Origin of the sequence: Acinetobacter sp. Gutcm_16 (assembly GCF_028649355.1) — a bacterium.
Lineage (GTDB): Bacteria > Pseudomonadota > Gammaproteobacteria > Pseudomonadales > Moraxellaceae > Acinetobacter > Acinetobacter johnsonii.
In genome coordinates, this window is sequence record NZ_JAQSUV010000033.1 from 291261 (window position 1) to 346791 (window position 55531).

Below are 55531 nucleotides of genomic sequence, written 5' to 3' on the forward strand. Positions count from 1 at the left end.
CAAGGCTTCCTATGAGGCTTATAAAAAAGCAGAATTTGAGGCGAAATTTCCAAAACAGTCCGAATCTTACTGAAGGCTTTGGGCTTCAAAATATAGTGCCCGAGCATGTCAGGCGTGTATTTCCTTTTTTGAATAAACAGTGTTAGTTTGAATGACACGATTAGACTGATATGATGTATCCCCACTCCCGATAACAACTGAAGTCCAAACAACTTACTATAGGACTATTGGGTTGGGTTATAGTAAACTAAGTCTCTAATTTTCCAATATTTGGTGAGTCTCTTTCATTATGTCTAGTGCGATTAAATCTAGATCAACAAAAAAATTAAGCCAAATCATCGTCGCGCAATTGATTGAAAAAATTCAATCAGGAGACTTTACGGTTGGAGAAAAAATTCCGACAGAACTTGAACTGATTGAACAGTTTGAAGTGAGTCGTTCGGTTATTCGAGAGGCTATTACCGAATTACGTTCTCTTGGTTATGTCGAGACCCGTCATGGCATTGGTACTTTTGTCAAAGAACATTCTATCGAACAAAATTTTTTACTTTCAAATGCCAGCTTAGAAACCATCAATGACATCGTTGCTTTGTTAGAGCTGCGGATTAGTTTGGAGTCAGAGGCCGTATTTCTGGCTTCGGAACGCCGTAAACAAGTGCATATCGATAAAATGAAAGTAGCATTGGATGACTTTGAAAAGCATATTTCATCTGATGTGAATGACGGTACAGTGAAAGCTGATTATGACTTTCATATTGCAATTGCCGAGGCATCTGAAAATCAATATTTTGTTGATTTTCTGAAATACTTAGGTGAAAAAATTATTCCGCGCGCGCGAGTAAAATCCATTGAACACAGTCCTGTGAATCGTGAAGATTATTTAAAAACAGTACACCATGATCATGTCAATATTTTCAATGCGATTGTAGATCAAGATGGACTTTTGGCACGTCAAATGATGCGTGCTCATCTATCAAAAAGCATTAAAAAGTTTAAGCAATAGTTTTAGGACTAAACGACGACTAAAGTTCTGATATAAAAAAGCAGCATGACTTAATTCGAGTCTGCTGCTTTTTTTATTGATACAAAGTCTATTGAAGCATGATGTATTTAAACAAGATTTTGTTTTACACCTTGCATATTTTGATTGATATTACTTTGTAAAATGTCAAATAAACGTTGCTGTGCTTCGTCTGTACCCCAAGCAATATGTCCAGTAATCATGACATTGGCATGCAGGCGTTGCAGTTGGAGTAGCGGATGGTCATCGGCAGGCGGTTCCTGATTCAATACATCAGCACCAAAACCTGCAATTTTTTTGCTTTCAATTGCTGTAATCAGATCGGCATCATGCACTAATCCACCACGTCCGACATTAATTAAAATACTTTTGTCTTTCATTAACTTGAATACAAAAGCATCAATCATATGTTGAGTTTCAGCATTTAACTCACAGTGTAAAGACAAAATATCTGCTTGTTGTACAGCTTGCTCAAATGGCACATATCCATCACGGCATTGCGCCGCATTTTTACGCTCACTAAAAATGACTTTCATGCCAAATGCTTCGGCTTTTTGCGCTAGCGATAAGCCAATTTCACCTTTACCCATGATGGTTAGGGTCTTGTTTTTAAGTTCACCCATTGGGGCAGCAAGATAAAATGAACTGTGGCCATTTGACCAGAGACCTTGTTTAACGCCATCAACTTGTTGGTTAAAGTTTTTAATTAGGTTGATCATTAAGGTGAACGCATGTTCAGCAACGGCATCGCCAGCATAGCCACGGATATTACAGACTTGAACGCCATGTTGTTTGAGCAGAGGCAGATTGACGTGGTTAAAGCCAGTTGAGCAGAGTGCGAGGAGCTTTAGATTGGGATTGTTGGCTAAAACTTGTTCATTAACATTTAAATCACTAATGATAATGACATCTTGATCATGGACTTGTGTTTGAAACTGCTCTTGATCGAGTTGCTGAAATTCGCTGTATTGCACAGGAAAATCGAATTGAAATGCTTGATCAATTAAGACATATTTTTCGGCACAGGTTACTTTGAGAGTCGACATAAGAAAGTATTCAATATAAAACTGGATATAAGACATCATATGTCATCTGAGTGCTGATTTCTATATCACATCATTATACGCAGGGCAGTTGCGCATCGTTCAAGCCACTTTTTGATTTCAATTCGGTGAGTTTTTAGGAAGGAGAGGGGCCTGATACTGCTCTAATCAAGGCACTCATCAAGAAAAAATACCAAGAAATCGATATGTATTTCTTGGTATTTTTCTTCGCTACATGAATGGTCTTAAACATCAAAAACATGAACAACTTAGCTCAAACAAGTTCAGTTTTTAAGGATTTAAATGTTCTAAGGTTGAAATAAAGTCCGTAAATTTCTCACCTTGAATCACCACATGCGCTTTCAGCAAGGCCTCAGCTTCTTGTTCATCCCCTGCAAAAATGGCCTCTAAAATTGCGCTATGCTCTGAAAATGAATGATTCATTCGATGGTTAACGCGGAGTTGTAGGCGACGGTACGGGTGCAAACGTTTGTGCAAGGTACACGCTTGTTCAATTAAAAAGGCATTATGACTGGCTTGATAAATGGCAAAGTGAAATAAACGGTTGGCCTCATAATAATTTTCTGAATCGTTCTGATTTAAATAGTCTTGGCATAACTGATGTAAGCGCTGTAATTCTTGCTTTTCTTCAGGTTGAATGCGCCGTGCTGCTAAACGTCCACACATGGCTTCTAATTCAGCCATCACCTCGAACATTTCACAAAGGGTAAGTGAATTAATGGCTGGAATAATTGCACCACGACGTGGGCGAATTTCAACTAAACCTTCAGCGGCCAATAGCTTTAATGCCTCACGAATCGGGGTGCGTGAAGCACCATAGCGTTCGCAAAGCTCTTGTTCATCTAGCTTAGTCCCAGGTAGGAAAAAGCCATAAATAATATCATCCTCTAACTTTTTACTAATTTGAATAGAAAGAGGAAGTTCCGCAATTGAAGTCATACATCACCAAAAATTGTATACAATTTATGTTTATTTGAGTACAAATCATTGTACACTGGATACAGATAAGCTATAACTATAGCAAATTATAAGTCAGATTATTAGAAGCGCTGCATGATCCAGGGAGGATTCAGCAATGATTATTTACGGAACAGCCATATTGGCAGTCTGCCATTTACTTGGTGTTTATCTAGGCAATGCCCTCGGGATTGCTCTTGGTGTCCAAGCCAATGTAGGTGGTGTGGCCATCGCCATGATTTTATTAATTCTATCGAAGGAACTATTAGCGAAACGTGGGCACTTACCACAAGTGACTCAATTTGGTGTGTTGTACTGGTCAGGTATGTATATCCCGATTGTGGTTGCCATGTCGGCAGGTCAAAACGTAGTTGCTGCTATGTCGGGCGGGATGTTAGGTCTGATTGTTTCGCTTGCATCTTTGATTGGTACCGTCTTGGTGATTCGTTGGTTGAATAAATCCAGTGGCGATTATGACAGCTATGAATGGGCTGTAGAGCAGACTGAAAAAGCCGCTTAAGGACAAGGGTGTTGTCTTAACACGAAATAACAATCAGTTGTACGGTTACAAGGAAGAAACGCAATGGAAGAAATAATTACGGTTTTTACCAAAAATGCCCTCGTCGCGGCGCTCGCAGTGACTGGGTTGATGATGTATGTGTCGCATCTTTTGTCGAAATATCTTACCAAAGGGAAGTTACAAAGCTCAGCCATCGCCATCACCATGGGGCTAGTTTTGGCTTATTTCGCTGGGATTTATACTCAAGGTGAAAAGGGCATTTCAGATATCGCCATTTTCTCAGGTTTTGCTTTACTCGGTGGTGCCATGATTCGTGACTTGGCCATTGCATCAACGGCGTTTGAAGTCGACGTCAAAGAAGTGAAAAAAGCAGGAAAGGTGGGCTTGATCGCGCTTGCACTGGGCTGCGTGATTCCATTTTTGATTGGTGCAATGGTGGCGTGGTTGATGGGCTATAAAGATCCCGTTTCGATGACCACGATTGGCGCAGGTGCGATGACCTATATCGTTGGACCAGTAACAGGTTCAGCCATTGGTGCAAGCTCAGAAGTGATTGCATTATCGATTGCAATTGGTTTGATCAAGGCGGTGTTTTTCATGGTGGGTACGCCGTTGTTCGCAAAATTTATGTATCTCAAAAGTCCACGTTCTGCCATGGTTTTTGGTGGAATGGCAGGGACGACTAGTGGTACAGCAGCAGGTTTGGCAGGAACTGATGTGCGTTTAGTACCCTATGGTGCATTGGTCGCAACCTTCTATACCGGTCTTGGTTGCTTACTTGGACCCTCTGTATTTTTTCTCACAATTAATGCCATCTTCGGCTAAGCACAGCATAAAGGTGACCCCATGAACCAAATGGTTAAGACGCGCTTATGGGATAAGCAGCGCACCCGTAGACAAGAAAAGTTGAATCTTGCCAAAGAAAAAGGCTTTGCAAAACAAGTTGAGCATGCTCGGGTGATTGAACTTTTGGAAACGGTAATTTCCAGTGGTGATCGCGTTTGTTTAGAAGGTAATAACCAAAAGCAGGCCGACTTTTTGTCAAAGAGTTTAAGTCAGTGTAATCCAGAGGTGGTTCATGACTTACATATCGTGCAGTCAGTATTGGCTTTACCGAGTCATATTGATGTCTTTGAAAAAGGCATTGCTTCTAAGGTCGATTTTTCCTTTGCAGGCCCACAAAGTTTACGTCTAGCACAATTGGTTCAGCAGCAAAAAATCAGTATTGGTTCGATCCATACTTACCTCGAGCTGTATGGGCGATACTTTATCGATCTGACGCCAAATGTCTGCCTGATTACGGCACATGCGGCCGACCGTGAGGGCAACCTCTATACAGGTGCGAATACCGAAGATACGCCCGCGATTATTGAAGCGACAGCATTTAAAAGCGGCATTGTGATTGCGCAGGTTAATGAAATTGTCGATAAGTTACCGCGTGTGGATGTACCTGCGGATTGGGTCGATTTTTATATCGAAAGTCCCAAGTATAACTATATAGAACCGTTGTTTACCCGTGATCCTGCACAAATTACTGAAGTGCAAATTTTAATGGCGATGATGGTCATTAAAGGCATCTATGCGCCTTATCAAATTCAACGTTTAAACCATGGTATTGGTTTTGATACCGCGGCGATTGAATTGTTACTGCCTACCTATGGGGCATCCTTAGGACTAAAGGGACAGATTTGTACCAATTGGGCTTTGAATCCGCACCCGACTTTAATTCCAGCGATTGAAAGTGGATTTGTCGATTCGATCCATAGCTTCGGTTCTGAAGTGGGGATGGAAGACTATATTAAAGAACGTCCAGATGTCTTTTTTACAGGTAGTGACGGCAGCATGCGTTCCAATCGTGCTTTTAGTCAAACTGCGGGTTTATATGCCTGCGATCTCTTCATTGGTTCGACTTTACAGATTGATTTACAAGGCAACAGTTCTACGGCAACTGTAGACCGTATTTCTGGTTTTGGTGGTGCACCGAATATGGGCTCTGACCCGCATGGACGCCGTCATGCCAGTTATGCCTATACCAAAGCAGGGCGTGAAGCGGTCGACGGCAAACTCATTAAAGGTCGCAAACTAGTAGTGCAACTGGTCGAAACGTACCGTGAACATATGCATCCTGTTTTTGTTGAAGAGTTAGATGCATGGCAGTTGCAGGACAAAATGGAGAGCGAACTCCCGCCCATCATGATTTATGGCGAAGACGTAACCCATATTGTCACTGAAGAAGGTATTGCCAACTTGCTGTTATGTCGTACTCCAGAAGAACGTGAACAAGCCATTCGTGGTGTGGCTGGTTATACCCCAGTGGGGATGCAGCGTGATGAGGCCAAAGTGGAAGAGTTACGCCAGCGCGGCATTATTCAACGTCCAGAAGATTTGGGTATCGATCCAACACAGGTCAGTCGTGATTTGTTGGCGGCAAAATCGGTGAAAGATTTAGTTAAATGGTCGGGTGGTTTATATAGTCCCCCAAGTCGCTTTAGAAACTGGTGATCGACATGGAAAAGTTAAAATTTGAATTACAATCAGCACCGCTGAGCGCTGAACAAGCGGCTGTTATTTGTGGTGTCGTTGGTTCTGGAAATTTAGAAGTTTTGGTTTCACAGCATGATCAAGCGGATATTTGTCAGATTGAAGTCACGACATCAGCCGTCGGTTTTCAACATGTTTGGCAGTCTGTGCTGAATGAGTTTGCACAACGTCATGCAGTAGCAGGGCTTAAATTTCAGTTAAATGATATGGGCGCGACCCCAGCGGTGGTGAATCTACGCTTAAGCCAAGCAATATCTATGTTTAAGGGAGTATAGAACATGGATCAAGTGATGCTCAAAAACAGTTTTTATGAAAAAACCGCACGTGCGCGTATTCAAGCAGTTGTGGATGCTCAGAGTTTTAAAGAAATCTTAAAGCCAACGGAGGTGGAGGTTAGCCCGCACCTGTCTGCTTTGGATATTCCAGGTAGTTTTGATGATGGCGTGATTATTGGTACAGCGCGTGTAAACGGAACACCCGTGCATATCATGGCGCAAGAAGGCCAGTTTATGGGTGGGGCTGTGGGTGAAATCCACGGGGCAAAAATTGTCGGTCTCTTGCATAAAGCCATTCAAGATCAAGCGCAAGCGGTACTATTTTTTGTCGACTCAGGCGGCGTGCGTCTGCATGAAGCCAATGCTGGTCTCATTGCCATTTCCGAAATTATGCGCGCCATGTTGCAGGTAAGAAATGCGGGGATTCCGATTATTACCGTGATTGGTGGCACCTGTGGCGCCTTTGGTGGTATGGGCATCAGTGCGTGTTTGAGCAGTGCCATCATCATGACGGAAGAAGGGCGTTTGGCACTGTCTGGGCCAGAAGTGATTGAAACAGTGAAAGGCGTCGAAGAGTTTGATTCGAAAGATCGTGCTTTGGTTTGGCGCGTTACAGGCGGTAAACATCGTTATTTACTGAGCCATGTACAGGCTTTGGTTGAGGATGATATTGCCGATATTCGTGATACGATTTTAACGCAACTAGATGCCAAGGCTGCTTCTTTAGACTTAGAACAATTATCGCAACAGCAGCAACAGCTTGAGCAGCAGTACCAACGCTGGTTTGGTAAAAATGATGGTTTACAGATTTGGCATGACATGGGAATTTCACAGCCAGAAAAAATTCCGATGTTGTCTGCCCATGAAGTTGTGTTGTTAAAGCAAGGATGAGCTCATGAATACAGAATTACTTTTACAACAGTTGTTTCCGCGTCAACTGGATTATCAGATCGAAGGTTATGTGATTAAGGGCAATGCGCAGACGGATGTAGGTCCAGTACGGATTTTGGGTACAGTTAATGCAGCACCCATCAATCAAGACATTGCCATTCAATTATCCTCAGAAATTTTGAAATTGGTACAACAAGGCGATAAAACTCCCGTGGTGTTTATTGTGGATACGCAAGGCCAAGATCTTTCCCGTGCTGATGAGTTACTCTGCTTAAACCGTACCTTCGCGCATTTGGCGTCTTGTGTAGATTTATTACGCCGTAGTGGACATGCCAATCTTGCCATTATTTTCGGTCAAGCGGTTAGTGGCGGCTTTCTCTCTTATGGCCTAATGGCAAACGAAGTTTATGCACTCAGTGATTCGCAAGTGAAAGTCATGGACTTAAACGCGATGGCACGGGTCACTAAAATTCCAGTCGAAAAGTTAAAAGAGTTGTCGCAAAGCTCAGCCATCTTTGCCCCAGGGGCAGAAAACTTTTACAAAATGGGCGCAATCAATGCCATTTGGCCAGATTTGGAGACCGACTGGGTCAGCCAAGCATTGTTAAATCAACAACAACATCTTGAAGCTTATCGGACAGATCAACGCCGTGTGGTGGGGCAGCAGCGTCAAGGGCGTGTGCTATGTAATACCATTATTGAGAAAGTTGTCCACAGTTAAGGAAACAGATATGGATCGTCATGACTTAGCTTATCTTCGTGATTCAGCAACCCTACATTTTTTAGATGTTTCTTTACCAGAAACAGTGAAACAAAAGGTGTATCAGTTGTTGAATCAACATATTCCAATGACCGTTTGTCGGCAGGAAGATGTGGATACGGGACAAGTGAAGTTGGCGATCAACTGCTTGCTTGAGGGTTATAAATATCGTGTGGCGTGCTTAGTAGAGAAACACGAGATCGAGCAGATCACTCGACCACTTTCTCTACAGGCTTTGTTAGAAGCTGACTCGCAGCTCCTACAACCTAAAGTGTGGAGTGATTTTGCAGACAACTTAGAACAATTGGGTTGCAAAGTGTATGTCTATGGCTCCTATGCCTACCAGTCTCTTACGCAGGAGGCTTATGTCAGACCGACTTCAGACTTAGATGTGTTGTTGTATCCACAGCATCAACATGATGTACCGGAAATTTTACAGATAATTCAACAAGTCCAAGCCCAGAGTTCTATCCGTTTAGATGGCGAGATTCAAATCCATCCAGATTGGCATGTGTCATTTAATGAGTTAATTGCAGTTTTTCCTGAAATGAACCAGCAAGTGATCGTCAAAGGAATTCAGTGTGTGGAGATGCTGAGATTAGAACAATTATTCGAATGGAAGCTTGAATATGCAAATGCTACAACCCCATGAAGTTTTATGTCTGAACATTGTCAGTGCTGCTGAAACATTAGACCATTTGGCATGTATGGCGTTATTGGATGAAGCCAGTTTAGAACATAAGCCCGGTTTGGTTTGTCCAAGTTCGCAGGGTAGTCATTGTGATATGGACTTTAGCTTGTTCCAATGTAGTGTGGATGCTTTACAGGGCTATTTTCAGGCGCAATGTTTAAATGGGTATCGCGATGCCGATTTTGAAGAGATTCGACAGTGTGGCATTTTAGCTGAACAAAAAATGATGACTGCCACTCAGCAGATCAATACGCATAAAGGGGCAATTTTTAATTTGGGTTTTGCTAGCGCCGCAGTAGGGAAATGCTTAATAGCGGATAGTTCGTTGAATGCAGGCTCAATCAGTCAAAAAATTCAAAGCACTTGGCAGGATGAGCTGTTACATCATTTAGAGCGAAATCCCAACAGTCATGGGCAACGCATGCGGAGTCAATATGGCATCACAGGGGCGATTGAAGAAGTGGCTTCAGGTTTTAAAACGGTGATGGATGTTGCCTTGCCAACGTATATCGACATTTACACCAAAACGGCCAATGCACAGCAGGCTTCAATTCAGACTTTATTCAGTCTTATGGCTTATGTACAAGATACCAATATTGTTTGGCGCGGTGGTTTATCTGCCTTATATATTGTGCAGGATCTAGCTAAGCAGTTTTTGGGCCGTGGTGGTGTGTTACAACACAATTGGATGCAAGATGTGGCTAAAGTGGAAGATTATTTCGTTCAGCATCGCTTAAGTCCGGGGGGCAGTGCTGATTTATTGGGGGTGACTTTGTTCATGCTGAAGGTGGAACATGAATTTCGCAATCATATTTAGTGGGCAAGGACTCCAAAGCTTAGCGCATGTGCAAGAGCTGCTGACTCTGGCCGGTGAGCTTCATGTATCAGATATTTTAAAGCAGCATTTGCCGAAGCTATTTTGTTCCGATTTAACCGAAGCGGATCTGTATCCGAATGAGTTCGCGCAGCCTTTTATTTTTGCTTTGCAATGGTGTCGTTGGCAAAAGTTAAAACCTGAGATTGAAGACCTTATGAGCTTCTCAGGTTATTCACTCGGAGAGTTAAGCGCACTTATTTGTGCTACGCAGATAGGCCTAGAGCAAGGCCTGTATTTAGCCCAGCAGCGTGCCTCGTTGATGTCTTCAGCCACTCAGCACGCAAGTGGCTTAATGGCCGTTCAAGGTATCAATCTTAATACGCTTGAACCGTTGTTGACTGAAACGTCAACCGCACTTTCCATCAAACTGAGTGATAGTAGTTTTGTTGTGGGGGGGGATGATGCCAATTTACAGCAGCTGGCTCTGCAACTCGAATTACGAGGAACACGTTTTGTTAAACGCTTGAATGTCACCATAGCATCGCATACCGTCTGTATGGATGCTGCAGTTCAGCCGTATCAACAGGTTTTACAGCAGCAACACTTTGCTCGTTTATGCACGGCCATGATTAGTGGTTCGGGTGGACATAAGTTTTTTAAGACCACAGATGCAGTGAATGCGTTGATTCACCAAATGAATCATGCGATTAATTGGGATGCTTGCTTAAGTGCAATACAAGAAAATCAGCCTGATGTCGTGTTAGAAATTGGGCCGGGCAGCGCCTTAAGTAAAATGCTATTAGAACGCAATCCAAATTGTATCGTACGTGCGGTGGATGATTTTAAAAGTTGGTCTGGGTTGCAGGCATGGTTAGAAAAACAGAACTTGGCATGAATTGGATAATGCGTATCAAGGATTCAAAATTTGCAGTACTTGAATATTAGGAAATAACATTCAAATACCGCACAATTTTTCGATGTATGCACAACATTTATACGCTAACGATATGATGTCATGCTTTTTATGTATTTGGGTTTAACGCATAGAGATAGGCCTGTTGCGTCTGCCCATTCTCTAAAGTGACTTCAGTTAAAACACGCTGATATTCACTTCCTTCAAACTCATCCAAGCTGTTCCACAGCGTATCTAATTGCTCTGAACTAAACATATATCCATCAACAGTTGGTCCATCTGGGCTTAGCATTAGCCCAGGAAAGCCAAGTTCTGCTCCCCAACCCGCTTTCTTAAGCAAACCTTTCACAGAGCCTTTGCTCCATGTACCGCCAAGCGCTTCTAAAATATGAGCATTGGGTTTGTTTGGCCCTAAGGTGCCGTAGACAAATAAGTGTTGTTGCATGATGTAGATGTTCCTAATGGGTAACAGATGGAGAATGAAGTGGTTTTATTGAAAAAATGACAACGAGTGCAAGAAAAATCAGAAAAATATTTAATATAACGATGCCATTCCAGCCATGGCTTTGCCAGATATTTCCGCCATACGCACCCACAATGCTTGAACCTAAATAATAAAAAAGCAGATACAAGGAAGTAGCATGACCTTTATTGGATGTTGCGAGCTCTCCAACACGACTGCTGGCAATGGCATGGGCAATGAAAAAGCCAGTGGTCACACAGCCAATCCCGAGAATAATCAAGAACAACGAGGCAGAAAGAGTGAGTAGCACGCCTAAGAGCATGCACAAAAATCCCAAAACTATTACCTGCTTTTTGCCTATTCGGTCTGCAATATTGCCTGCAATCGAAGAGGAAATAATACCCAAACTATAAGATAAAAAAATGAGGCTAATCTGGGTTTGGCTTAAATGATACGGTGCTGCAAACAGTCTGAAGGTGACATAGTTAAACAGCGTGACAAATACACTGGTGAGTAAAAAGCCAATTCCATAGATTTTTAACAGCCGTGTATGACTTAAGTGTGCATACCATGCATGTATATGGAACTTAAAAGAGATGCCTTGCTGGGCAATGAAATTTCGTGAATTGGGTAAGAGTTTCAAAAAACCAAACGCACAGAACAGACAGATGCCGCCAAGAATGACCATGGAAATACGCCATGAGAAAAACTCGGTCAAAATACCCATGCCAACACGTCCCATCATGCCGCCAAATGCTGTACCTGCAATATACAGTCCCATGGTTTTACTTAGGTTTTTGGGACTAATTTCTTCTGCAATCCAAGCCATTGCAACAGCAGGAACTCCACCTAGGACAAAACCTTCTAAGCTTCTTGAAACCATGAGCACATGCCAACTCGGTGAAACTGCGCATACCACATTGAGTATAGAAGCCAAAAGCATAGAGAAAAACATGAGGCCTTTTCTGCCCAATGTTTGTGAAAAAGCACTGGATAGCACGATTGACATGGCTAAAAAGCCTGTGGTTAAGGACAGTGCTAGAGCACTTGCACTGGGTGCAATATGGAAGCTCTGACTTAAGTTCGGTAGTAAGGGTTGTACGCAATAGATCAGTGAAAAACTGGCAAAGCCCAACAAAAACAGCGCCATGCCCGCTCTTTTATATTCAACTGTACCTTGGCTGATGGTCTGTGGAATCGGCTGTTGAGGGCTAGACCAATCTGCTTCTAGTGAAGAGCTTAGTTTCATGACTTGGTTGATTTAAAATGGAGAGAAGCTTCATTTTAATAACTACATGAATATATGTATAATATATATAACTCAATAATGGTATAGCTTTAATATATGGAGTTGCGCAATATTCAATATTTTATTGCTATCGCGGAAGAGCAAAGTTTCTCTAAAGCAGCCTTGCGTCTTGGCATAAGTCAGCCGCCGTTGAGTATGCAAATTAAAAAATTGGAAAGAGAAATCGGTGTAGAACTTTTTTATCGCTACTCTCATGGTGTAGCTCTGACACCAGCAGGGGAAACTTTTCTTAAAATGGTTTTACCTGTTCAGAACCAACTGAAAAATGCGGTGAAATTGACCCAAAGTACGGCCAATGGCGAATTGGGAGAACTACGCCTCGGTTTTACAGGCACTTCAATTTTAAACTCTTTAATTCCGACAGCCATTCAAGCATTTCAACAGCAATATCCTCAAGTAAATTTGGTGTTAAAAGAAGCCAATTCTTTGATTTTGATTGAAAGTTTATTGAATAATGAATTAGACATTGCGATTGTGCGGCCACCTGCGCAGTATCCTAATGCCATTACGATTCGTAATTTGATCGATGAAAAATTGATTGCAGCCTTGCCGATTCAATATCCCGCAAAAGATGAGGTGATAGATTTGGCAGAGTTTAAGTATGAAAACTTTATTGTCTCACCACCAGAGGTGAGTGCGGGGCTGTATGCCGCGATTTTAAATAGCTGCCAACAGCATGGCTTCACGCCCAAAATTGGACAGCAAGCCCCTCAGATTGTTTCGATTCTATCGTTGGTTGCGGCGAATTTGGGCATTTCTTTGGTGCCTGAATCTACCCAACAGCTCAAAATTGAAGGGATTAAATATAAATACCTGAAGAATAAGACCGCGACGATTGGACTCGGTATTGCGTTCAAGGCGGATTTGCATAGCCAACCTGCAATCAACTTTTCCAGTTTATTGAATAGTATTGTGAGGCAGCATCATCATTTAAAAGGTTCGCTGTAATTCACTCTATGTCGTTTTAAATATGAAGTGTCAGCACGTCACTCGCGGAGTCAAATAGCCATTTAAATAGGATCAGAAAGTCAGTACTCGATTCAGCACCAAAGCATGCCTAGACGGCTAAATTTAAGCGATCTAGAGGAAAATATGCATAAAAAATGCCTATATCACTAATTTACGATTCTTTTTAAAGCTGCGTAATCCTTCAAGCATGAGGGTAAAAACTGCGAGCCAAATGGCGATATAGGTTGGCCATTCTGCTGAAGTAATGCTTTCCCCTAAGGCAATTGAAACGGCCACTAACAATATCGGTTCAACATAAACCAACAGTCCAAACAGGCTTAAGTTTAAATGCGGGGCAGACAAGGACTGAAATGCTAAGGCCAGCGCACTGATTAGTCCAAGTCCTGAAATGAGCCAAAGCATCTGTGAACTTTCAGATAGGCTTTCTGTGACGATATTACCTTGCATGATAAAGAAAATACAGACAGGGAGACTCAGCATCATGTCAAACCAAAGTCCACCTATATTATTCGTCTTCGTTTTTTGTCTGAGCCAAAAATAGATCGGATAACCTAAGCAAATCAGCAGAGTGGGCCAACTCAGTGTTTGAGAAATGGTCAAGAGATTCAAGATCCCGAGCACTGCAAAAATACAGGACAGTTGCTGAAAGCGTGACATTCGCTCTTTAAAGGCAATCCGACCGACAATCACCATGCTAATCGGCATCATAAAATAACCGAGTGAAACATCCAGTCCATAGCCATGACTGGGTGCCCACATAAACAGCCACAACTGAATCCCAATTAAAAACGAAGATAAAATTCGCGTTAAAAAGAAAAAGCGCTCTTGGTAGAAACGGCGATAAATAACAACCACCTGAGACCAATTGCCTTTGAGCCAAATAAAAAGTGTTAGACATGGAATAGTCAATACAATGCGCCAGCCGTAAATTTCTGTACCTGCCAGCGTGCCCAAAAGTGAGGTATAGGCAAACATTAAAGCAAATAATACCGAGGCCGTGATATTTAAGCTAATGCCAAGTGCTGTATTAGGATGCGTAGACATAGGCGGTTCTTAAGCTGTATCAATGTGTGATATTTTATTGCAATACTCTTGATAAAATGGCTTGTAATCATTAGCTTGAATGAGAAAATTTCTCGTAGGAGGCTGCTCATGCAATTGGATAAATTTGATTTCGCTTTATTGGAGCATTTGCAAAAAGATTGCTTAACGCCACTTCGAGAGTTGGCCGATTTAGTGCATTTATCAACGGCCTCGGTACAACGTCGCATTCAAAAATTAAGAGACAGTGGCTATATTATTGGCAATACCGCAGTGCTTGATCCAGACAAATTGGGACAAGTGATTACGATTTTTGTCGAGGTTCGCGTCAACCAAACCCATGTGACAGACCTTGAGGAGTTGAAAACGAGTTTTTCAATTCCAGAAATACAGCAGTGCTATTACGTAACAGGTGAGGCGGATTTTATGTTGGTACTCTTGGTGCCAAGTATGAGTCGGTTTCAAGCCTTATGTGATCAGCTTTTTCATCATAATGCCAATGTGCAATGGTTTAAAACCACTGTTGTGTTAGAGCGTATCAAAACAACTTTAGAGGTGTCTTGTCAGCCATAACTTTTATTCTCCTTTCTAGATTCTACCTTATATTCAATGGCTAAAGGGGCTGCTTGAAATAGGAAAAGAGAAAAGTCGTTTCTGAATTTTTAGGCACTCAAAATAACGCCATGATGGAATTGGGCTCCTATTTATATAACGAATTTATTTTTCTAATTTTGATGGCTTTGTACCCGTAAAACTTGAGAAGGAGGCACGCTGTTATAGTTTTTTCAAGCCTTACTGTAGCTACTCATTCACACCAAACTAGCTGAAAATTTGACTCAAGAAGGGATCATAATCTTGATGGTGGCGTAATGTTTATAACACAGCAACTGAATACAATTTCTGAATTGGTTGAGGGGCAGGGTCTTTCAGATCAACTGCAACATTTACTTGCGCAGCAGTATTTAAACTTAGAAGCGACTTTGCTGCGTGCTAAAGTTTTACGTGATTTTTCAAGTGCTAAAGTTCAGTATATTGTGCAGTCTGCCATTCAAGCAGAACATGCAGAGGTCGCATTTTTATTTGCGCCTTTTATCTTGGCAAATTTGAACCATCCTGTGATTTATAGCAGCCCTGCAACGCCAACCGTACTCAATATCCTCAATCGTTACTATCAAGCAGAGCAAAAACAAAACCTAAAAATAGATGATGTGCTTGAGGCACTCAATGTTTATTTAGATTTGAGTGATAGCGTATTTAATGATGTCGATTTTTTCTATTTTTCATTGATCAAAGCGCTATGTCGCACTGATGTCTCGCAGATTTTTTTGGTGACATCATTGGTGCTCAATACACAAAAACTCGCAGAGCTGGAACAGTTTTTTAAAGTCAAAATTAATTATATTTCTACCCATCCACAAGATGCCATCATCGACAGTAGTGAATGGAATATGCGGAAATTGTTCTTTAAAAACAAAGATCAGCAATATATCGATTTATGTGAAAAATTCGCCACATTGAATGCGCAGTTATTGTTGAGTTATGGCAGTTATAACCAGCAGCAAGCGATGCAGTTGGTTGAAGATATGTTCTATGCCGAGCATATTTATGAAAAGTTATCGGTCTATGCCGAGTATATGCAGACCTGTCTACAACATGGCGTGTCCCGAAAGCAGGCGACGTTTTTTGCCTAACTTGCATTTTTGATGCGCCATTCAAAACAGCTTTTCTTTCATATTGATGCATATACCTAGGTCTTCCCCATGTTTTTATATACAGACTTTGATCAAAATTTATTAAATGAACGAGTCGCACAGTTTCGCGACCAAACCCAGCGTTATTTAGAGGGGAAACTGACTGAAGAAGAATATCGTCCCTTACGCTTACAAAATGGTTTGTATGTTCAACGCTATGCACCCATGCTACGTTTGGCAGTGCCTTATGGCTTAATGAACTCAGCACAACTGCGTAAGGTGGCTGAGGTTGCACAGAAGTATGACCGTGGTTATGCGCACATTTCTACGCGCCAAAATATTCAACTGAATTGGCCGCAGCTTGAAGATGTCCCCGATATTTTGCAGGAACTCGCTACAGTACACATGCATTCTATTCAGACCAGTGGCAACTGTATTCGAAACACCACCACAGACCAATATGCAGGTGTAGTTGAAGGGGAGCTTACAGACCCACGTCCGACCTGTGAACTAATTCGCCAGTGGAGTACCTTCCATCCAGAGTTTTCATTCTTACCACGTAAATTTAAAATAGCAGTCTGTGCACACCCTGAACAAGACCGCGCTGCTACGACCTTTCATGATGTTGGGGTTTATCTGATGGAAAATGACACTGGAGAGTTGGGTTATCAAATAAAAGTCGGTGGTGGGCTTGGACGAACCCCTTTAGCGGGACATGTGATTAAGCCATTTTTAGCCCGTGAAGATTTAATTGCCTATTTAGATGCCATCATGCGCGTATATAACTTGCATGGTCGCCGTGATAATAAATACAAAGCGCGTATTAAAATTTTAGTGAAAGCCCTCACTCCAGCGGGCTTCGCGGAAAAAGTTGAAGCTGAGTTTGCACATACTCAAACACTGCTCAAAGTTCAGCCTAGTGTTTTAGCGCAAATGGATGCAGTATTTCGACCGTTTGCCTATGAACCTTTAGATGCGGAAAATTTTGAGGCGTTGTTCCAACAGTATCCGAAGTTTAAACACTGGTTCAATATCAATACCCATGCACATAAAGTCGCGGGCTACCGCATAGTCACAATCAGCTTAAAACGGGCGGGTGTAGCACCGGGGGATATGACTTCCGATGAAATGCGTTTAATTGCAGATTTGGCTGACCAATATACTTTCGGTGAGCTGCGAACCACGCATGAGCAAAATATTGCCTTAACCGATGTACGCCAAAAGGATCTGTTTGAACTGTGGCAAGTCTTAGATCGTGGCAATTTGGCTCGTGCGCATATTGGCTTTCTGACTGACATGATTTGCTGTCCGGGCGGCGATTTTTGCTCCTTGGCAAATGCCAAATCCATTCCGGTGTATGAAGCAATTGCTCGCCGTTTTGATGATTTGGATGCTTTATATCATTTAGGCAAGGTTGATTTGAACATTTCAGGCTGTATGAATGCGTGTGGACACCACCATGTCGGCAATATTGGCATCTTAGGTGTCGATAAAAAAGGCGCTGAATATTACCAAATTAGCTTAGGCGGTAACTCAGATCATGATGCGTCCATCGGTGATATTTTAGGGCCATCATTTCCTGCAGAAGATATTCCCGATGTGCTTGAAGAAATTCTGAATACTTATCTGGATTTGCGTTTGGAGCATGAATCTTTTTTAGAAACCTACAAACGTGTCTCGATCCAGCCGTTTAAAGATCGGGCTTATGCGGACATAAATTGAGATGTTGGACGACCGAACTCGGCTGAAGAAGTTAAAAACTGCGAGCTGCCAAATCATCATTATTTTGGCTGTTTGGAGCTGTGCTTATGTCTTGCAAAAGCTGTTGAATTTACCTGTGGCATCAGGGGTACTTGGTTTTTTTCTGCTGTTGTTCTTACTTGAAATGAAATGGTTGAAATTAGCCCACGTTGAACGCGGTGCCGATCTGTTACTGGCGGAATTACTGCTGTTTTTCATTCCGCCAGTGGTTGGCGTGATTCAATATCAAGATTTATTGATTGCCAGTGGTTGGAAAATTCTGCTGGTGATTTTAATCAGCACCGCTTTGGTGATGATGGTTTCTGTATATAGCGTGCGGTTGATGTTAAAGCAGCCAGTGCTAAATCAAGAATCAAAACAGGAAGATCAGTATGACTGAATTCTGGGGGCTTTTTTACTTGGTTTGGACCGTGCTGTGCTATTTCATGGCAAAGCAGCTCTTTGTTCGAACACAAAAAATCTATTTATCCCCCATTATTGTTGTTCCTAGCTTGAGCATCGTACTGATCTTTCTTTTACAGCATCAGTTCCAAGACTATTACTTTTATACCCAATATTTGGTGGCCATGCTCGGCCCAATTACGGTGGCTTTTGCGATTCCTGTATTTCGTTATCGCCGCATGATTCAGCAACATTTTAAAGTGTTGCTCTTCAGTTCTAGTCTCGCCATGTTGGTGGGTATTTTCAGCAGTTGGTTTTTGGCGAGCCTATTGGACTTTGATGACATCGTTAAAAATAGCCTGTTGGCGCGTTCCATTTCGATTCCTTTTGCTTTGGTGCTCACCGAAAAACTCGGGGGCTCCATCAGCCTGATTCCGCTCTTTACCGTAATTACAGGTTTAGTCGGTATGTTGTTGGGAGACCTTCTCTTGCTTTGGATCAAATATAAAAATCACCTTGCTTCGGGCGCAGCACTGGGTAATGCCGCACATGCTATGGGTATAGCTCGGGCAAGACAGCGGCATGAATTGGAAGGCGTCATTGCTAGTCTCTCGATGATTATTTCAGGAATCATTATGGTGCTATTTGCCCCATCGCTGATAGCAGTGACGAAGTATTTACTTGGCTTTATATCTTTTTAAATCAATAAGGAATCGAATATGAATCCTATGTCACATGCAAAGACAATCTTAAGTCCCAAAAGCTATCTCGCGGCCTTTGTCTTTATAGTACTCATGGTGGCGGCTGCCTATGGACTGAATGATCGTGAAATTATTCTGCCTGAAATGGCGGCGATGGCCGTTGGACTGTGGGTCTATCGAGATAAACAGTGGCTCAATCAGCCAGATAAAATTTTTATATTACCCAGTTTGACTGCTGTTATAGGCTTCTGTATTAATTTGATGCCGATTTCATATCTGTTCAAACTGGTTTTAGTTCTCTGTGCCATGTTGCTCGTGATGCGGATGTTTAACTATATATTACCGCCCGCACTGGCCACGGGTTTCTTGCCGATTGTGACCCAAGCCTATGAAATATCGTTTTTGATTTCGATTTTTGCCACCAGTTTTATCCTAATGTTGGGTGTTGTGCTCTTTAAACTGAACCAAGGCGTGGAGAGAAAAGGCAATTTTGATCGACGAAAAATAGGTGTATATGCCAGTATTACTTTAATCGGTTTTGCACTCGCTGCTATTTTCAAGATTGAAGCGATGGCACTGATTCCACCGATTACAGTGGTGGTCTATGAATCATTAAATATGATGATGTATCCGTTGAAAATGTATCTTAAGCAGGTTGCTGTGTTGACATTATCGATTTCAATGGCCGTGCTTATGCAGTTGTGGATTCAAGACTGGATCTTGCTCACCCTTATATATATGCCCTTGATGTTTCTTTTGCTCAAGCTCTTTGATATGCGCATTCCTGCAGTATATGCCTTTCCATTTTTGGTTTTTGTCTTTCCACAAGACAGTGTGATGCATTTACCTATGGCATCTGGCTTAATGGCTGGTTTTTCACTTGGTTGTGTCTATGTCTATCGTACCTATTTTCAAAATATGAGTGCTGAGAAATCCTATACCTAGCTTGAGAGGAATGACATGATCAGATCTGATCATGTCATTTATCTCTGGGATGGTGATATTTACCGTATGAGTAGTGAGTCTCTTCAAATCAAAAGATGGTTTAAATCAGTCTGGATTTAAACCATTCAACTTTTATTCAAAGGCTTCTGGGTAAATACATTGGATCAAGGCATCTAAGGCATTTTGAATACGCTCATTGATTTCAAATGAACAATTGATTCGAATATGATGTGGGATATTATCCGTTTGATAAAATAATGAACCGGGCGCAATGCTGATATTTTTCTCTAAGAGCTGCTCATAAATCAAATTGCCATTGATCTGCTCGGGCAAGGTAATCCAAAGAAAATAGCCCGATGGATAATAATGAATTTGATAATCTTCAGACAAATGTTCAGATAAATAAGTGTAATACTGATTTTTGAGACGTTTTAAGGTGTTACGCAAAGTTTTTAAGTGCTTTTCATAGTGTCGATGCGATAAATAATCGACCAAGGCATTTTGAATAAACGAGTTGACGGAAAGCGTGCTCATCAGCTGTAAATGCTGAATATGCTCCGAAAATTTACCCGCATATACCCAACCAATCCGAAAACCCGCACCTAAAGTTTTTGAAAAAGAAGAGCAGTGTAAAACCAAATTTTTCTGATCAAAGTATTTCATCGACAGCGGCTTTTTATGATCAAAATAAAGCTCTTCATAGACATCGTCTTCAATTAAATAAATATCGCGCTCATGCAATAGCTTTGCCAGTTGGTATTTGATGTCGTCACTGACCGTAAAACCAATAGGGTTGTGACTGTTGAGCATCAGCAAACAGACTTTAATTGGGTAACGTTCAATCGCATCTTTAAAAGCCTCAAGGTCAATACCGTGTTCTTCATGTTCAGGAATACTAATGACTTTCAGTCCCAAATGTTCAGCCGCTTGCCATGCACCATAAAATATTGTTTTTTGAAGTAAAATATAGTCACCCGGTTGGGTCATGGCTTGTAAGGAGAGGTTTAAAGCATCTAATCCGCCCGAGGTAATTACGATATCGGACGGGTCTGTTGGAATCCCTTGCATACAGTAGCGCTGCGCAATCAGTTTCCGCAGCTCAAAGTTCCCGGGAGGTAAACTTGGCATCTGTTCATAACTAAGACGGTGTTTGGCACGTTGTCCTAACGTTTGCATCAGCTTGGCAGAGTAGAGCAGTTGGCTGTTGGGAAAGGCAATACCAAAGGGAACCATTTGTTCAGATTGGATCGATTTTAAATATCTGAAAATTTTAGAGTTGATTTCAATTTTTTCGTTGAGGATGACACTATTGGAGTTGTTTTCTGAGCGTGCATCGCCTGTCACAAAGTAACCGAGTTTTTCTTGTGAATAAATCAGCCCTTGCGCTTCGAGCTCCTGATAGGCATTCATCACTGTCATTAGGCTAAAACCCGATGTTTCAGCCTGTTGACGGAGTGAAGGTAGTTTATCGTTGGCTTTCCAAAAACCACTTTCGATCAAATGTTTCAGGCTGAGCGCAAGTTTTTCTGATTTATACATATGGGTTCGCTGCAATTAAAAGGCACAGGACATGTATTGAAAGTCCCGTGCCTAATTCATAAAAAATGCTTGGCTGGCTTTAGTAAGCAAAACTCAGCAACAGCTTAAAGAAACCCGCAATCAGTGCGAGAGAAATAAAGCCAAAGCACCACAATAAAATAAACCATAATCGTGGGCTGAGTCGATCAACAAATTTTTTCATGTCTATCTCCTCAATTAATGATAACCCTGATCCCCTATACGTACTTTGTCACGGAACACCCAATAGGACAAGAAGGTATAGGCAATGATGATTGGGATTAAAATTGCAGCTCCTACTAAGGTGAACTTCAAACTTGACTCAGGTGCAGCAGCCTGCCAAATAGTGACCGATGGCGGAATAATATTGGGCCATAAGCTGATGACGAAGCCAGTAAAAGCCAAAAAGACTAAGGCCAAAGTATAGATAAATGGTTTTAGTTCATGCTGCTTTTTACACGCCGATAGAATCAAACCAACAAACAGTAAGACTAAAATTGGCACTGGGCTAAAATAGTATAGATTCGGCAGAGAGAACCAACGCTGTGCAATTTCAGGATGGGTCAGTGGGGTATATAAACTCACGGCACCGAAGATAATGAGCAAAGCAATAATCAGTCTAGGCATGAGATGATACATCCGTTGTTGTATCTCTTTTTCGGTTTTCCAAATGAGCCAACCACAGCCTAAAGTGGCATACATCACCACGACCCCTAGACCAGTAAAACATGTAAATGGCGTGAACCAGTCCCATCCACCACCACTGTAAATACCATTGGTGGTCTGAATACCTTGGATATAAGCCCCTAAAATCACGCCTTGGAAAAAGCTCGATAAGATAGAGCCCCAGATAAATGCGAGATCCCAGAGGTATTTGGTGCGCGTGGCTTTAAAGCGGAACTCGAAGGCCACACCGCGGAAAATTAAGGCAACCACCATAAAGATAATGGGTAAATATAGTGCCGATAAAACGGTTGAATAGACCAAAGGAAATGCAGCGAATAAGCCAGCACCACCTAGGACCATCCATGTTTCATTACCGTCCCAAACGGGCGCGACGGTATTCATCATCACATCACGTTCTTGCGTTCCGTTCATAAAGGGAAACAGAATGCCAATGCCTAAGTCGAAACCATCCATAACCACATAGATGAGTACCCCGAGCCCGATAATACCGACCCAAACCAAAGCGAGATCAATCATGTGGTTTCTCCTTACTATTTTGAGCAGAAGGATCAGTGGTCTCGATAGACTCTTCAACAGCACTGAGTGGACGTAAAGGGGTTTTAAAATGCCCCGGGCCAGTATCGTGCACGGCATCTAAACGCGTAGAAAAAGCAGGGCCTAATTTGATCAAGCGCAGCATGTAGTAAATACCCGCGCCAAAGACGACGGTATAGACCAAAACAAAAATAATCAGGCTCAAGCCGACTTGATCTGCGGTGACTGTATGCGATAAACCGTCTTTAGTTCGAATCACGCCATACACGACCCAAGGCTGACGACCAACTTCTGTAGTGACCCAACCTGCTAGGAGCGCGATATAACCTGTAGGCCCCATGATGAGGGCAAATTTATGAAACCAACTGCTTTCATATAGAGAGCCTTTTTTACGTAGCCACAGCGCTGTTAACGAGAGTAAAACCATCAACATGCCCAAGCCGACCATCACCCGGAAACTCCAGAATACAATCAGTGCATTCGGACGGTCTTCAGCTGCGAAGTCCTTTAAACCCGTGACCTGACCCTCTAGGGAATGCGTCAGAATCAAACTGCCCAGATTGGGAATACCAATCTCAAGATCGTTCGATTCTGTTTCCATATTCGGTAAAGCGAACAATAATAAAGGCATGCCATGATCACGATTGGTTTCCCAATGGCCTTCAATGGCTGCCAATTTTGCAGGTTGATGTTTTAAGGTATTTAAACCGTGGTTGTCCCCAATCACAACTTGTAGGCAAGACGTGACCAGTACCATCCATAAGCCCATGGAAAAAGATTTTTTCACTAACTCATCACGACGACCTTTCAGCAAATGCCATGCTGCAGTGCCAACTACTAAAAGTGATGAGACAAGGAAGGCCGCTGCTGCCATATGGGCAAATCGGTAGGGGAAGGATGGGTTAAACACAATTGCCCACCAATCTGTGGGAACAATAATGCCATCTTCGATGGCAAAGCCTTGAGGTGTCTGCATCCAACTGTTGGAAGATAGAATCCAGAACATGGAAATACAGGTACCGATGGCGACCATTAAGGTGGCAAAAAAGTGGGCTTTGGGGCTGACCCGTCCCCAACCAAATAGCATAATGCCCAAGAAACCCGCCTCTAAAAAGAAGGCGCTCATGACTTCATACGTGAGTAGTGGTCCAGTGACACTGCCTGCGATGCGTGAAAATTCACTCCAATTGGTCCCGAACTGGTAGGCCATGACAATGCCCGAAACAACTCCCATAGCAAATGCCACGGCAAAAATCTTAATCCAGTACTTAAATAAGTCTTTATAAATTGGATTTTGGGTGCGCAGCCACTTCCACTCCAGCATGGCAAGAAAGCAGGCTAAACCAATAGAGGTTGCAGGAAAAATAATATGAAAAGAAACAGTAAAGGCAAATTGAATTCTTGCCAACTCAAGTGCGGTTAATCCGAGGCTCATTGCATCCTCCATGGCTGGCAGGAATATCGATGGTTCGATACCCAATTGCTGTCTAAATCGGAATGATAAAAAAGCATAGATCGTTTCATTAAAAACTACCTACTTAAAATACTGATGATGATCTTGCATCAGGATGTCTAGAAGATGTAGGTACAAGAATTGGAGAGAAAAAATATAACAAAATAGAAAATTGCACTTAGTCTGTTATATTTTTTGAACTGTTTTATGATCTATTCATTTTTATTGCTTAATTAAAATATACAGAAAGTTTTGATGCTGAGTTAGTTAAAAAATGTTATTCAAAACTCGCATAACACATTGTTTGAAATAGCGTAGTTTGAATAAAACTTTTAACGAGGGGGCTTCATTATGAATGATAAGGTCAGTAGTAAAAGCTGAAGTCTAGCTGACAGCAATTGAACCGAGTATGTGCGAATATTTACACCTACAGGATAATGATATTGCGCTATCTATTGTGATTCGAAAGTCGTTTGATACTTAAAATAGCTCTAAAAAAGGGAGTCTGTAGACTCCCTTAAATATAATAGTTTAACGCGCAAGGAAAGTTGCGGCTTCATCAATTAAATCAGCAACGGCTTTGGGTTGAGATGCGAGTGAAGCATGACTGGCATTTAAAGAAATGACTTTTTGAGCATTTAAGCGTGAAGACATCATGGCTTGGTTTTCAGGGTGAATCATGCGGTCTTCAGTTGAAATTTGGTACCAAGATGGTTTGTTTTTCCATGCTGGGTTTGAAATGGTATCGCCAAAAGTACTCGCAACTGGAGCTTTCTGGGTGATGCCCATGACCAGTCCTTCATCATTCGTTAAGTCCTGACAGAAGCTTTCATGGTATTTATCAGCTTTGACCCAAAGGTATCCGTCACTGTCGGGTTCTAAGTTGGGTGCACCAACGGGTAAATGTTGCTGCGTAATGCCACCTGGACTTTCACCAGCATCGGGTGCAAAAGCTGCAATATAGACTAGACCAACAACATTGGGCTGATTACCGACTTCGGTAATGACCGCCCCCCATAGGAGTGGCCAACTAAAAGTACATCTCCTTGTACTTGTGTGATCATTTTACGGGTTCGTTCGACATCATCAGCCAAAGAGGTGAGAGGCAGTTCAACGGCACGGAGGGCTTCGTAACCTCGGTGAGATAGGTCAGTAATGACTTTAGACCAATGGGCAGCGCCGCCCCAAAATCCATGTACTAAAATAATTGTTGGCTTTTTATTCATCTTCTCATCCCTAGAGTAAAAATATCATCTTATAGTTAAAAAAGTGGTCATGCTAGGTTGGGCTAATGATTATCAATGCAAGTTAATTTAACTAATTGTAAGTTAAAAAAATATAGATAAAAGACTGAAAAAAATGCCAATTACATTAAAAAGTGGGCATTTTGTGTGATTAGTATTTTGTTTTTCTATTGGTTTTATTGATGAAGTGAAGTTTTGGATGAATGCATTTTTATCGGTGAATTAGGTGTTTTAAAAGGTTACCCTGTCGTCAGAATAACCTCAATAAATATCAACTAATAGATACTCAAATCTTAGAAGCGGTAACCAATCCCTAAATAAGTCACAATAGGATTAATTTCAATTTTACTTTCACCTTTGAGAATGCTATCACGCGGACTGTTCGGATTAAATAATTCAGTATTACCGATGACGTTTAACTCAGCTTTAGTGGAAAGATGGGCATAACTTACAGAAGCAGTCGCAAACCAGTCTTGATTAATATTGTAATCTAAACCTGCAATCACCACAGGTGCAAAAGCATCGTCAACCTTAATTTTTCCAAGCTCAGGTTTTAGTAACGCTAAGAGTGGATCGCTATTCAATTCAGTATTTACATTTGGATCTGCTTTAACATCACTAAAATGTGCATACATGACACCAGCACCGACATAAGGGCGGAGTTTATTGTTGATTGCCCCAAAATGATATTTTGCTAAAAAGGTCGGCGTATAGGCGTCTGTGGTCGCAATTTTATCAAACTTATCTAAATTAGCTGCGGTACGTTCTGTACCTAAAATAGGGATCGTAATACGCCCTTTTCCAGAAAGTTCCATTTCTGGCGGTGCACCTAGAACCAACTCTAGAGAAACATTGTCATTCACAAAATAATCGAGGATTAAACCTGCGGTGTCAGCATCTTGTACTTCAAAACCAGCTTGAGGGGATGACGCAGGTGTATTGGGAATTAACGGTGTTTTCTCTGTCGTACTGCCATATACACCCTGTTTTTCACTTTGAGGCATTACATGTAACCAGCCTGCTGAAACGCCCCATGTTTTCCCGTCAGAGGTGGCAGCTTGCGCAGTTGGAATCGCACAAATTAAGGCAATTGGTAAAGCAGTTTTTAAAGTTAACTTCATGATAATACATTCCTTTCTTAATTTTTTTTATCAATTCCCTAAAATCCTATAGGAAATCTGTTTTAGATATTATTTACTGTTTGGTATAAAATACACACCAAGATACAAAAAAATAACATATTGATTTTAAAACAGTGTTTTTGGTTTTACTTACTTCCATTTTAGATTTGGTAAAATATTAATCCCTGATAATCATTTTTTGAGGTATTCAGCCATAAAAAAAGCAGAGTTGCATTTTCATAATGTTATAAGATGAGCAGGCTGCGCTGAACGGTTGATTTTGGGGAAAATTGATCATTTATCAATAATTAAAGCAGCACGTTTCATTGTTTCAAATGAAGCTCGTTTTTAGGTTTTTAAAAATTGAATTTGGCCATGTTCCATTGCTCCCTATTCTCAACGAGAAATGGGTGAGGCAAGGTACATGGCAGATTTTGGGTGGGTATAAATAGAGTGCATTTGCATGAAAAAAATTAGATGTTTTTTAGTTTTCGCTACAGTTTTGGGGATGAGTGCTTGCGGGGGCGGTGAGGATGAGCAGTCAACAACAGCAACGGTAAAAGATGTTCAAAATGAAATGCCTGTAGCCGTAATTCAGTCAACGCAAGACAGTGCTATGGTCGGGGATAGTATACTTTTAGATGGTTCTGAAAGTACTGATGATGGCACGACCACATTGAGCTATCGCTGGTCGGTTGTTAAAAAGCCTGAAAATAGCTTTCCCAGTCTGGGTGCCAGTACAGATAAAACATTTCATTTTATTCCAGACCGTACAGGAGATTATGAACTGAGTTTAGTGGTGAATGATGGTCAACAAGACAGTCAAACCACTACGGTCAAACTACAAGTCTTCGCAAGAAATACAGAACAAGTTATCAATCCATCAGATGTGATACCAGACTCTGAAAATGATGATGAATTGGTCGATAATACAGAAGAAAAGGGTAAGGTTATTTTTCGTGATGGCTTTGAAACAGGGACGATTCGTGTCGATAAATACAGCAATGATCTGTCGACGTGGAATGCAATGGCTCTCCACTTTGAAAATCGTAGTTCAGCAACGATAGTTAAAGATCCAGCTGGTACAGGGCAGAATGTTGCCAAATTTGTCGTGCCTGATGATGGTCAATGTTATCGCGCGGAAATACAACGAAAGCAATTTAGTTGGGGGCATTATAACTATTCTTTTTCTCATTATATTCCCTCAACATGGCCAGCATTTCAGTATGGAACAATATTGGCGCAGTGGCATGGTTTTAACCTAAATGGAAAGGATTTGAATCCTCCAATAGCCTTGGTGCTTTCAGGTCTAAAACCTGAATGGCAGTTACATTTATATGAGTTGAAGCCAATGACCTCACCATTGGCGGTTCCAGAAACGCTTTTGAAGCGTTATGTCTTAGATGTGCCTGTGGCTTATAACCAGTGGAATGATTGGAATTTTGATATCCAATGGTCAGAACTTGATACAAACAATCAACTGATTCCCGGGAAAGTGGTGGTGAAACATAATGGGAAAGAAGTAGCCAACATCAGCGGGGTCAATAATTACCATCAAAAGTGGTCGCCTTATTTCCAAATGGGCATTTACCGTTCAAGTTGGCGTGAAGGGGCACTGAAGAACCGTGTAATCGTGGGGCAGCCTGTCGAGGCTTACCATAAAAACGTGGTGATTAAAGATCTTAATTAAGATTTCTTTTTTTATCTAAGTGGTCATTTCGTATCATTAAAAAACCGATGGCTCTTACTTGAAAGCCATCGGTCTAATCTAGTTTGAAGTTAGATCATTACCACATTATTTTAAAACTAAAGGTTATTGCTCAAATCGGCTTGAGTGTTCATCGGCTTATCTTGAGCATGCTTTCCCCAGTTAAACTTCTGTGCACAGATGCCCAATCCAACAATAAACAAGGCAAGTAAACTTGTGTAAGTCACTTCTTTAAAGTAGGTACCTTCCACAAGCATAGTAATGAGCGCGCCAATGATAAAGACGATGGCAAGATAAGTGAGCCAAGGGAATAACCACATTTTAAAGTCAATCACTTGTCCTTCGGCTTCTAATTTTTTACGCATACGTAATTGTGAGAAGGCAATGGTCAGGTAGACATACAACGCTGCTGTACCTGTTGCTAACATGAAGATGTCATAGACATTCATACTTTCAGTTGCAGTAAGGTACGTTGCCACCAGAGCAAATAATGACGAGACCAGAACGCCCATCCACGGACTACCATTACGGTTGATTGAACCGAAGCTTTTCGGTGCATCGCCACGTTTTGACAGTGAAAATAACATCCGTGAGCAGGTATAGAGAGCCGAGTTAAAACAGCTACATACTGAGGTTAGGACTACAAAGTTAACAATGTGTTTTGCTTCTGGAATGCCAAGTGCTGACAAAGTCACACTATAGGTTCCCCAAGTGGGATCTTTTAACAGTGGATTGTTATGTGGAATTAGGCAGACGGTAATAAACATTGAACCGACATAGAACAACATAATTCGCCAAACCACAGAGTTAGACGCTTTACGGATTTCACGGGCAGGATTTTCTGATTCTGCTGCCGCAACCGTAACAATTTCAGCACCGATATAGGCAAACATAACCCCAAGTAAGGCGGTGATCACTGCCGAGAAACCGTTCGGCATGAAGCCGTCCGCAGTTAAATGCGTGATTCCTGATGCAGTTGCTTGACCCCATGGCCATAAATGCATGATAGCCAAGCTACCAATCACTAAGAAAATCACAATCGCAATTACTTTGATGAGTGCAAACCAAAACTCAAATTCACCATAGTTTTTGACATTTTGCAAGTTAACCAAAACTAAGGACACAATTACGACCAGCATGTACCCCCAGATTGGGATAAAGGGAAACCAGCTGTTGAGAATTTTACCTGCGACATAGGCTTCCCAACCCATCAGCAAAGCCCAAGAACACCAATACAGCCAGCCAATGGTAAAACCAGCCCAACGACCAATGGCACGATCAGCATAGGTTGAAAACGACCCACTGTCTGGATTGAGAACAGCCATTTCACCCAGCATACGCATGATTAACAGAATGAGTAATCCACCAAATGCATAGGCCAAAACTGCAGCCGGGCCTGCCGAATAGATAACATTTCCCGAGCCGATGAACAGTGAACCACCAATGACACCTGCAATCGAGATCATGGTGAGATGACGCGACTTAAGTCCATTTTTTAAGCCTTGAGATGCATCCGACACAGCGCTTTGTTTAGGTGCTTCCATATAATTTTCCTTAATCTTAAGGAGGTAGCTTCAAAAGGGGGCAAAGCCTTTTTCGGACTACTTATCCTTTAAAACTGTAACCGAATGATCAGAGGCTTTATCATTATTAAGGCAAAAATGAATAAATCTGATATTCGTGTCAAAGCGTGAAAAATCACACTTTGGCTACAAAACGGTTACATGTTGTTTATGTATGCACCTAATCTCTCTTTTTTGTTCTCAGTAAACGAGAGCCATTTTTTAGCATTTGGAAGGAGCCAATTGCAGCTAAAATGTGAAAAGCTGGGGAGCCAATGTTTACTCTCATCTCAATAATTTATAGAATGAAGCAGCAAAACTCAGCTTTGTAACTGCGGCTTTAGTCGTAAGTCGAAGGGTTGTAAAAAAACTTAAGTATCTAATTTATAAAAATAATCAACTCAGCGTACGAACTCCTGCATTTCGCAGACATTTGAGTAACACACCAAAAGCCACCAATATTTCTTGTTCACGGACACAGGCAAAGCCCAATAGTAGTCCTTTCTGCCGTGTTGAATAATGCTTGGTATAGTATTGTGACAGTGCTCGAACTTTTACGCCTTGATCAAGTGCATTGCTGGCAATTAACACATCATCCATGTTGCTCGGCAGCTTTAAAATCAAATGTAAACCAGCAGCGGTATTGTATTCATGCAGGAAATCTGCCCCAAGATGACGTGTAATCAGATCGATTAAAAAGGCGTGACGCTTGCTATAGAGTAAACGCATACGACGAATATGTGCTTCATAATGGCCCTCACGGATGAACTCTGCCAAAACTTTTTGATCCAGTAAATGCCCGCCCCGATATAACTCCGATGCCACAATACGCAGTGGTGAAAACAACTTTTTAGGGACCACCAAATAACCAATGCGCAACGCAGGGTAGATGGTTTTACTGAAGGTTCCCATATAAATGACAGGTGCATCTGGCTCCAAACCTTGCAAAGAAGGGAAGGGCTGACCCGAGAAGCGGAACTCACTGTCATAGTCATCTTCTACAATCCAGCTTTTATGCTGGCGTGCGATGGCAATCAGCTGTTTACGACGTTCTAAACTTAAGTGAGAGCCTAAAGGGTATTGATGTGAAGGCGTCACAAAAATCAGTTTAGGCGGGGTTTTCGGGTCTAGGTCAGGAATAATACCTTCTTGATCGACAGGTAAGGAGCGTAGATTCACGCCATTAATGCGTAAAATATTACGTGCTCCCCAATAAGCAGGATCTTCAATCCAAACTTCATCGCCAGGGTCACTTAAGGTCCGTGAAACCAAATCGATCGCCTGGTGTGTTCCTTCAGTAATAATGATTTGGTCTGCATCGCATTGCACCGAACGCGCAATTTTGAGGTATTCCGCCAGTTCTTGGCGCAGCTCTAAACAACCGCCCGCATTGCTATAAATGAGACTGTTGATTTCGGGTTCACGGCTGAGGCGGGTCTGAATACGGCTAAAAATATGGTGCGGAAATTCTGTGACATCAGGTGCACCGGGCACAAACGCGCCCCATTGGTAAGGCGATGCAGCTGAATAGCCGATGAGATAGGAACCGCGCTGCGACAAATTATAATTCTGCTGGGTCTTTTTTTCTTGAGTTTGGCTATTGGTATTTTCAGCTTTGACCAAAAAGGATTCAGGCAGTTTTTCAGCGACCCAAGTGCCTTGGCCTGTACGTGCTTCAACATAGCCTTGCGCTTGTAATTGTTCATATGCACTGAGTACAGTATTGCGTGAGACTTTAATTTCTTTGGCTAAGTCACGTGATGCAGGTAGGCGAGTTTTGGGTGCGAGTACACTGTCAATAATGGCGTTGCGTAAGCAGCGAAACAACCGCAATTGTAGGGTTCCGTCAATATCTTGCTGTAATCGTTGCAGTAAATAATCTCCAAGCAAGCTACGCAATTGGCTCTCTCCTACAATATTAAAATGGCTTTTCGTGAGTGATTACCATAAATGCAAAATTATCTCGTCAGGCAGCCGTTGTAAAGCATTTCGCTTGTAGACGTTGGGAGCAAATGCCCGAGACTAAGGGGCTGGAAATATACACAAGTCGCATCCAAAGCAAAAGTTTTTTTAGATGATTTACATAATCGAATACAACGGCTTGAAAATACAATTAGAAAAGATTAAAGAAGGACATAAATGGTTTCTAGGTTGGCATAGTCATTTGCTGAATTTTGGGCTTCTTTAGCATTTTGGGTGATTCGGTTGAATACCGTAATGGCCCTCTTGAATAAGTATGCCTTTTTAAAATTCATATTATTTAAGTTATTTATTTTTAATAAATAAATATTTTATGTGGAAAATAATTATAAAGGGGGCGGGTGAATTGGCTCCATCTGTCTGATGAAAAGTGGCTCTCGTCTAGTGCCAATAAAAGCGCAAAATGCAATAAACCCCACGTCCTTTGTAAATCAGCAAAAAGCATGATCGGGACGCTGAAATTTTATAAATGTATGAATCAAGAATGAGGATACAAAATGGACAGTAAACACTCTGCACTGAACGCACGTAAACTAAAAGCGACTCCTCGTGGCGTTGGTGTCATGTGTCAATGGTATGCGGAGAAAGCAGAAAATTCCACCATTTGGGATGCTGAAGGGAATCAATATACAGACTTCGCGGGCGGTATTGCGGTACTGAACACAGGTCACCGTCATCCTAAAATTATTGCTGCTGTTACTGAACAATTGACTAAATTCACCCATACAGCGTACCAAGTTGTACCGTATGAAAGCTATGTTTCTTTAGCTGAACGTATTAATGCACGTGCGCCAATTGCTGGTGAAGCGAAAACAACATTCTTCTCTACTGGTGCTGAAGCTGTAGAAAATGCAGTGAAAATTGCACGTTCTTACACAGGTCGTCACGGTATTGTGACTTTTGGTAACGGTTTCCACGGTCGTTCATTTATGACCATGGCAATGACGGGTAAAACTGCACCGTACAAACGTGACTTTGGTGTGATGCCTTCAGGTGTTTTCCATGCACGCTACCCAGTAGAGTCAAAAGGCATTACTGTAGATACTGCGATTGAAAGCATTGAAGATATTTTTGCAGAAGATATTGCGGCACATGATGTAGCTGCTATTGTACTTGAACCTGTTCAAGGTGAAGGCGGTTTCAACGTTGTTCCTGCTGAATTCTTAAAGCGTTTACGTGCGCTATGTGATCAACACGGTATTTTGATTATTGCAGATGAAGTACAGACAGGCTTTGCACGTACTGGTAAGTTATTTGCCATGGATCACTACGAGACCAAAGCGGATTTAATCACGATGGCGAAAAGTCTTGGTGGTGGTTTCCCAATCTCTGGCGTGGTTGGCCGTGCTGAAGTGATGGATGCTCCAAACCCAGGTGGTCTAGGTGGGACTTATGCAGGTAACCCAGTGGCTGTAGCTTCTGCACATGCAGTACTAGACGTGATTGAAGAAGAAGGTCTTTGCGAACGTGCAAATGTATTGGGCGCAGAGTTGGTTGAAGTTCTGAATGAACTCAAACAGTCTTCGTCTACAGTCCAAGAAATTCGTGCGTTGGGTTCAATGGTCGCGATTGAGTTGGAAACGGCGGATCAAGCGAAAGCAATTCAAAACTATGCAATGCAAAATGGCTTGCTTATTTTGACCTGTGGTCGTTATGGTAATGTGATCCGTTTCTTATATCCTTTAACGATTCCTGCAGAACAATTCCGTGCTGGCTTAAACATTTTAAAACAAGGTTTTGCACTTTCTGCTGCAGCATAATTGAAGAGTAATGATGATGCTTCAAGCGCAATATAAAGATTTATTACAGCATCCAGATATTTGTTTTGATCAGCCTGAAAATGGCGGTTACATCGAAGTCAAAGATGCGTCAACACATGACACCTTGGCATGGGTGAAATCCCATGACCGAGCGTCAGTTGAGCAAGTGATTGCTCGTTCTCAAAAGGCACAAACTGCGTGGAAAGCGCAAACAGCTCTACAACGTGCTGATGTGCTTTGGGCTTGGTTTGATTTGATGCAGGAAAATAAAGAGTCATTGGCTCAGATTTTGACTGCTGAACAAGGTAAGCCTTTAGCAGAAGCACGTGGTGAAATTGGCTATGCGGCTTCATTTATTCGTTGGTTTGCAGAACAAGCGCGCCGTATCGATGGTGAAGTTTTAACACCAACACTGCCGAACCAACGTTTGTTGGTGATCAAACAGGCGATTGGTGTTACGGCCGCAATTACGCCGTGGAACTTCCCCGCAGCAATGATCACACGTAAGGCCGCACCTGCAATTGCAGCAGGATGCTCAATGATTGTGAAACCTGCTGAGCAAACGCCTTTAACGGCATATGCTTTAGAAGTGTTAGCGCTACGAGCGGGTTTACCACAAGATGTGTTATTACACATCAGTGGTGATTCAAGCGAAGTGGGTAAAACACTGTGTGAAAGCGACACAGTGAAAAAGTTGAGCTTCACAGGTTCAACTCAAGTTGGTCGTATCTTGATGCAACAATGTGCACCAACCATCAAAAAACTGTCTTTAGAATTAGGCGGTAATGCACCTGTTTTGGTGTTTGATGATGCCAATCTTGAGCAAGCCGTACAAGGTATTATGGCCAGCAAGTTCCGCAATAGCGGACAGACCTGTGTATGTGCCAACCGTATTTATGTACAAGACGGCATTTACGATGCTTTAGTTGAAAAACTGGCAGTTGCTGTCGCGAACTTAAAAGTGGGTGATGGCCGAGTTGAGACTTCAACACAAGGCCCGCTGATCGATGAAGCCGCGATTGAAAAAGTACAGTCGCATATTGCTGATGCCATTAGCAAAGGTGCGCAGGTTAAAACTGGTGGTCAACGCTCAAGCCTAGGTGGAACTTTCTTTGAACCGACACTTTTAACCGAAGTGACGCAAGAGATGAAAGTCGCGAAAGAAGAAACCTTTGGTCCATTAGCACCCTTGTTCCGTTTTAAAACGGAAGAAGAAGCAGTGCAAATGGCCAATGACACTGAGTTTGGTCTGGCAACTTACTTGTTTACCCAAAACACAGCACGTCAGTGGCGTGTTGGTGAAGCGCTTGAGTATGGTATGGTCGGCATCAACACAGGTGCGATTTCAAACGAAGTGGCTCCCTTTGGTGGTGTGAAGCAGTCTGGCTTAGGTCGTGAAGGCTCTAAATTTGGTATCGACGAATATCTCGAAATGAAATATTTGTGCGTGGACTTATCTGTTTAAATTAGTCCAGTAACCAGCAGTTAAAAAATCAGCCTTGCCCATTCAAGGCTGATTTTTTATGGGTGTATAAGGGGGGGAGAGTCGGTTTCTTTTAAAATATTGTAAGGTCTAACATTGGTCTGACCCTGAAACCTATAGTTATGAGGGATAATATTTGATCAATCTAATAAGATCACTTTTTAATTTATGAAAGATGTTTAATCTAATTAATTAATTTTAGAAATTTTCCCACAACTTGAGATCAATATATTTGTAAAACGTGGATATGTATCTCCCTTCAAACTTGCCACATTCCAAAATAATCCATATTTTTGTACAATTTCTGGTTTATAGAAACTTATGCTACCAAACAAATGCAAATATAAACACTATCCCTATATTTACCATCTATTCTATCTGGGTTTAAAGCCAATATTTCACTATAATCTAATTTGATCTGTTCCGCTGTTTTTTTTTGAGTACTCCTATTAGTTTGTCCTGTCATCTCTTCAATCATTTTATTATCACAACAAAATTTATAAATTGAATAGTATGACATTGTATAGCTTTTTTCTTTTTCCTTTACAATACTTGATAATGGATATATCAATACATTATCCCCCCCTTCACACTAATAATAATTGAATACCTTGTGCTAAGGCTTTTTAAATATTCAACATCAACTGTATTATCATTTTCCCACAACCCTCGCAGGCCATTTCTAGACTTACTATAATCATTACAATTCTTATTTTTTTCCAAACATGATCGTCTACTAATATATTCAGATACTGTTCCTACCGCAATTATCCCAAAATTTTCTTCAAATGATTTATTAATATTATATTTTTTCATTAAATTAATAATCTTTTCTTTATCACTTAAGTCATATTTAGAAATAAAAACTCTAGAATAATATTCTCCTTCCGTATCTTTAATCCATTTTTCTAAAGCTTGAACAACTATATCTGCTTTCAAATTTTCCAATTTTTCTTCTTCTGAAAGATATTTTCCTTCTGCTGTACAGTAACCACGTCTCTCATTATATGCCTCATATTGCCAAAGAAAAATTCTTACAACTAAACAACCCATTAATAACAAAGCCACCAAAAGAGCTGTTTTATATGATAATTTCATTATAAATCCTTTTTTCAATTCAGCAATTTTCGTGGTCTCACTTTATCGACTTTAAACTTTATAGGTAGAAAGCAAAATGCTGGTTTCAGTGTTATAAATACCTGAAATATTTCGAATTCGTTCTAAAATCCGATCAAAATTTTCTAAGCTGTCAGACTTCAACTCTACCAACAGATCCCACTTGCCATTGGTGCTATGCAAGGTATGCACGGCAGGGTCGATTCTGAGCTCTTTGACCACCGCACTGGTCTTGGTGCCTTCGACCATAATATTCATCCAAGCTCGGATACTATTTTTCTCAGTCCCTGGTTTAATCCGCACCGTATAGCCTGTAATCACACCACTGGTTTCCAAATGTTCAATGCGCTTTTGTACCGTATTTCGAGAGATACGGAGCTTGTTGGCAATCTCAGTAATCGAGATACGCGCATTGTCTTGCAGTAAGCCGAGGATTTGACTGTCCGTATCATTCATTTTGATTTTTCCTGTTGTCAATTTGATGAAATTTATTTCATTTTAATCAAAATTACAACTTTTTCGGCGCAGTTTGATTTTTCATACTATGCATATTGAGCAGTATTCACATGAACGTTACATCGAGCTGAGGCGATGCGTTCTGCGGGTAATGTCTCATATCTATTTAATGGATTTGATTCACCAAATTTTCAAAGGGAAACATCATGTCTTTGTCATATGAAATGGACAATAGTGGCGCTTGGCAGACCTATCTTGCACAGATTAACCGTGTTGCGCCATATCTGGAAGACGACTTAATTCCATTCATCGATACTTTAAAGCGTCCTAAGCGCGCTTTGATTGTTGATGTACCAATCGTGATGGACGATGGTTCGATCCAGCACTTCGAAGGTTATCGTGTACAGCACAATTTGTCGCGTGGACCGGGTAAAGGTGGTATTCGTTATCATCCAGACGTAGAACTCAATGAAGTCATGGCACTCTCAGCGTGGATGACGATTAAAACTGCGGTATTGAACTTACCGTATGGCGGCGCCAAAGGTGGTGTTCGTGTAGACCCTCGCAAATTGTCTCCACGTGAACTTGAACGCTTAACTCGCCGTTTTACTAGCGAAATTAGCCTAGTGATTGGCCCACAGGTCGATATTCCTGCTCCAGATGTAGGCACCAATCCAGACATCATGGGTTGGATGATGGATACCTATTCAAGTATCAAAGGTCATACCGTAACAGGTGTAGTAACCGGTAAGCCTGTGCACTTGGGTGGTTCTTTAGGCCGTGTGCGTGCAACAGGTCGTGGCGTATTTGTTACTGGTTTAGAAGTTGCTAAGAAAATCAATCTTGCGCTTGAAGGCAGCCGTGTAGCAATCCAAGGTTTCGGTAACGTGGGTAGCGAAGCGGGTTACTTATTCCATAAAGCCAATGCGAAAGTGGTGTGTGTACAAGACCATACAGGCACGATCTTTAATGCTGAAGGTATGGACGTTAAGCAGTTACAAGACTACGTTGCGATTCATAAAGGTGTAGCAGGTTTCCCAGATGCCACTTTAATTGAAGATGAAGCGTTCTGGTCGGTTGAAATGGATATTTTAATTCCAGCGGCTTTAGAAGGTCAGATTACGCCTGAGCGTGCGCAAAAATTGACTGCAAAATTAGTCTTGGAAGGTGCGAATGGTCCAACGTATCCAGACGCAGAAGACATTCTGTTAGAACGTAAAATCACGATTGTACCTGACGTACTGTGTAACGCAGGCGGTGTAACTGTGAGTTACTTCGAATGGGTTCAAGACATGGCGAGCTACTTCTGGACAGAAGAAGAAATTAACCAACGTTTAGACAAACTCATGATGTCAGCAGTTGAAGACGTTTGGTTCACTGCAAGCGAAAAGCAGTGCAGCCTACGTACAGCAGCATACATCTTGGCGTGTAAACGTATCTTAAAAGCACGTAAAGAACGAGGAATTTTCCCAGGTTAAGGGGAAGTTCCGTGCCCTTCGGGGCACACCATATTATTAGAAAGAACAACATCAGATTTATTAAGGACGAACAAACCATGAACCAGAATAGTCAACCAAATCGCCAAGATTTTAATCAGTACATGGTGCCAGTTTTTGCACCCGCTCAGTTTATTCCTGTGCGTGGCGAAGGTTCTCGTTTATGGGATCAGCAAGGTAAGGAATATATCGATTTTGCAGGCGGTATTGCGGTCAATGCGCTTGGACATGCTCACCCTGTGGCGGTGAAAGCTTTGGTCGAACAAGGTCAAAAGCTTTGGCACATTGGCAATGGTTATACCAATGAACCCGTACTTGCGCTTGCAAAACAATTAGTTGATAACACCTTTGCAGATAAAGTGTTCTTCTGTAACTCTGGTGCAGAAGCCAATGAAGCGGCTTTGAAACTTGCACGCAAAGTGGGCCTACTTTCAGGCTCTGCACGCAAAAATAAAATTATTGCATTTAAAAATGCTTTCCACGGTCGTACTTTATTTACGGTTACGGCAGGTGGTCAACCGAAATATTCACAAGATTTTGCACCGCTTCCAGAAGGTATTCACCACTTACCATTTAATGATTTAGACGCAGTACGTGAAGCGATTGATGCAGACACGTGTGCGGTGATTGTTGAGCCGATTCAAGGTGAAGGTGGTGTCATTACGGCAAGCCCTGAATTTTTAAAAGGCTTACGTGAACTGTGTGACCAACATGGTGCGGTACTTATTTTTGATGAAGTACAAACAGGTGTCGGTCGTACAGGTGCTTTATATGCGTATATGAATACGGATGTGATCCCAGACATTTTAACCACAGCCAAAGCACTCGGCGGCGGTTTTCCAATTGGTGCCATGATCACAACAGATAAGTTTGCCAACATGTTTGTGGTGGGTGACCATGGTACGACTTATGGTGGTAACCCATTGGCGTCTGCTGTAGCCAATGCCGTATTTGGTTTGATCAATACCCCAGAAGTGTTAAATGGTGTACGTACACGTGCGCAAATTTTTGCCGACGGTTTAAACCAGTTAAATGCACGTTATGGCCTATTTGAAGAAGTCCGTGGTCAAGGTTTATTAATTGGCTGTGTACTAAAAGCTGAATATGCAGGCAAAGCCAAAGACATCGTGACTTTAGCGGGCGAAGAAGGCTTATTGGCGCTGGTTGCAGGTCCAAATGTCGTTCGTTTCACGCCATCATTAATTATTCCAGAAGCAGATATCGAAGCAGGTTTACAACGCTTTGAACGTGCGCTCGCGCGCTTTGTTGGCGCGTGATAGGCCGCTGGTTATGATGATTGTTAGACATGCAGAGCATCGAGATTTAGATGATATCTACATTCTGGCGGGGAAGTCGGGCGTTGGCCTGACTTCTTTACCCCAAAATAAAGAGATCTTATCTGCTCGAATTGCACGCACACAAAAGACCTTAGCTGGGCAAGCTGCACCGAGTGAACAAGGGTATTTATTTGTTTTAGAAGATACTCAGTTACAACGTGTGGTGGGTGTGAGTGCCATTGAAGTTTCAGTGGGTTTAACTGAACCTTTTTATAACTACCATGTGGGCAAACAAGTCCATGCCTCACAAACTCTGAATGTTTATAAAACTTTAAATACGCTGTTTTTAAGCAATGACCATACTGGTTGTAGTGAACTCTGCACGCTGTTTTTAGATCCAGAGTACCGCAAAGACCAAAATGGAAAACTACTGTCGAAGATTCGTTTTCTGTTTATCGCAGCTTTCAAACAGGCTTTTCAAAATAAGCTGATTGCAGAAATGCGTGGTTATTCGGATGAAAATGGTCGTTCGCCATTTTGGGATGCCTTAGGCCATCACTTTTTCAATATGGATTTCTCGACTGCGGATTACCTCAGTGGTATTGGACAAAAAGTCTTTATTGCGGAGTTGATGCCACGTTTTCCTGTGTATATCGACTTACTGCCGATGGCTGCGCAACAAGTGATTGCACAGGTGCATCCTCAGACTGTTCCTGCCTCTCGTGTGTTGGAGTCAGAAGGGCTGTGTTACCAAGGCTATGTCGATATTTTTGATGCAGGCCCGACGCTTGAAGCGGAAGTCAGTAGCCTGCGTGCAGTCAAAGAAAGTCATACTTGTGCCGTCAAAATTGTCGATAGCGTACCAGAAGGTGCAGGGCGTTATTTGGTGGCGAATGATCGCTATCAAGACTATCGCGCGATTTTAATTCAGCATGCGGCTGAGACAGACAGTTTAAGTTTAACGGTAGAACAAGCGCATGCCCTTGGTGTGCAAGCAGGGCAAAGCATTCGTATGTTGCCTTTAGATAAGATGGAGCAAAAATAATGTCACAAGGGAATTTATATATAAACGGGACATGGTCTCCAGCACAAGGTACAGCATGGGACAAACTCGATCCAGTTACGCAAGACACAATTTGGCATGGTGCAGAAGCAACAGCTGAGCAAGTTGCACAGGCTTGTCAGTCTGCACGCGCAGCATTTGCCGCTTGGGCACGCCGTCCTTTAGCTGAGCGCCTTGAAATTATTCAACGATTTGCCAGCTTGTTAGAACAAAACAAACAACAGCTTGCAACGATTATTAGTCGTGAAACCAGTAAGCCGATTTGGGAAACATTGACTGAAGTTCAGTCAATGATTGGTAAAGTAGCGATTTCAGTACGTGCTTATCACGAACGTACAGGTGAAAGTCTGACGGAAATGCCAGATGGCGCTGCGTCTTTACGTCACCGTCCGCATGGTGTTTTGGCTGTATTTGGCCCATATAACTTCCCAGGTCACTTGCCAAATGGTCATATCGTCCCTGCGCTGATTGCGGGCAATACCATTGTTTTTAAACCAAGTGAACTTACGCCGTGGACAGCAGAAGAAACCGTGAAGTTGTGGCAAGAAGCAGGCTTACCAGCAGGCGTATTGAACTTGGTACAAGGTGGTCGCAGTACAGGTGAAGCACTGGCCCAATCGCATGAAATTGATGGCTTGTTGTTCACAGGCAGTGCCAATACGGGTTACCACTTACACAAGCAGCTTGCGGGCGCACCAGAAAAAATTCTCGCGCTAGAAATGGGTGGCAACAACGCATTAATTATCGACGAGATTACCGACATTGATGCGGTGGTGAACTTAACCGTCCAATCTGCCTTTATTTCAGCGGGGCAGCGCTGTACTTGTGCACGTCGTTTAATCATTAAAAATGGTGCACTAGGCGATGCCTTCATTCAACGTTTAGTTGAAGTCAGCCGTAATTTGGTTGTGGGTCAGTGGGATGCTCAGCCACAACCGTTTATGGGTGGTGTCATTTCATTGCATGCTGCACAGCAAATTCTACAAGCACAACAACGCCTAATCGATTTAGGGGCTCAAGTTCTGCTCCCTGTTACTCAAGCGGATGCCAACAGCAGCTTGTTAAGTCCGGGTCTTTTAGACGTGACCCATGTTAGCGATGTGCCAGATGAAGAATATTTTGGGCCACTCAGCTGTATCTATCGTTATGACCATTTCGATGAGGCTTTGGCACTGGCGAATGCCACTCGATTCGGTTTGTCGGTGGGTCTAGTTTCACCTGACCGTGATCTGTTTGATCGTTTATTGATTGAAGCGCGTGCAGGCATTGTGAACTGGAATAAACCATTAACAGGCGCTTCAAGTGCCGCGCCATTTGGTGGTGTTGGTGCATCAGGGAATCATCGTGCCAGTGCTTTCTATGCCGCAGATTACTGTGCATGGCCAATGGCATCTTTAGAAAGTCAGCAGGTAAGCCTACCTGAAAAATTATCGCCAGGCATTGTGCTGTAAGTCGACAAAAAGGGAGTTTATAAATGTCAGGCTATGAAATTAATTTTGATGGTTTAGTTGGTCCAACGCATCACTATGCGGGATTGTCATTCGGAAACGAGGCATCCACCAAAAACCAAAATAATCTTTCCAACCCGAAGTTGGCTGCCAAGCAAGGTCTGTTAAAGATGAAAGCTTTGGCCGACATGGGCTTAAAGCAAGGTGTATTTGCACCGCAAGAACGTCCACATGTGCCAACTTTGCGTAAATTGGGTTTTCGCGGTGATGATCACAGTGTAATTGAACAAGCGATGCGAACTTCGCCTGCGTTATTGTCAGCGTTGAGTTCAGCATCCTGTATGTGGACCGCAAATGCGGCAACGGTTTCACCGTCGGCGGACAGTGCAGATGGTCGTGTACATTTTACTGCGGCAAATTTGAACAACAAATTCCACCGTTCAATTGAGCATGACACCACGTCTCGCGTGATGGCAGCCATGTTTAAGGATGAGCGTCACTTCGCACATCACGAAGCGCTGCCACCTGTGGCTTTGTTTGGTGATGAAGGTGCGGCGAACCATAACCGTTTAGGCGGTGCGTATGACCAAGCCAGCGTGCAAGTGTTTGTCTATGGTCAGCAGTTCCTCGGTGGTGGTATTGGTCCGAAACACTATCCTGCACGCCAGTCGCGTGAGGCGAGTGAAGCAGTGGCACGTTTACATCAGCTCAAAGCGGAACAAACAGTGTTTGTGCAGCAACATCCCGATGTGATTGACCAAGGCGTCTTCCACAACGACGTGATTGCAGTGAGTAACCAAAACGTACTATTCCACCATCAGCATGCATTTTTGAATCAATCTGAAGCGTTGGCAGAAATTAGCGAAAAAATGGCGCGTTTGGGTCAAGAATTTGTGTCCATTGAAGTGCCTGATCAGCGTGTATCTGTGAAAGATGCGGTCAATACGTATTTGTTCAATAGCCAATTGCTCACGCGTGCCGATGGCGGGATGAGCATTGTGGTGCCTGAAGAATCGCGTCAAAACCCAGCAGTGTGGGGTTATTTAAACGACATGATCCAAATGGGCACGCCGATTGATGACATCAAGGTGTTTGACCTGCGTGAAAGTATGCGCAATGGCGGTGGCCCTGCGTGTTTACGTTTACGTGTGGCGGTGAATGAAGCAGAACTGAACGCGATCAATCCACACCTGTTCATGAATGATGCCTTGTTTACCCGTTTAAATACGTGGGTGGATCAGTACTACCGTGACCAGTTGGCACAGCAAGATTTGGCTGACCCGCAATTACTGATTGAAAGCCGTACTGCGTTAGATGAATTGACGCAAATTTTGAACTTAGGTTCGGTGTATCACTTCCAACGTTAAGCAATCGTGCAGGGAAAGCAGATGATAGATTTTCTAGGTGATGTTTTAGCACAACGTGTCCCGACTGTAGCGCATGGCGTACAGCATAATTTTTGTTGGGAATGGTTGGCTGAAGGTGTTTTATCTTTTACGCCAAAACAGGCTTATGAAAAAGCAGTCGTGCTTTCCGCGGGTGTGCATGGCAATGAAACTGCGCCAATCGAGTTGTTGACGCAGCTGAGTCAAGATTTGTTTGCAGGGGCATTAGAGCTCAAGGTTAAGTTATTACTGATTTTAGGTAACCCTATCGCGATTCGCACAGGGCAACGTTATGTTGAAAATGATATGAACCGCATGTTCTGTGGGGCCTATCAACAATTTACCGACACAGTTGAAGCGCAGCGGGTAGCGGTCTTAGAACAGATCGTCACCGCTTTTTTTAATGATAGTCCAGCTCAAGTACGGCGCTATCATTACGATTTGCATACTGCGATTCGCCCATCTTTGTTGCCGACTTTTGCCTTATTTCCTTATCAAACCCATGACTATGATGCGGTGATGCTGGACACCCTAAAAGCTGCTGAATTGGATGCCTTGGTGTATCACAATGCAGTAGGTCGTACCTTTACGCACTTTAGCAGCGCTCAGTTTCAAGCAGCCAGTTCGACGCTTGAACTTGGTCATGCCAAACCCTTTGGCCAAAATGATTTGGCGGCTTTCGCCGCGATTAATCATGTGCTTCGCGCCGTGGTGAGTGAACAGTCCTTACCTATCCGTCAAAAACAAGCAATTCAAACTTTTCGAGTCGTTGATTCGATCATCAAAACTGAAGATGACTTCCAGCTTAATTTGGCAGATTCTGCGCCTAATTTTTCCGTGTTCGAAACCGATGCCGTGATTGCTCTGCAACAGGGCAAACCGTATGTGACTGCACCTGAGCAGGTTCGAATTTTATTTCCGAATAATCAAGTGAAAAAGGGATTAAGAGCAGGGCTGATATTAACTGAGGTTCATCCTTGATGATTTCAGTCAATTTATTAAATGTGATGATGGTGGTTTATCGAACTTAAGTCGTTAAATTAATTTTCAATGGAATTGAATATATGGATATTGAGAAAAATATTAATTCAATATTTTCATCTGTCGATCATAAGGGTACTTATAATCGATGGATGATTTTGCGTTATGTTTTTATTAAGCTATTGTTTTTTAATATTAAATAATTAAATTGGGCATGGGTTTTGCAGCCTGTGTGAGTATTATTTTGCCGCCATAAAGAGATAAATAGTGTGGTGCTGAATAATAAAAATTAATGTTATTGAAAAATAATATGTAGCTTAATTTTGGACTGAGATGAAATAAGGAATTATCTAAATCTGAGTCCCATATTTACACCCATTGGGTTGTAAATTGGAGTAAAAACATGATGAATGGAAAACAGACCCATCAACAAAAAGAGCCCTTAGAAGGTGATTTACTGGGTGGGCATCATTACGAGTCAGTTGAGGAAGAACAACTGCAACGCTCACTGACCAATCGTCATATTCAGATGATTGCGATTGGTGGTGCGATTGGTACAGGTCTTTTTATGGGGTCGGGCAAGACACTCGCTGTGTCGGGTACTTCGATCATCTTAACTTACCTCATTATTGGCTTCTTCTTCTTCTTCGTCATGCGTGCGATGGGGGAACTACTGCTTTCTAATACCAATTACAAATCTTTTGCAGACTTTGCAACGGCTTATTTGGGGCCGTGGGCAGGGTTCTTTTTGGGTTGGTCGTACTGGCTCAGTTGGATTGTCACCGCAATTGCGGATGTGATTGTGATTGGAGGTTATGCACAGTTTTGGTATCCCGATCTCCCCGCATGGATACCCGCCTTCACCTCCATTGCCATTTTGACTTTATTGAACTTTGTTGCGGTAAAACTGTTTGGTGAAGTGGAGTTCTGGTTTGCTTTAATTAAAATTATCGCGATCATTATGTTCCTGTTGGTCGGTGTTTATCTGATTACGATTGGTTTCGTCTCTCCAGATGGTGTGAAAGCGTCTTTGGCCCATGTGGTTGAGAAAGAGTCGCTATTCCCTTATGGTCTAACGGGCTTCTTGGCTGGTTTCCAAATTGCGGTATTTGCCTTTGTTGGTATTGAATTGGTGGGTACCACAGCGGCAGAAACCAAAGATCCGCATCATGCTTTACCACGCGCGATTAACTCAATTCCATTACGTATTTTATTGTTCTATATCGGTGCTTTGGTTTGTATTATCGCAGTCACTTCTTGGTCGCAGATTTCTCCAGACAAAAGTCCATTTGTTGAAATGTTTACGTTGATTGGCTTGCCCGCAGCAGCCAGTATTGTCAATTTTGTCGTGGCAACCTCTGCCATGTCTTCCGCGAACAGTGGTGTGTTTGCCACCAGTCGTATGTTGTTCGGTTTAGCGGTAGAAAAAGATGCACCGAAAAGTTTTGCTCGACTGTCGAAAAGCAAAGTGCCAGTACTGAGCTTAATGTTCTCGATGTTCTGTGTGGTGGTAGGCACTTCAATTCTGTTTATTGTGCCTGATGTCATGACGGCATTTATCATCATTTCAGCCTTCACTTCGATTTTGTGTATTTTCACCTTTGCCATGATTATTTTGTCGTACTTGGCTTATCGCAAAAAAGCGCCTGAACTGCATGAACAGTCGGCGTATAAAATGCCAGGTGGACGTTTTATGGCATGGTTTACCTTGTTGTTCTTAATCTTTGTGGTTGCGATTTTGGCGCTCGATCATGACACCATGATTTCATTGGCCTTCTCTCCAATTTGGTTTATTGGACTGGGTATTGCTTATTACTATAAAACGAAAAAATATGCTGAGCGTAACTGGATTTTGACCCATGGTCGCCGCATTGAACAGGATGAAATGCCAGAAAATAATTAAGGAATAGAGGGGGATATTCCCCCTTTATTTTTATCGCAAAACAGAGGGATTTATTTTGAAAAAAGCGACACTTTGGGCATGCATGCTGGGTGCTGGATTACTACATATACAGAGCAGTTTTGCCGCACCTTTATTGACGCCACATCTTTCAGCGACACAAGTGGTAGCGCCACAGGCCAATGCATGGGTCGAAATTAATGTGCAGACCTTCGAGCAGAATATTCAGACCTTACAACAGCAGCTACAGGACAAAAGCCAGATTTGTGCGGTCATGAAAGCCGATGCTTATGGTCACGGGATTGAACTGTTGATGCCGAGCATTATTAAGCTCAATGTGCCCTGTGTTGGTATCACCAGTAATGCCGAAGCCGCGATGGTACGCAAGACTGGTTATCAGGGGCGCTTATTAAGGCTACGTGCAGCGACTGACCAAGAAATCCAAAATGCTGCTTCCTTAAAGATGGAAGAGTTGTTGGGGAACTATGAACAAGCACAGCGCCTCTCAGTATGGGCTAAACAACAGGGTTTAACCCTTGCGTATCATTTGGGTTTAAATGCAGGGGGGATGGATCGAAACGGTTTAGAGCTGAACAGTGCACTAGGTAAACAGCAAGCGCTACGCATGACCAAACTGCCAAATTTAAAGCTGGTGGGCATCATGACGCATTATGCTGTGGAAGATGAAAAATATGTGCGTGAACGTTTGGCGGTCTTTAACCAGCAAACGGATTGGATAATTAAAAAAGCCAAATTAAAGCGAGAAGCACTGACTTTACATACCGCAAATTCTTTTGCGACCTTGACGGTTCCAGAGTCACACCTAGATATGGTACGTGCAGGCGGTGTGATTTATGGTGACAGCCTTCCAGATCGAGCTGAATATAAAAAGCTGATGACCTTTAAAACTCAAGTGGCAACAGTCAATGCCTATTTGAAAGGCACAACAGTTGGCTATGACCAAACGTATACTTTGAAGCGAGATTCACTATTGGCGAACTTGCCGCTTGGTTATTCAGATGGTTATCGACGTGCATTTAGTAACAAAGCCTATGTACTGATTCGAGGGCATAAGGTGCCTGTAGTCGGGCGCACCTCCATGAATACGACTATGGTGGATGTCACTGATTTTCCAGATATTCGTGCCAATGATGAAGTGGTCCTGTTTGGCCAACAAGGGGGCGCAATAGTGAAGCAAAGTGATTTGGAAGAATACAATGGCGCTTTGCTGGCAGATGTCTACACCATGTGGGGTAATTCTAATCCAAAAGTTGTGGTTCGTTAGAGTAAAAAGGGGGGGGGATTCTGTTGTGTTGACCTCCTTACTGACAAAACCATCGTTTGGTTTAGGCATTATTCCAGTGTCTAATAATGATTAAAATATTGTTTTTAAGAATGAACTGACGGTTTTATTCAAGGCAGTGCATAGGTGGATATGCACTGCCTTTTCATTTCTAGCATCGATGATTTGAAGTTTAAGGGTGGAGTTGAACTGTATTGAGATTCTTGGATTTGATGATAGCGCCCCATTATTTTTTGCTTTAAACGCTCGATATTGGGTTTAAAGTTTGAGGTTTTTTTGTATACAAATCGATCGAGAAGCCACTCGGCTTGAGTTAAGCATTGAAATCAAAAACTATTTTTTGAACAGTCTGATTCGCTGGAAAAATAAAATAAAAGCAAATACTATTTGTAAATAATAATCTAATTGATTATGATTCGCATCCACTAAGTGTCCCTATATCAATTATCTTTCCTAGCCTCCGTCCTTGAGTACATGGAAAAGTAATTTGAATTGTATGTAATGATTATCAATATCATTTAAGAGGTGGGTTTAACCGCATGAGTATGAAGCAATATCAGTCGCAATTTTCGGGCGACGAAGTTAAAAGTTTGAACCTCCGACCTTGCTATTTATCATTATGTTTGGCTGTGCTCATGACCACAGGTTTGAGTTCTAAGAGCTTTGCACAAGACAATGTTTTAGTTTCAGCCTCACTTCCAAAGATTACGGTTTATGCTGAACATGAAGATCAAGCCCCAGTTTCTAAGACAACGATTAATCGGGAAAATTTAGATAAAACTGGGGTGACCGATATGGCAAGTATCGTGAAGTACTTGCCTTTGGTACAAGCGCCATTTTCAGTTGCGGGCAGTGGTACATTTTTCGATGGAACTGGAACCAGTGGTTATAACATTCGTGGGATTGATGCCAACCGTATTGGCTTAGATATTGATGGGGTTGATATTGCCGAAGCGACTGTCAGCTCTTATGTTCCGCCTAATAGTATGAGTCAACGTGGTGCAGGTCGTGATTATATCGAGCCTGAAATGTTTAGCTCGGTAGATATTGTTTCCGGAACAACAGATGCATCTACTGACGGAATCGGTGGACGCGTTTCATTTAAAAACAAATCTCCAGAAGATTATTTGGTGGATGGAAAAACCATTGCGGGTACTGCAAAAGCAGGCTATAGCTCTGCGGATGAAGCATGGTTAAGTTCGGTAACAGGGGCGGTAGGAAACGATGAGGTGAAAGCCTTAGTTGCTTATGCTCATCGTGATGGACATGAAACAAAACCTAACTCGAAAACCAAAGCATTCCCAACGGATTGGAGCTCTGATGCAGTATTGGGCCGAGTTGTATGGGCGCTCTCCGATCAGCATCAGTTTAATTTGACAGGAGATTTCTATCGTAAAAGTGCCGATACCACAGACATTAGTGCCAGTTTATTTAGTAATTATAAAAGCGATGCCACCCAGCAGCAGGACATAGATCGTACCCAATTTAGTCTTGAACATATTTATAAACCTGAGACATTGGTGCTATTTGATCAGCTGAAAAGCAAAATTTGGTATCAGGAATCAAATAACGAAACCGCGACTTCATTCATGAATAATGCGAATACGAAACGTGATTTCTCAACCACTTATAAAGAAAAAAATACAGGGATTAAGTTTGATGCATCGAAGAACTTAGAGCAGCAGACTTTAAAATATGGCCTTGCGGTCGACCAAAAAGATTATTCCAGTACCAAAGTCGATTTACGCAATGGTGCAACACTGCCAACCCTCTATCAAGATGGTTACTTACTGGATTCTGAGTTAAAGCGTTATGCAGCCTATTTCTCAGATGAAATTCGTTTGGGGCTCTTTGGTCATGACTTAACCCTAACACCATCGCTTCGTTTTGAACGTCAGGAGTATCGACCAGATTCTTCGAGCTATAGTGATGTCCAAGCACGTGACTTTAGTTATGTTTCGCCGAGTTTTGCGGCCAGCTATCAATTTACTCCTGAAAACTACAGTTATTTTAAATACACCCGCGGTACACGTATTCCATCACCTACTGAGATAGGCGGCATCTATCAAACCACCGCAGGCAATCCAAGTTATATCGTGATTGGTAACTCGAATCTTGATGAAGAAACCAGTGATGCATTTGAAATTGGACTGAGAAATACTTCAATTGATGGTATCAAGTTTGATGTCACAGGTTTTTATACCAAATACAGTGACTTCATCGATTACCACAACTATGACACCACACCACAATATCCTTATGGTTACTACCGTGCAGAAAACCTAGCCAATGCCGAAATTTGGGGCGGTGAGCTGTCTACACGTATTGATTTGGGTCAATTTATTCCACACTCGGATGGATTTAGCCTCGCTTTAGTGGCAGGTAAAACCAAAGGCACCGCAAAAAATAAAGATGGCCTGAAAAGTGGGGTGAATTCAGTACAACCTGAAAAGGGCAGCCTCACCTTTGCTTATGACCACCCAGATAAAGTCTTTGGTTTAGGTCTAACTGCAACTGCGGTCGGGGACAAAATCGCATCTAAAGATGTGAGTACCTACCAAGATGACGTGGAGTATCAACCTGTTGCAGGTTATGCCGTGTTTGATCTCTCAGCTTACTGGAATATGAATAAGTTCACTAAGTTGAACGTGGCGGTGAATAACATCTTTGATAAGACGTATTGGGACTATGCCGCAGTGGGCACCATTACAGGAACGAACCAAGCCAGTCTGATCGATCGTGCTGCAGAACCGGGTCGTAATATTGTCGCAAGTATCGAATTTAAATACTAATTTCAAAGCTAGATAGAACTGAGATTCCGTCTAGCAAATTTAACCTTCAGGAAATGAAATCACCATGAAAATTATGACTATATTGGCAACGGGCATCGTTATGCTCAGTGCTTCAGCGAGTATTTTAGCTGCAGACAAAACAGCACAAACAGATACATACCAACAAGCTTATGCCATTCATGCGCTTTATCACCCAGAAAATAAACAACCGAGTGCTGCACTGGTAACACAGCAATATACGCAGGATTATGCCGTACTTTTTGCGAACACAAAAAAAGTGACAGCCGAACAGTTTGCACAATTTGAACAGGCACGCTTAGACCCTGTACTTAAGCAAAGACGCGAAATGTCTTTAAAACAGGCGCATGTCCGTTACGGTATTTTAGATAAAAGCAAGGATCAAAAGTTGACGTTGAAAGAATTCCAAGCCTCTGGTGAAAAGACTTTTGATGGTTTTGATCAGAACCAAGATGGTTTGATTAATGCTGAAGATGCAAAGTTGGCTGGGGCAAATACAGGAACACATGATGGTTTCCGTGCCAAATTACCCATCTCAATGCCGATGCCAAGTAATGTGAATGAGTTTATCGCGCAATATGGTCAGGGTAAAAATTATGTGACTTTGGGTGACTATCTAACAGCGCGCGATAAACAATATTTCGAGACCGATACCAATCAAGATTTGATTGTGACTGAACAAGAATATGTCGACGAGTTTATGCAACGTTTTGACCGTAATTTGGCGACTGGCACGAGTCAAATGCAGGAGCTTGCAGGACAGCAATTCAAAGCCATTGCAAAGGGTAAAACTACCATTCAAGCAAACGATATTAAACAGTATGCGAAAAAAGTAGGGCAAGCCTCAGCGCAATAAACCAGCCATACCTTTAAGTCATCTATGAGTGGCTTAAAGGTAAAACTGATGAGATAGACGATGGACAATGATACATCAATGGAATATTCAACGATGAAAAAAATAGGTTTGGCTTGCTTACTGAGTATCTTGGTCGCAAATGGTTGGGCACATGCACCCTTTGTGGCGCCAAGCAGTTATGTGGTGGACGGTGGGAACACTGCGATCTTGGCAGGATTTGCAGAGCAAGCTTTTGACTCGGAAGTGGCCATTAAAGGCTTTAACTTTAAAGTACTCACGCCGAAGGGTGAAACTCAAGAATTAACATTGAGTCATAGTAAAGCTTTAAGTTTGGCTGATGTGAAAACGGATCAAGCAGGAACTTATACAGTTACTGGGCTCCGAACAGGTGAGCTTAAATATGCAAAAGTGGGGCAGCGTTGGTTACGTGTCTTAGATGCAAAAGCTGAAGATTTAGCGCCACTGGCTGAACGTCACTTTGTCACCCCAAGTGAAGTACAAGCGAAAACCCAGCAGTTTACTGTGCAACGTGTTGATCAGTTGCTGAGTTATTTCTCTAAGCAACAATATGGTGCGGTGAAGCAAGAGCACGCCCAACAAGGTTTAAGATTAGAGTTTTCAGGACATCCAAATCAAATTTCATTAAAAACACCATTCAGAGTGAAATTGAACTTGGGTAATAAACCTGCGTCAGGTTTTCAGGTCGCACTAGAAAAACAAGCCACCACATTGGGTGAGGCTGAAAAAGAGATCCAGTTGGAGACCAATGGTTCGGGTGAAGTCACTTTGCCATTTTCAGCGGTCGGGCAGTACCTTGTCACCATCACCTCACCAGAATAGTCTGAAAAGATTCGACCCAATGCTCAGATCTATAGAACGATTTTGAGCTTATACGTCAACCCTTAAGTTAAGGTAAGACAAAGAGGAAGAAATTCACACAAAGCTGTTCTAGCTCCTCTCGGCTGAATCATAGACTTATATATGATAATCGTTACGTGATTTTCTTTTAAACATTAAAGAATATTACGTAGTTCGCGTGCGGTTTCTTGTAGTAATGGCAGTATGTGTTGAATCAAATACTCTTTGGTTGTGCGCATGGTAGGGGAAACAATATTTAAGGCTGCAACCACCTTTAACTGTTGCCCATAAATCGGAACGGCAAGGGCATGTACGCCCAATTCATGTTCCTCACATGAATAGCACCAACCTTGCTCTCGAATTTCATGCAATAAGGCCAGAAACGTTTCATTGTTGGTATGGGTATATTTGGTTAGGCGATGTAACGGATATTGATTCAGCCATTCACACTGTTCCTGATCATCTAGATAGGCCAGTAAAATTTTGCCTGCCGATGTCGCATGTGCAGGTAAACGATTTCCCAAATGCAGGCCATAAGGATTGACACGATCCGTTTGCTGGTGCGCGGCACTGCGTGCAATGGTAATGGCTTCATAGCCATCTAGAACCATAACGGAAAAAATGAGTGAGGTTTGATTGGTGAGCAGGTTCAGCAAAGGTTGTGAAATTTTAGGAAGATGTGCTCCACCTAAGTAAGAGCCTGAAAACTTAAGAATTTTAGGGGTTAAATAAAAATAATGACCATCAGATTCTAGATAGCCTAAATATTCAAGGGTGAGTAAATGGCGTCGCGCTGCAGCACGGGTCATGCCTGTGCGTTCTGCTGCCATAGTGATATTTAAACGATGTCGGTCAGTACCAAAGCTGTCGAGAATGGCCATGCCTTTACTAATACCAGCGACAAAATCTTCATGTCGAATGGTTTTTTTATTGTCTTTGTGTTGAAGACACTTTTCTCTTGTCTCGGTTGTTTCTTCCATCGTGTTCCCTTTATCCATTTTTATTTCTTCATTATTTTTACTATAACGTGAAATCTGACTGAAAAAATCAGGTTTTGTTCGATAGTAGGTAAAAATGTTCGATCATCGAACAAAAGCAAGTCTGACCATCTAGTCTTATGTAGGGAAATGTTAAAAAATGAACACATAAGGAAATCAAACTAAAAGACTAGGGAATGTTGTTTTAGCTGAATTATTCTCCAGTATAAGTGAGATTTCCGCGCCTTTTCAAATTTGCATGATGCACAATGGAGTTATCTAATGATAGATAAAAGTGCAGCGACCTTAACGGAAGCGCTCTCCCAAATCACCGACGGCTCAACCATCATGATTGGTGGTTTTGGTACAGCAGGCCAACCTGCAGAACTGATCGATGGCTTAATTCAACTCGGCATTAAAGACCTCACGATTGTCAGCAACAACGCAGGCAATGGCGACTATGGTCTGGCGAAACTGCTTAAAGCGGGTGCGGTGAAAAAAGTCATCTGTTCTTTCCCGCGTCAGTCAGATTCTTGGGTTTTTGATGAACTCTATCGTGCAGGCAAAATCGAACTGGAACTGGTGCCTCAAGGCAATCTAGCCTGCCGTATTCAAGCTGCGGGTATGGGACTCGGTGCAGTCTTTACCCCTACAGGCTTCGGTACCTTATTGGCTGAAGGCAAAGAAACCCGTCACATCGACGGTAAAGATTATGTGTTGGAATATCCCATCAAAGCCGACTTCGCTTTGATTAAAGCACAGCAAGGCGACCGTTGGGGCAATCTGGTCTATCGTAAATCTGCACGCAACTTTGGTCCAATCATGGCCATGGCAGCAGGTGTGACCATTGCCCAAGTGTCTGAAGTGGTGGAACTGGGTGAATTAGACCCAGAACATATCATTACCCCAGGCATCTTCGTTCAACATGTGGTGCAGGTACAACCTGAACCTGTTGCTGTGTAATCAGGAGACTTTCATGAGCTATCAAAAACTCAGCCGCAACCAAATTGCGGAACGTGTGGCACAAGATATACCAGATGGCGCTTATGTGAATCTTGGGATTGGCTTACCGACCAAGATTGCCAGCTACCTTCCAAGCGACAAAGATGTGTTTTTACATTCTGAAAATGGCTTGTTGGCTTTTGGTCCACCGCCAGCCGCAGGAGAAGAAGACCCTGAGCTGATCAACGCGGGTAAAGAATATGTGACTATGCTCGAAGGCGGTGCCTTTTTCCATCATGGCGACTCTTTTGCCATGATGCGTGGTGGACACTTGGATATCGCAGTTCTCGGTGCCTTCCAAATTGCTGCCAATGGTGATTTAGCGAATTGGCATACGGGTGCACCGGATGCGATTCCAGCAGTCGGTGGTGCCATGGATTTAGCCGTGGGTGCCAAGAAAGTGTTTATCACCACCGATCATGTCACCAAACAAGGTGAACCGAAGATCGTGGCGGAGCTGACTTATCCTGCAACAGGCTTAAAGTGTGTAGATCGTATTTATACCGACCTGTGCGTGATTGATGTCACTGCTGAAGGTTTAAAAGTAATTGAGAAAGTCGACGGTTTAAGCTTTGCAGAATTGCAGGCGATGACGGGTGCTCCGCTGATTGATTTGACTCATCCATGAAACCAACACTGCCGCACATTTTGCTCATGTTCTAAAAGCTTTTTGTATAGGCAATGCCTTACTTTTTAGGGATAAAAAGTAACAAAAATCCCTTGTTGGACTGATGGTATATCCATATACCACAGTCCAACAGGCGGCATCCATGCCGCCACCGAGAAATGCTTATGGGAAAACCTCAGATCGAGATTTTCACATATTCGAATGTAAATTGAGAATTGCTACCGTGACTGGCGACAGGGATGTTGTGTCTGAGTAACACAGGGTTTTGTCACTTTTGCCCAGTCAAAAGTGAGGCATTGCCTACGTAAAGGCAGAATGAATCCACCCAGCAGTTGTGGCAGTGACAGCAACAGATTTTAATATGGAAATGTAAGAATGAAAGACGCTTATATTATCGATGCCATCCGTACCCCATTCGGACGCTATGCAGGTGGACTCGCTGCAGTGCGTGCCGATGACTTGGGTGCACTGCCAATTCAAGCCCTGATGCAACGTAATCCAAGCGTGGACTGGAAACAGGTAGATGATGTGATCTACGGTTGTGCCAACCAAGCGGGTGAAGATAACCGTAATGTCGGTCGTATGTCAGCATTGTTGGCAGGTTTACCCGTTGAAGTCCCAGCCACGACTGTAAACCGTTTATGTGGTTCATCACTAGATGCCATTGCGATGGCAGCCCGTGCAATTAAAGCCGGCGAAGCAGATTTAATCATCGCAGGTGGCGTCGAAAGTATGTCTCGTGCACCTTTTGTCATGGGTAAATCAGAAACAGCTTATGGCCGTAGCCAGAAGATTGAAGACACCACCATGGGCTGGCGTTTTATCAATCCGAAGTTGAAAGCCATGTATGGTGTCGAAACCATGCCACAGACTGCAGAGAACGTGGCGCAACAATTTAATATTGATCGCGCAGATCAAGACCAGTTTGCCTTGGCGAGTCAACAGCGCACCGCAACCGCGCAAGCTCAAGGCTTTTTTACACATGAGATCATCCCAGTGAGCATTCCTCAGCGTAAGGGTGATCCAATTGTGGTGGACACGGATGAACATCCGCGTGCATCGACCACATTAGCAGGTTTGGCGAAACTGAAGCCAGTCGTCACAGCAGAAGGCACCGTCACAGCGGGAAACGCGTCAGGCATCAATGACGGTGCGGCTGCTGTACTGATCGCTTC

The 55531-nt window shown here is 42.5% G+C and carries 50 protein-coding genes and 1 pseudogene (1 of these 51 running past the window's edge); 35 read left to right on the forward strand and 16 right to left on the reverse strand.

What is annotated here, in order from left to right; genetic code table 11:
• Both PTT44_RS11915 and PTT44_RS11920 read left to right on the forward strand, forming a co-directional pair.
• On the forward strand, nt 1-73 hold the final stretch of the coding sequence (locus PTT44_RS11915) for a type II toxin-antitoxin system Phd/YefM family antitoxin (RefSeq protein WP_004981514.1). It extends 119 nt beyond the left edge of the window; the window shows 73 of its 192 coding nt (coding positions 120-192); its start codon lies off the left edge, out of view; it ends in the stop codon at nt 71-73.
• A 216-nt stretch (nt 74-289) separates the two neighbouring features.
• Nucleotides 290-1003 carry a FadR/GntR family transcriptional regulator gene (locus tag PTT44_RS11920; RefSeq protein ID WP_168158475.1) on the forward strand — a complete coding sequence of 238 codons (714 nt, stop codon included), beginning with the start codon at nt 290-292 and terminating at the stop codon, nt 1001-1003.
• Between the two features lie 107 nt (nt 1004-1110).
• Here the strand turns inward: PTT44_RS11920 and PTT44_RS11925 are convergent, their stop codons facing one another.
• Together PTT44_RS11925 and PTT44_RS11930 are read right to left on the reverse strand one after the other, a co-directional pair.
• On the reverse strand, nt 1111-2067 hold the full coding sequence (locus PTT44_RS11925) for an NAD(P)-dependent oxidoreductase (protein ID WP_168158474.1): 957 nt from the start codon (nt 2065-2067) through the stop codon (nt 1111-1113).
• A gap of 288 nt (nt 2068-2355) precedes the next feature.
• Nucleotides 2356-3024, reverse strand: a complete 669-nt coding sequence (locus PTT44_RS11930; RefSeq protein WP_168158473.1) for a GntR family transcriptional regulator — start codon at nt 3022-3024, stop codon at nt 2356-2358.
• Nucleotides 3025-3160: 136 nt separating this feature from the next.
• Here PTT44_RS11930 and madL point away from each other — a divergent pair, with 136 nt between their 5' ends.
• From madL to PTT44_RS11975, 9 genes are all read left to right on the forward strand, one after another.
• The gene (gene madL / locus PTT44_RS11935) at nt 3161-3562 is read left to right on the forward strand and encodes a malonate transporter subunit MadL (protein WP_062035311.1); all 402 of its coding nucleotides are present in this window, start codon (nt 3161-3163) and stop codon (nt 3560-3562) included.
• 63 nt (nt 3563-3625) lie between these two features.
• Nucleotides 3626-4387: a malonate transporter subunit MadM gene (gene madM / locus PTT44_RS11940; RefSeq protein WP_168158472.1), complete on the forward strand. Its 762-nt coding sequence runs from the start codon at nt 3626-3628 to the stop codon at nt 4385-4387.
• Between the two features lie 21 nt (nt 4388-4408).
• Nucleotides 4409-6064 (forward strand): malonate decarboxylase subunit alpha, encoded by a 1656-nt coding sequence (gene mdcA / locus PTT44_RS11945; RefSeq protein ID WP_168158471.1) that lies wholly within the window; start codon nt 4409-4411, stop codon nt 6062-6064.
• A 5-nt stretch (nt 6065-6069) separates the two neighbouring features.
• Nucleotides 6070-6378 (forward strand): malonate decarboxylase acyl carrier protein, encoded by a 309-nt coding sequence (mdcC, locus tag PTT44_RS11950; protein ID WP_016166424.1) that lies wholly within the window; start codon nt 6070-6072, stop codon nt 6376-6378.
• 3 nt (nt 6379-6381) lie between these two features.
• Nucleotides 6382-7269: a biotin-independent malonate decarboxylase subunit beta gene (locus tag PTT44_RS11955; protein WP_168158470.1), complete on the forward strand. Its 888-nt coding sequence runs from the start codon at nt 6382-6384 to the stop codon at nt 7267-7269.
• Nucleotides 7270-7273: 4 nt separating this feature from the next.
• On the forward strand, nt 7274-7990 hold the full coding sequence (gene mdcE / locus PTT44_RS11960; RefSeq protein ID WP_168158469.1) for a biotin-independent malonate decarboxylase subunit gamma: 717 nt from the start codon (nt 7274-7276) through the stop codon (nt 7988-7990).
• A 10-nt stretch (nt 7991-8000) separates the two neighbouring features.
• Nucleotides 8001-8681 carry a malonate decarboxylase holo-[acyl-carrier-protein] synthase gene (mdcG, locus tag PTT44_RS11965; RefSeq protein ID WP_168158468.1) on the forward strand — a complete coding sequence of 227 codons (681 nt, stop codon included), beginning with the start codon at nt 8001-8003 and terminating at the stop codon, nt 8679-8681.
• The gene (mdcB, locus tag PTT44_RS11970; protein WP_168158467.1) at nt 8659-9537 is read left to right on the forward strand and encodes a triphosphoribosyl-dephospho-CoA synthase MdcB; all 879 of its coding nucleotides are present in this window, start codon (nt 8659-8661) and stop codon (nt 9535-9537) included. Before mdcG ends, mdcB begins: the two co-directional genes overlap by 23 nt.
• Nucleotides 9515-10432, forward strand: coding sequence for an ACP S-malonyltransferase (locus tag PTT44_RS11975; RefSeq protein ID WP_168158466.1), 918 nt, complete (start codon nt 9515-9517; stop codon nt 10430-10432). Before mdcB ends, PTT44_RS11975 begins: the two co-directional genes overlap by 23 nt.
• A 127-nt stretch (nt 10433-10559) precedes the next feature.
• Here PTT44_RS11975 and PTT44_RS11980 read toward each other — a convergent pair whose 3' ends face one another.
• A complete protein-coding gene (locus PTT44_RS11980) occupies nt 10560-10895 on the reverse strand; it encodes a gamma-glutamylcyclotransferase family protein (protein WP_168158465.1) in 336 nt (111 codons plus the stop codon).
• 13 nt (nt 10896-10908) lie between these two features.
• A complete protein-coding gene (locus PTT44_RS11985; protein ID WP_168158464.1) occupies nt 10909-12162 on the reverse strand; it encodes an MFS transporter in 1254 nt (417 codons plus the stop codon).
• Nucleotides 12163-12258: 96 nt separating this feature from the next.
• On the opposite strand from PTT44_RS11985, the gene PTT44_RS11990 reads away from it, so the two are divergent.
• Nucleotides 12259-13170 carry a LysR family transcriptional regulator gene (locus tag PTT44_RS11990; protein WP_168158463.1) on the forward strand — a complete coding sequence of 304 codons (912 nt, stop codon included), beginning with the start codon at nt 12259-12261 and terminating at the stop codon, nt 13168-13170.
• A 159-nt stretch (nt 13171-13329) separates the two neighbouring features.
• Here the strand turns inward: PTT44_RS11990 and rarD are convergent, their stop codons facing one another.
• Nucleotides 13330-14235 (reverse strand): EamA family transporter RarD, encoded by a 906-nt coding sequence (gene rarD / locus PTT44_RS11995; protein WP_168158462.1) that lies wholly within the window; start codon nt 14233-14235, stop codon nt 13330-13332.
• 108 nt (nt 14236-14343) lie between these two features.
• On the opposite strand from rarD, the gene PTT44_RS12000 reads away from it, so the two are divergent.
• From PTT44_RS12000 to PTT44_RS12025, 6 genes are all read left to right on the forward strand, one after another.
• A complete protein-coding gene (locus tag PTT44_RS12000; RefSeq protein WP_058869055.1) occupies nt 14344-14805 on the forward strand; it encodes an Lrp/AsnC family transcriptional regulator in 462 nt (153 codons plus the stop codon).
• 296 nt (nt 14806-15101) lie between these two features.
• Entirely contained in the window at nt 15102-15923 is an 822-nt protein-coding gene (locus tag PTT44_RS12005; protein ID WP_168158461.1) for a hypothetical protein, read from the forward strand.
• Nucleotides 15924-15992: 69 nt separating this feature from the next.
• Complete coding sequence (locus tag PTT44_RS12010) at nt 15993-17645, forward strand: nitrite/sulfite reductase (RefSeq protein WP_168158460.1); 1653 nt, start codon at nt 15993-15995, stop codon at nt 17643-17645.
• A gap of 1 nt (nt 17646) precedes the next feature.
• Nucleotides 17647-18063 (forward strand): CidA/LrgA family protein, encoded by a 417-nt coding sequence (locus PTT44_RS12015; protein ID WP_168158459.1) that lies wholly within the window; start codon nt 17647-17649, stop codon nt 18061-18063.
• Entirely contained in the window at nt 18056-18766 is a 711-nt protein-coding gene (locus tag PTT44_RS12020) for an LrgB family protein (protein WP_168158458.1), read from the forward strand. The genes PTT44_RS12015 and PTT44_RS12020 overlap by 8 nt, the downstream gene beginning before the upstream one ends.
• 18 nt (nt 18767-18784) lie before the next feature.
• Nucleotides 18785-19711, forward strand: coding sequence for an HPP family protein (locus tag PTT44_RS12025; RefSeq protein WP_168158457.1), 927 nt, complete (start codon nt 18785-18787; stop codon nt 19709-19711).
• 132 nt (nt 19712-19843) lie between these two features.
• On the opposite strand, the gene PTT44_RS12030 is transcribed toward PTT44_RS12025, so the two are convergent.
• The 6 genes and pseudogenes from PTT44_RS12030 to PTT44_RS12055 all read right to left on the reverse strand — a co-directional run bounded on the left by PTT44_RS12030 (nt 19844) and on the right by PTT44_RS12055 (nt 26307).
• The gene (locus tag PTT44_RS12030) at nt 19844-21250 is read right to left on the reverse strand and encodes an aminotransferase-like domain-containing protein (RefSeq protein WP_168158456.1); all 1407 of its coding nucleotides are present in this window, start codon (nt 21248-21250) and stop codon (nt 19844-19846) included.
• Nucleotides 21251-21329: 79 nt separating this feature from the next.
• Nucleotides 21330-21452 carry a hypothetical protein gene (locus PTT44_RS12035; RefSeq protein ID WP_004694789.1) on the reverse strand — a complete coding sequence of 41 codons (123 nt, stop codon included), beginning with the start codon at nt 21450-21452 and terminating at the stop codon, nt 21330-21332.
• Nucleotides 21453-21466: 14 nt separating this feature from the next.
• Nucleotides 21467-22471: a cytochrome d ubiquinol oxidase subunit II gene (gene cydB / locus PTT44_RS12040; RefSeq protein WP_004694788.1), complete on the reverse strand. Its 1005-nt coding sequence runs from the start codon at nt 22469-22471 to the stop codon at nt 21467-21469.
• Nucleotides 22464-23924: a cytochrome ubiquinol oxidase subunit I gene (locus tag PTT44_RS12045; RefSeq protein ID WP_273795651.1), complete on the reverse strand. Its 1461-nt coding sequence runs from the start codon at nt 23922-23924 to the stop codon at nt 22464-22466. Before PTT44_RS12045 ends, cydB begins: the two co-directional genes overlap by 8 nt.
• A gap of 549 nt (nt 23925-24473) precedes the next feature.
• Nucleotides 24474-25168, reverse strand: a pseudogene (locus tag PTT44_RS12050) (alpha/beta hydrolase).
• A 311-nt stretch (nt 25169-25479) separates the two neighbouring features.
• Entirely contained in the window at nt 25480-26307 is an 828-nt protein-coding gene (locus tag PTT44_RS12055; RefSeq protein ID WP_168158454.1) for an OmpW/AlkL family protein, read from the reverse strand.
• A gap of 463 nt (nt 26308-26770) precedes the next feature.
• Here PTT44_RS12055 and PTT44_RS12060 point away from each other — a divergent pair, with 463 nt between their 5' ends.
• Nucleotides 26771-27997, forward strand: a complete 1227-nt coding sequence (locus PTT44_RS12060) for a heparin lyase I family protein (RefSeq protein ID WP_168158453.1) — start codon at nt 26771-26773, stop codon at nt 27995-27997.
• A 116-nt stretch (nt 27998-28113) separates the two neighbouring features.
• On the opposite strand, the gene PTT44_RS12065 is transcribed toward PTT44_RS12060, so the two are convergent.
• Both PTT44_RS12065 and pdxR read right to left on the reverse strand, forming a co-directional pair.
• A complete protein-coding gene (locus PTT44_RS12065) occupies nt 28114-29559 on the reverse strand; it encodes an amino acid permease (RefSeq protein WP_168158452.1) in 1446 nt (481 codons plus the stop codon).
• Nucleotides 29560-29973: 414 nt separating this feature from the next.
• Nucleotides 29974-31476, reverse strand: coding sequence for a MocR-like pyridoxine biosynthesis transcription factor PdxR (pdxR, locus tag PTT44_RS12070; protein WP_005400033.1), 1503 nt, complete (start codon nt 31474-31476; stop codon nt 29974-29976).
• Nucleotides 31477-32054: 578 nt separating this feature from the next.
• On the opposite strand from pdxR, the gene gabT reads away from it, so the two are divergent.
• Together gabT and PTT44_RS12080 are read left to right on the forward strand one after the other, a co-directional pair.
• Nucleotides 32055-33317 carry a 4-aminobutyrate--2-oxoglutarate transaminase gene (gabT, locus tag PTT44_RS12075; protein ID WP_168158451.1) on the forward strand — a complete coding sequence of 421 codons (1263 nt, stop codon included), beginning with the start codon at nt 32055-32057 and terminating at the stop codon, nt 33315-33317.
• Between the two features lie 16 nt (nt 33318-33333).
• On the forward strand, nt 33334-34782 hold the full coding sequence (locus PTT44_RS12080) for an NAD-dependent succinate-semialdehyde dehydrogenase (RefSeq protein ID WP_168158579.1): 1449 nt from the start codon (nt 33334-33336) through the stop codon (nt 34780-34782).
• A 585-nt stretch (nt 34783-35367) separates the two neighbouring features.
• Here the strand turns inward: PTT44_RS12080 and PTT44_RS12085 are convergent.
• Entirely contained in the window at nt 35368-35898 is a 531-nt protein-coding gene (locus PTT44_RS12085) for a hypothetical protein (protein ID WP_168158450.1), read from the reverse strand.
• Nucleotides 35899-35949: 51 nt separating this feature from the next.
• On the reverse strand, nt 35950-36372 hold the full coding sequence (locus PTT44_RS12090; RefSeq protein WP_168158449.1) for an Lrp/AsnC family transcriptional regulator: 423 nt from the start codon (nt 36370-36372) through the stop codon (nt 35950-35952).
• A 203-nt stretch (nt 36373-36575) separates the two neighbouring features.
• On the opposite strand from PTT44_RS12090, the gene PTT44_RS12095 reads away from it, so the two are divergent.
• The 11 genes from PTT44_RS12095 (at nt 36576) to PTT44_RS12145 (ending at nt 51731) form a co-directional block, all read left to right on the forward strand.
• Nucleotides 36576-37850 carry a Glu/Leu/Phe/Val family dehydrogenase gene (locus PTT44_RS12095; protein ID WP_171527516.1) on the forward strand — a complete coding sequence of 425 codons (1275 nt, stop codon included), beginning with the start codon at nt 36576-36578 and terminating at the stop codon, nt 37848-37850.
• Nucleotides 37851-37927: 77 nt separating this feature from the next.
• The gene (locus PTT44_RS12100; protein WP_168158447.1) at nt 37928-39145 is read left to right on the forward strand and encodes an aspartate aminotransferase family protein; all 1218 of its coding nucleotides are present in this window, start codon (nt 37928-37930) and stop codon (nt 39143-39145) included.
• A gap of 13 nt (nt 39146-39158) precedes the next feature.
• Nucleotides 39159-40190: an arginine N-succinyltransferase gene (gene astA, locus PTT44_RS12105; protein ID WP_058952229.1), complete on the forward strand. Its 1032-nt coding sequence runs from the start codon at nt 39159-39161 to the stop codon at nt 40188-40190.
• Nucleotides 40190-41659 (forward strand): succinylglutamate-semialdehyde dehydrogenase, encoded by a 1470-nt coding sequence (gene astD, locus PTT44_RS12110; protein WP_058952228.1) that lies wholly within the window; start codon nt 40190-40192, stop codon nt 41657-41659. The genes astA and astD overlap by 1 nt, the downstream gene beginning before the upstream one ends.
• A 23-nt stretch (nt 41660-41682) precedes the next feature.
• Nucleotides 41683-43023, forward strand: a complete 1341-nt coding sequence (gene astB / locus PTT44_RS12115) for an N-succinylarginine dihydrolase (protein ID WP_168158446.1) — start codon at nt 41683-41685, stop codon at nt 43021-43023.
• Nucleotides 43024-43044: 21 nt separating this feature from the next.
• Nucleotides 43045-44022, forward strand: coding sequence for a succinylglutamate desuccinylase (astE, locus tag PTT44_RS12120; protein ID WP_168158445.1), 978 nt, complete (start codon nt 43045-43047; stop codon nt 44020-44022).
• 403 nt (nt 44023-44425) lie between these two features.
• Nucleotides 44426-45925 carry an amino acid permease gene (locus PTT44_RS12125; RefSeq protein ID WP_168158444.1) on the forward strand — a complete coding sequence of 500 codons (1500 nt, stop codon included), beginning with the start codon at nt 44426-44428 and terminating at the stop codon, nt 45923-45925.
• 55 nt (nt 45926-45980) lie between these two features.
• Nucleotides 45981-47207: an alanine racemase gene (gene alr, locus PTT44_RS12130; protein WP_168158443.1), complete on the forward strand. Its 1227-nt coding sequence runs from the start codon at nt 45981-45983 to the stop codon at nt 47205-47207.
• Nucleotides 47208-47770: 563 nt separating this feature from the next.
• Nucleotides 47771-50017 carry a TonB-dependent hemoglobin/transferrin/lactoferrin family receptor gene (locus PTT44_RS12135; protein WP_168158578.1) on the forward strand — a complete coding sequence of 749 codons (2247 nt, stop codon included), beginning with the start codon at nt 47771-47773 and terminating at the stop codon, nt 50015-50017.
• A 64-nt stretch (nt 50018-50081) separates the two neighbouring features.
• Complete coding sequence (locus PTT44_RS12140; protein WP_168158442.1) at nt 50082-50891, forward strand: hypothetical protein; 810 nt, start codon at nt 50082-50084, stop codon at nt 50889-50891.
• 93 nt (nt 50892-50984) lie between these two features.
• A complete protein-coding gene (locus PTT44_RS12145; protein WP_273795652.1) occupies nt 50985-51731 on the forward strand; it encodes a DUF4198 domain-containing protein in 747 nt (248 codons plus the stop codon).
• Nucleotides 51732-51904: 173 nt separating this feature from the next.
• On the opposite strand, the gene pcaU is transcribed toward PTT44_RS12145, so the two are convergent.
• Nucleotides 51905-52729, reverse strand: coding sequence for an IclR family transcriptional regulator PcaU (pcaU, locus tag PTT44_RS12150; protein ID WP_168158439.1), 825 nt, complete (start codon nt 52727-52729; stop codon nt 51905-51907).
• A 279-nt stretch (nt 52730-53008) separates the two neighbouring features.
• Between pcaU and PTT44_RS12155 the strand changes: the two genes are divergently transcribed.
• The 3 genes from PTT44_RS12155 to PTT44_RS12165 all read left to right on the forward strand — a co-directional run.
• Entirely contained in the window at nt 53009-53689 is a 681-nt protein-coding gene (locus PTT44_RS12155; RefSeq protein ID WP_142768880.1) for a 3-oxoacid CoA-transferase subunit A, read from the forward strand.
• Between the two features lie 13 nt (nt 53690-53702).
• The gene (locus tag PTT44_RS12160) at nt 53703-54356 is read left to right on the forward strand and encodes a 3-oxoacid CoA-transferase subunit B (protein WP_168158438.1); all 654 of its coding nucleotides are present in this window, start codon (nt 53703-53705) and stop codon (nt 54354-54356) included.
• A 375-nt stretch (nt 54357-54731) separates the two neighbouring features.
• On the forward strand, nt 54732-55531 hold an 800-nt coding region (locus tag PTT44_RS12165), incomplete at its 3' end, for an acetyl-CoA C-acyltransferase (RefSeq protein WP_273795653.1).

Coding starts and splice junctions, on each gene's coding strand:
- PTT44_RS11920 (WP_168158475.1), top strand. CDS start 290: ATGTCTAGTGCGATTAAATCTAGATCAACAAAAAAATTAAGCCAAATC.
- PTT44_RS11925 (WP_168158474.1), bottom strand. CDS start 2,067: ATGTCGACTCTCAAAGTAACCTGTGCCGAAAAATATGTCTTAATTGAT.
- PTT44_RS11930 (WP_168158473.1), bottom strand. CDS start 3,024: ATGACTTCAATTGCGGAACTTCCTCTTTCTATTCAAATTAGTAAAAAG.
- madL (WP_062035311.1), top strand. CDS start 3,161: ATGATTATTTACGGAACAGCCATATTGGCAGTCTGCCATTTACTTGGT.
- madM (WP_168158472.1), top strand. CDS start 3,626: ATGGAAGAAATAATTACGGTTTTTACCAAAAATGCCCTCGTCGCGGCG.
- mdcA (WP_168158471.1), top strand. CDS start 4,409: ATGAACCAAATGGTTAAGACGCGCTTATGGGATAAGCAGCGCACCCGT.
- mdcC (WP_016166424.1), top strand. CDS start 6,070: ATGGAAAAGTTAAAATTTGAATTACAATCAGCACCGCTGAGCGCTGAA.
- PTT44_RS11955 (WP_168158470.1), top strand. CDS start 6,382: ATGGATCAAGTGATGCTCAAAAACAGTTTTTATGAAAAAACCGCACGT.
- mdcE (WP_168158469.1), top strand. CDS start 7,274: ATGAATACAGAATTACTTTTACAACAGTTGTTTCCGCGTCAACTGGAT.
- mdcG (WP_168158468.1), top strand. CDS start 8,001: ATGGATCGTCATGACTTAGCTTATCTTCGTGATTCAGCAACCCTACAT.
- mdcB (WP_168158467.1), top strand. CDS start 8,659: ATGCAAATGCTACAACCCCATGAAGTTTTATGTCTGAACATTGTCAGT.
- PTT44_RS11975 (WP_168158466.1), top strand. CDS start 9,515: ATGAATTTCGCAATCATATTTAGTGGGCAAGGACTCCAAAGCTTAGCG.
- PTT44_RS11980 (WP_168158465.1), bottom strand. CDS start 10,895: ATGCAACAACACTTATTTGTCTACGGCACCTTAGGGCCAAACAAACCC.
- PTT44_RS11985 (WP_168158464.1), bottom strand. CDS start 12,162: ATGAAACTAAGCTCTTCACTAGAAGCAGATTGGTCTAGCCCTCAACAG.
- PTT44_RS11990 (WP_168158463.1), top strand. CDS start 12,259: ATGGAGTTGCGCAATATTCAATATTTTATTGCTATCGCGGAAGAGCAA.
- rarD (WP_168158462.1), bottom strand. CDS start 14,235: ATGTCTACGCATCCTAATACAGCACTTGGCATTAGCTTAAATATCACG.
- PTT44_RS12000 (WP_058869055.1), top strand. CDS start 14,344: ATGCAATTGGATAAATTTGATTTCGCTTTATTGGAGCATTTGCAAAAA.
- PTT44_RS12005 (WP_168158461.1), top strand. CDS start 15,102: ATGTTTATAACACAGCAACTGAATACAATTTCTGAATTGGTTGAGGGG.
- PTT44_RS12010 (WP_168158460.1), top strand. CDS start 15,993: ATGTTTTTATATACAGACTTTGATCAAAATTTATTAAATGAACGAGTC.
- PTT44_RS12015 (WP_168158459.1), top strand. CDS start 17,647: ATGTTGGACGACCGAACTCGGCTGAAGAAGTTAAAAACTGCGAGCTGC.
- PTT44_RS12020 (WP_168158458.1), top strand. CDS start 18,056: ATGACTGAATTCTGGGGGCTTTTTTACTTGGTTTGGACCGTGCTGTGC.
- PTT44_RS12025 (WP_168158457.1), top strand. CDS start 18,785: ATGAATCCTATGTCACATGCAAAGACAATCTTAAGTCCCAAAAGCTAT.
- PTT44_RS12030 (WP_168158456.1), bottom strand. CDS start 21,250: ATGTATAAATCAGAAAAACTTGCGCTCAGCCTGAAACATTTGATCGAA.
- PTT44_RS12035 (WP_004694789.1), bottom strand. CDS start 21,452: ATGAAAAAATTTGTTGATCGACTCAGCCCACGATTATGGTTTATTTTA.
- cydB (WP_004694788.1), bottom strand. CDS start 22,471: ATGATTGATCTCGCTTTGGTTTGGGTCGGTATTATCGGGCTCGGGGTA.
- PTT44_RS12045 (WP_273795651.1), bottom strand. CDS start 23,924: ATGAGCCTCGGATTAACCGCACTTGAGTTGGCAAGAATTCAATTTGCC.
- PTT44_RS12055 (WP_168158454.1), bottom strand. CDS start 26,307: ATGAAGTTAACTTTAAAAACTGCTTTACCAATTGCCTTAATTTGTGCG.
- PTT44_RS12060 (WP_168158453.1), top strand. CDS start 26,771: ATGAAAAAAATTAGATGTTTTTTAGTTTTCGCTACAGTTTTGGGGATG.
- PTT44_RS12065 (WP_168158452.1), bottom strand. CDS start 29,559: ATGGAAGCACCTAAACAAAGCGCTGTGTCGGATGCATCTCAAGGCTTA.
- gabT (WP_168158451.1), top strand. CDS start 32,055: ATGGACAGTAAACACTCTGCACTGAACGCACGTAAACTAAAAGCGACT.
- PTT44_RS12080 (WP_168158579.1), top strand. CDS start 33,334: ATGCTTCAAGCGCAATATAAAGATTTATTACAGCATCCAGATATTTGT.
- PTT44_RS12085 (WP_168158450.1), bottom strand. CDS start 35,898: ATGAAATTATCATATAAAACAGCTCTTTTGGTGGCTTTGTTATTAATG.
- PTT44_RS12090 (WP_168158449.1), bottom strand. CDS start 36,372: ATGAATGATACGGACAGTCAAATCCTCGGCTTACTGCAAGACAATGCG.
- PTT44_RS12100 (WP_168158447.1), top strand. CDS start 37,928: ATGAACCAGAATAGTCAACCAAATCGCCAAGATTTTAATCAGTACATG.
- astA (WP_058952229.1), top strand. CDS start 39,159: ATGATGATTGTTAGACATGCAGAGCATCGAGATTTAGATGATATCTAC.
- astD (WP_058952228.1), top strand. CDS start 40,190: ATGTCACAAGGGAATTTATATATAAACGGGACATGGTCTCCAGCACAA.
- astB (WP_168158446.1), top strand. CDS start 41,683: ATGTCAGGCTATGAAATTAATTTTGATGGTTTAGTTGGTCCAACGCAT.
- astE (WP_168158445.1), top strand. CDS start 43,045: ATGATAGATTTTCTAGGTGATGTTTTAGCACAACGTGTCCCGACTGTA.
- PTT44_RS12125 (WP_168158444.1), top strand. CDS start 44,426: ATGATGAATGGAAAACAGACCCATCAACAAAAAGAGCCCTTAGAAGGT.
- PTT44_RS12135 (WP_168158578.1), top strand. CDS start 47,771: ATGAAGCAATATCAGTCGCAATTTTCGGGCGACGAAGTTAAAAGTTTG.
- PTT44_RS12140 (WP_168158442.1), top strand. CDS start 50,082: ATGAAAATTATGACTATATTGGCAACGGGCATCGTTATGCTCAGTGCT.
- PTT44_RS12145 (WP_273795652.1), top strand. CDS start 50,985: ATGAAAAAAATAGGTTTGGCTTGCTTACTGAGTATCTTGGTCGCAAAT.
- pcaU (WP_168158439.1), bottom strand. CDS start 52,729: ATGGAAGAAACAACCGAGACAAGAGAAAAGTGTCTTCAACACAAAGAC.
- PTT44_RS12155 (WP_142768880.1), top strand. CDS start 53,009: ATGATAGATAAAAGTGCAGCGACCTTAACGGAAGCGCTCTCCCAAATC.
- PTT44_RS12160 (WP_168158438.1), top strand. CDS start 53,703: ATGAGCTATCAAAAACTCAGCCGCAACCAAATTGCGGAACGTGTGGCA.